This is a genomic window from Paenarthrobacter sp. CCNWLY172, assembly GCF_037402035.1.
Classification (GTDB): domain Bacteria; phylum Actinomycetota; class Actinomycetes; order Actinomycetales; family Micrococcaceae; genus Arthrobacter.
This window is the reverse complement of sequence record NZ_JBBEGB010000006.1, coordinates 115343-173013: the sequence shown is the minus strand read 5'-3', so window position 1 is coordinate 173013 and position 57671 is coordinate 115343. Positions and strand designations below refer to the sequence as shown.

The 57671-nt window shown below is 61.4% G+C and carries 55 protein-coding genes and 1 pseudogene (1 of these 56 cut by a window edge); 19 read left to right on the top strand and 37 right to left on the bottom strand.

Annotated features, from left to right (window positions below; genetic code table 11):
• Nucleotides 1-22: 22 nt before the first annotated feature.
• The 4 genes from WBN73_RS11390 to WBN73_RS11375 all read right to left on the bottom strand — a co-directional run bounded on the left by WBN73_RS11390 (nt 23) and on the right by WBN73_RS11375 (nt 3064).
• Nucleotides 23-370, bottom strand: coding sequence for an RNA polymerase-binding protein RbpA (locus WBN73_RS11390; protein WP_011774875.1), 348 nt, complete (start codon nt 368-370; stop codon nt 23-25).
• Between the two features lie 256 nt (nt 371-626).
• Nucleotides 627-1604, bottom strand: a complete 978-nt coding sequence (locus tag WBN73_RS11385; protein WP_207593592.1) for an SPFH domain-containing protein — start codon at nt 1602-1604, stop codon at nt 627-629.
• Between the two features lie 82 nt (nt 1605-1686).
• A complete protein-coding gene (locus WBN73_RS11380) occupies nt 1687-2148 on the bottom strand; it encodes an NfeD family protein (RefSeq protein WP_207597560.1) in 462 nt (153 codons plus the stop codon).
• A gap of 79 nt (nt 2149-2227) precedes the next feature.
• Nucleotides 2228-3064, bottom strand: coding sequence for a putative RNA methyltransferase (locus tag WBN73_RS11375; protein WP_337340300.1), 837 nt, complete (start codon nt 3062-3064; stop codon nt 2228-2230).
• 69 nt (nt 3065-3133) lie between these two features.
• On the opposite strand from WBN73_RS11375, the gene WBN73_RS11370 reads away from it, so the two are divergent.
• On the top strand, nt 3134-5161 hold the full coding sequence (locus WBN73_RS11370; RefSeq protein ID WP_337340299.1) for a S9 family peptidase: 2028 nt from the start codon (nt 3134-3136) through the stop codon (nt 5159-5161).
• 31 nt (nt 5162-5192) lie between these two features.
• Here the strand turns inward: WBN73_RS11370 and WBN73_RS11365 are convergent, their stop codons facing one another.
• Nucleotides 5193-5867, bottom strand: coding sequence for a peptide deformylase (locus tag WBN73_RS11365; RefSeq protein ID WP_207593595.1), 675 nt, complete (start codon nt 5865-5867; stop codon nt 5193-5195).
• A 51-nt stretch (nt 5868-5918) separates the two neighbouring features.
• On the opposite strand from WBN73_RS11365, the gene WBN73_RS11360 reads away from it, so the two are divergent.
• Nucleotides 5919-6326 (top strand): nuclear transport factor 2 family protein, encoded by a 408-nt coding sequence (locus WBN73_RS11360; protein ID WP_207593596.1) that lies wholly within the window; start codon nt 5919-5921, stop codon nt 6324-6326.
• Here the strand turns inward: WBN73_RS11360 and WBN73_RS11355 are convergent, their stop codons facing one another.
• Genes WBN73_RS11355 through WBN73_RS11345 form a run of 3 tightly spaced genes read right to left on the bottom strand, consistent with a single transcriptional unit; the run spans nt 6327 to nt 9314 of the window.
• The gene (locus tag WBN73_RS11355; RefSeq protein WP_337340298.1) at nt 6327-7457 is read right to left on the bottom strand and encodes an FAD-dependent oxidoreductase; all 1131 of its coding nucleotides are present in this window, start codon (nt 7455-7457) and stop codon (nt 6327-6329) included.
• Nucleotides 7450-8181 (bottom strand): class I SAM-dependent methyltransferase, encoded by a 732-nt coding sequence (locus tag WBN73_RS11350; RefSeq protein WP_337340297.1) that lies wholly within the window; start codon nt 8179-8181, stop codon nt 7450-7452. The genes WBN73_RS11355 and WBN73_RS11350 overlap by 8 nt, the downstream gene beginning before the upstream one ends.
• Entirely contained in the window at nt 8178-9314 is a 1137-nt protein-coding gene (locus tag WBN73_RS11345; RefSeq protein WP_337340296.1) for a type III polyketide synthase, read from the bottom strand. Before WBN73_RS11345 ends, WBN73_RS11350 begins: the two co-directional genes overlap by 4 nt.
• A 131-nt stretch (nt 9315-9445) precedes the next feature.
• Here WBN73_RS11345 and WBN73_RS11340 point away from each other — a divergent pair, with 131 nt between their 5' ends.
• From WBN73_RS11340 to iolB, 3 genes are all read left to right on the top strand, one after another.
• Nucleotides 9446-11839: an ATP-binding cassette domain-containing protein gene (locus WBN73_RS11340; RefSeq protein WP_443193259.1), complete on the top strand. Its 2394-nt coding sequence runs from the start codon at nt 9446-9448 to the stop codon at nt 11837-11839.
• Between the two features lie 435 nt (nt 11840-12274).
• Nucleotides 12275-13015: a GntR family transcriptional regulator gene (locus tag WBN73_RS11335; protein WP_207593601.1), complete on the top strand. Its 741-nt coding sequence runs from the start codon at nt 12275-12277 to the stop codon at nt 13013-13015.
• 20 nt (nt 13016-13035) lie between these two features.
• Nucleotides 13036-13929 carry a 5-deoxy-glucuronate isomerase gene (gene iolB / locus WBN73_RS11330; RefSeq protein ID WP_337340294.1) on the top strand — a complete coding sequence of 298 codons (894 nt, stop codon included), beginning with the start codon at nt 13036-13038 and terminating at the stop codon, nt 13927-13929.
• 77 nt (nt 13930-14006) lie between these two features.
• Here iolB and WBN73_RS11325 read toward each other — a convergent pair whose 3' ends face one another.
• The 7 genes from WBN73_RS11325 to WBN73_RS11295 form a co-directional block, all read right to left on the bottom strand.
• A complete protein-coding gene (locus tag WBN73_RS11325; RefSeq protein ID WP_337340293.1) occupies nt 14007-15041 on the bottom strand; it encodes a Gfo/Idh/MocA family oxidoreductase in 1035 nt (344 codons plus the stop codon).
• The gene (locus WBN73_RS11320; protein ID WP_337340292.1) at nt 15038-16126 is read right to left on the bottom strand and encodes a Gfo/Idh/MocA family protein; all 1089 of its coding nucleotides are present in this window, start codon (nt 16124-16126) and stop codon (nt 15038-15040) included. The genes WBN73_RS11325 and WBN73_RS11320 overlap by 4 nt, the downstream gene beginning before the upstream one ends.
• Nucleotides 16123-17121, bottom strand: coding sequence for a Gfo/Idh/MocA family oxidoreductase (locus tag WBN73_RS11315; protein WP_207593604.1), 999 nt, complete (start codon nt 17119-17121; stop codon nt 16123-16125). Before WBN73_RS11315 ends, WBN73_RS11320 begins: the two co-directional genes overlap by 4 nt.
• Nucleotides 17122-17224: 103 nt before the next feature.
• Entirely contained in the window at nt 17225-18151 is a 927-nt protein-coding gene (locus tag WBN73_RS11310; protein WP_089595159.1) for an ATP-binding cassette domain-containing protein, read from the bottom strand.
• 12 nt (nt 18152-18163) lie between these two features.
• Nucleotides 18164-19210: an ABC transporter permease gene (locus tag WBN73_RS11305; RefSeq protein ID WP_207593605.1), complete on the bottom strand. Its 1047-nt coding sequence runs from the start codon at nt 19208-19210 to the stop codon at nt 18164-18166.
• Nucleotides 19211-19264: 54 nt separating this feature from the next.
• On the bottom strand, nt 19265-20260 hold the full coding sequence (locus WBN73_RS11300) for a substrate-binding domain-containing protein (protein ID WP_207597561.1): 996 nt from the start codon (nt 20258-20260) through the stop codon (nt 19265-19267).
• A gap of 141 nt (nt 20261-20401) precedes the next feature.
• Nucleotides 20402-21424: a LacI family DNA-binding transcriptional regulator gene (locus WBN73_RS11295; protein ID WP_337340291.1), complete on the bottom strand. Its 1023-nt coding sequence runs from the start codon at nt 21422-21424 to the stop codon at nt 20402-20404.
• Nucleotides 21425-21573: 149 nt separating this feature from the next.
• On the opposite strand from WBN73_RS11295, the pseudogene WBN73_RS11290 reads away from it, so the two are divergent.
• The 3 genes and pseudogenes from WBN73_RS11290 to WBN73_RS11280 all read left to right on the top strand — a co-directional run bounded on the left by WBN73_RS11290 (nt 21574) and on the right by WBN73_RS11280 (nt 24164).
• A pseudogene (locus WBN73_RS11290) lies at nt 21574-22760 on the top strand (Gfo/Idh/MocA family protein).
• Complete coding sequence (locus tag WBN73_RS11285; RefSeq protein ID WP_337340290.1) at nt 22757-23779, top strand: sugar phosphate isomerase/epimerase family protein; 1023 nt, start codon at nt 22757-22759, stop codon at nt 23777-23779. Before WBN73_RS11290 ends, WBN73_RS11285 begins: the two are co-directional and overlap by 4 nt.
• A 103-nt stretch (nt 23780-23882) precedes the next feature.
• Nucleotides 23883-24164, top strand: coding sequence for a hypothetical protein (locus WBN73_RS11280; protein WP_337340289.1), 282 nt, complete (start codon nt 23883-23885; stop codon nt 24162-24164).
• Nucleotides 24165-24300: 136 nt separating this feature from the next.
• On the opposite strand, the gene WBN73_RS11275 is transcribed toward WBN73_RS11280, so the two are convergent.
• The 11 genes from WBN73_RS11275 to WBN73_RS11225 all read right to left on the bottom strand — a co-directional run bounded on the left by WBN73_RS11275 (nt 24301) and on the right by WBN73_RS11225 (nt 36041).
• Entirely contained in the window at nt 24301-25755 is a 1455-nt protein-coding gene (locus WBN73_RS11275; protein WP_337340288.1) for a sugar porter family MFS transporter, read from the bottom strand.
• A gap of 25 nt (nt 25756-25780) precedes the next feature.
• Entirely contained in the window at nt 25781-26653 is an 873-nt protein-coding gene (locus WBN73_RS11270; RefSeq protein WP_337340287.1) for a sugar phosphate isomerase/epimerase family protein, read from the bottom strand.
• Between the two features lie 10 nt (nt 26654-26663).
• Nucleotides 26664-27677, bottom strand: coding sequence for a Gfo/Idh/MocA family protein (locus tag WBN73_RS11265; RefSeq protein WP_280622898.1), 1014 nt, complete (start codon nt 27675-27677; stop codon nt 26664-26666).
• Between the two features lie 48 nt (nt 27678-27725).
• Complete coding sequence (locus WBN73_RS11260; protein WP_280622899.1) at nt 27726-28643, bottom strand: sugar phosphate isomerase/epimerase family protein; 918 nt, start codon at nt 28641-28643, stop codon at nt 27726-27728.
• Between the two features lie 37 nt (nt 28644-28680).
• Nucleotides 28681-30192, bottom strand: a complete 1512-nt coding sequence (locus tag WBN73_RS11255; RefSeq protein WP_207593612.1) for a CoA-acylating methylmalonate-semialdehyde dehydrogenase — start codon at nt 30190-30192, stop codon at nt 28681-28683.
• 44 nt (nt 30193-30236) lie between these two features.
• The gene (gene iolD, locus WBN73_RS11250) at nt 30237-32183 is read right to left on the bottom strand and encodes a 3D-(3,5/4)-trihydroxycyclohexane-1,2-dione acylhydrolase (decyclizing) (protein ID WP_207593613.1); all 1947 of its coding nucleotides are present in this window, start codon (nt 32181-32183) and stop codon (nt 30237-30239) included.
• Nucleotides 32184-32189: 6 nt separating this feature from the next.
• Nucleotides 32190-33149, bottom strand: a complete 960-nt coding sequence (locus WBN73_RS11245; RefSeq protein WP_280622900.1) for a Cgl0159 family (beta/alpha)8-fold protein — start codon at nt 33147-33149, stop codon at nt 32190-32192.
• Nucleotides 33146-34165, bottom strand: a complete 1020-nt coding sequence (iolC, locus tag WBN73_RS11240; RefSeq protein ID WP_337340286.1) for a 5-dehydro-2-deoxygluconokinase — start codon at nt 34163-34165, stop codon at nt 33146-33148. Before iolC ends, WBN73_RS11245 begins: the two co-directional genes overlap by 4 nt.
• Before the next feature lie 228 nt (nt 34166-34393).
• Complete coding sequence (locus WBN73_RS11235) at nt 34394-34798, bottom strand: tautomerase family protein (RefSeq protein WP_337340285.1); 405 nt, start codon at nt 34796-34798, stop codon at nt 34394-34396.
• A gap of 245 nt (nt 34799-35043) precedes the next feature.
• On the bottom strand, nt 35044-35484 hold the full coding sequence (locus WBN73_RS11230; RefSeq protein ID WP_337340284.1) for a VOC family protein: 441 nt from the start codon (nt 35482-35484) through the stop codon (nt 35044-35046).
• Between the two features lie 101 nt (nt 35485-35585).
• Entirely contained in the window at nt 35586-36041 is a 456-nt protein-coding gene (locus tag WBN73_RS11225; protein WP_337340283.1) for a VOC family protein, read from the bottom strand.
• Nucleotides 36042-36175: 134 nt separating this feature from the next.
• On the opposite strand from WBN73_RS11225, the gene WBN73_RS11220 reads away from it, so the two are divergent.
• Together WBN73_RS11220 and WBN73_RS11215 are read left to right on the top strand one after the other, a co-directional pair.
• A complete protein-coding gene (locus WBN73_RS11220; RefSeq protein ID WP_280622905.1) occupies nt 36176-36565 on the top strand; it encodes a DUF3054 domain-containing protein in 390 nt (129 codons plus the stop codon).
• Between the two features lie 71 nt (nt 36566-36636).
• Nucleotides 36637-36915 carry an Lrp/AsnC family transcriptional regulator gene (locus tag WBN73_RS11215; protein ID WP_207593620.1) on the top strand — a complete coding sequence of 93 codons (279 nt, stop codon included), beginning with the start codon at nt 36637-36639 and terminating at the stop codon, nt 36913-36915.
• Between the two features lie 13 nt (nt 36916-36928).
• Here the strand turns inward: WBN73_RS11215 and trpD are convergent, their stop codons facing one another.
• Complete coding sequence (trpD, locus tag WBN73_RS11210) at nt 36929-37993, bottom strand: anthranilate phosphoribosyltransferase (RefSeq protein WP_207593621.1); 1065 nt, start codon at nt 37991-37993, stop codon at nt 36929-36931.
• A gap of 148 nt (nt 37994-38141) precedes the next feature.
• On the opposite strand from trpD, the gene ctaE reads away from it, so the two are divergent.
• The 4 genes from ctaE to qcrB all read left to right on the top strand — a co-directional run bounded on the left by ctaE (nt 38142) and on the right by qcrB (nt 42475).
• Nucleotides 38142-38780, top strand: coding sequence for an aa3-type cytochrome oxidase subunit III (ctaE, locus tag WBN73_RS11205; RefSeq protein ID WP_089595178.1), 639 nt, complete (start codon nt 38142-38144; stop codon nt 38778-38780).
• Nucleotides 38781-38868: 88 nt separating this feature from the next.
• Nucleotides 38869-39657 (top strand): cytochrome bc1 complex diheme cytochrome c subunit, encoded by a 789-nt coding sequence (gene qcrC / locus WBN73_RS11200; RefSeq protein WP_089595179.1) that lies wholly within the window; start codon nt 38869-38871, stop codon nt 39655-39657.
• A 96-nt stretch (nt 39658-39753) separates the two neighbouring features.
• Complete coding sequence (gene qcrA, locus WBN73_RS11195) at nt 39754-40824, top strand: cytochrome bc1 complex Rieske iron-sulfur subunit (protein WP_089595180.1); 1071 nt, start codon at nt 39754-39756, stop codon at nt 40822-40824.
• Nucleotides 40802-42475, top strand: a complete 1674-nt coding sequence (gene qcrB / locus WBN73_RS11190) for a cytochrome bc1 complex cytochrome b subunit (RefSeq protein ID WP_089595181.1) — start codon at nt 40802-40804, stop codon at nt 42473-42475. The genes qcrA and qcrB overlap by 23 nt, the downstream gene beginning before the upstream one ends.
• Nucleotides 42476-42635: 160 nt before the next feature.
• On the opposite strand, the gene WBN73_RS11185 is transcribed toward qcrB, so the two are convergent.
• Entirely contained in the window at nt 42636-43427 is a 792-nt protein-coding gene (locus WBN73_RS11185; RefSeq protein ID WP_207593622.1) for a GntR family transcriptional regulator, read from the bottom strand.
• A 157-nt stretch (nt 43428-43584) separates the two neighbouring features.
• On the opposite strand from WBN73_RS11185, the gene WBN73_RS11180 reads away from it, so the two are divergent.
• Entirely contained in the window at nt 43585-43878 is a 294-nt protein-coding gene (locus WBN73_RS11180) for an HPr family phosphocarrier protein (protein ID WP_207597563.1), read from the top strand.
• 72 nt (nt 43879-43950) lie between these two features.
• Here the strand turns inward: WBN73_RS11180 and WBN73_RS11175 are convergent, their stop codons facing one another.
• From WBN73_RS11175 to WBN73_RS11155, 5 genes are all read right to left on the bottom strand, one after another.
• Complete coding sequence (locus tag WBN73_RS11175) at nt 43951-44352, bottom strand: cytochrome c oxidase subunit 4 (protein ID WP_089595184.1); 402 nt, start codon at nt 44350-44352, stop codon at nt 43951-43953.
• Nucleotides 44349-46073: an aa3-type cytochrome oxidase subunit I gene (gene ctaD / locus WBN73_RS11170; RefSeq protein ID WP_089595185.1), complete on the bottom strand. Its 1725-nt coding sequence runs from the start codon at nt 46071-46073 to the stop codon at nt 44349-44351. Before ctaD ends, WBN73_RS11175 begins: the two co-directional genes overlap by 4 nt.
• Before the next feature lie 10 nt (nt 46074-46083).
• A complete protein-coding gene (gene ctaC, locus WBN73_RS11165; protein WP_089595186.1) occupies nt 46084-46956 on the bottom strand; it encodes an aa3-type cytochrome oxidase subunit II in 873 nt (290 codons plus the stop codon).
• Between the two features lie 183 nt (nt 46957-47139).
• Nucleotides 47140-47529 (bottom strand): HesB/IscA family protein, encoded by a 390-nt coding sequence (locus tag WBN73_RS11160; protein ID WP_207593623.1) that lies wholly within the window; start codon nt 47527-47529, stop codon nt 47140-47142.
• 176 nt (nt 47530-47705) lie between these two features.
• Complete coding sequence (locus tag WBN73_RS11155; RefSeq protein WP_207593624.1) at nt 47706-49139, bottom strand: dipeptidase; 1434 nt, start codon at nt 49137-49139, stop codon at nt 47706-47708.
• Between the two features lie 115 nt (nt 49140-49254).
• On the opposite strand from WBN73_RS11155, the gene WBN73_RS11150 reads away from it, so the two are divergent.
• Nucleotides 49255-49848, top strand: coding sequence for a DUF3043 domain-containing protein (locus tag WBN73_RS11150; protein WP_207597564.1), 594 nt, complete (start codon nt 49255-49257; stop codon nt 49846-49848).
• Nucleotides 49849-49955: 107 nt separating this feature from the next.
• Here WBN73_RS11150 and WBN73_RS11145 read toward each other — a convergent pair whose 3' ends face one another.
• Nucleotides 49956-51032 (bottom strand): quinone-dependent dihydroorotate dehydrogenase, encoded by a 1077-nt coding sequence (locus WBN73_RS11145; RefSeq protein ID WP_207593625.1) that lies wholly within the window; start codon nt 51030-51032, stop codon nt 49956-49958.
• Nucleotides 51033-51201: 169 nt separating this feature from the next.
• Between WBN73_RS11145 and WBN73_RS11140 the strand changes: the two genes are divergently transcribed.
• The gene (locus WBN73_RS11140; RefSeq protein WP_207593626.1) at nt 51202-52212 is read left to right on the top strand and encodes an alpha/beta hydrolase; all 1011 of its coding nucleotides are present in this window, start codon (nt 51202-51204) and stop codon (nt 52210-52212) included.
• Nucleotides 52209-53282 (top strand): alpha/beta hydrolase, encoded by a 1074-nt coding sequence (locus tag WBN73_RS11135; protein ID WP_207593627.1) that lies wholly within the window; start codon nt 52209-52211, stop codon nt 53280-53282. Before WBN73_RS11140 ends, WBN73_RS11135 begins: the two co-directional genes overlap by 4 nt.
• Before the next feature lie 15 nt (nt 53283-53297).
• On the opposite strand, the gene WBN73_RS11130 is transcribed toward WBN73_RS11135, so the two are convergent.
• From WBN73_RS11130 to leuA, 3 genes are all read right to left on the bottom strand, one after another.
• Nucleotides 53298-54122 carry an isoprenyl transferase gene (locus WBN73_RS11130; RefSeq protein ID WP_337340282.1) on the bottom strand — a complete coding sequence of 275 codons (825 nt, stop codon included), beginning with the start codon at nt 54120-54122 and terminating at the stop codon, nt 53298-53300.
• A 2-nt stretch (nt 54123-54124) separates the two neighbouring features.
• Nucleotides 54125-54877: a DNA repair protein RecO gene (gene recO, locus WBN73_RS11125; protein WP_337340281.1), complete on the bottom strand. Its 753-nt coding sequence runs from the start codon at nt 54875-54877 to the stop codon at nt 54125-54127.
• Nucleotides 54878-54963: 86 nt separating this feature from the next.
• Nucleotides 54964-56703, bottom strand: a complete 1740-nt coding sequence (gene leuA / locus WBN73_RS11120) for a 2-isopropylmalate synthase (protein ID WP_207593630.1) — start codon at nt 56701-56703, stop codon at nt 54964-54966.
• Nucleotides 56704-56952: 249 nt separating this feature from the next.
• Between leuA and WBN73_RS11115 the strand changes: the two genes are divergently transcribed.
• On the top strand, nt 56953-57671 hold the 5' portion of the coding sequence (locus tag WBN73_RS11115) for a M13 family metallopeptidase (protein ID WP_337340280.1). Its footprint extends 1234 nt past the window's final position; only the first 719 of its 1953 coding nucleotides appear in the window; its start codon is at nt 56953-56955; its stop codon lies off the right edge, out of view.

Below are 57671 nucleotides of genomic sequence, written 5' to 3'. Positions count from 1 at the left end.
GTGCTTTTGTCTGGGTTGCAGACTAAGCCGAGCGGCGCTCTCCGCGGCGCTCACGCAGAATGTTCAAACGATCTTCAAGGATCTGCTCCAGCTCAGGAAGGCTGCGGCGTTCCAGCAGCATGTCCCAGTGGGTGCGGACGGCTTTCTCGTTGGCATCCACAGGACGCTCGCCATCGACCAGAAGAGCTTCCTTGCCGGTCTTCGAAACCCAAACCGGGGGAATCTCTGCCTCGGAGGAGAAAGTTACGAAGACCTGCTCGCCGTCCTCGCAGCGGTACTCGACCCGCTGGCGCGGTGCCGGTTCAACGCCGGATTCGGTTTCCATGCTTTGGGCGCCAAGACGCATACCCCGCAGGCTGCGATCGCTCATGATTACTCCCTCTGTCTGTACGCGGAGCAGGAACCCCGCGCTGGCCGTAAGCCGTTTTCACGATCCTTACGGACTACTTCTGCACACCTTGCATCACTAATTGCAACGCCTGGCCAAGCTTTTATGTTCCATCCAGGCTGAACCAGCCGGACAAATATCCCATTATACGCGGAACATCTCCTACTACTCAAAAGCCACGACACGCAACGAGCGGCCAGCCGGAATGGCTGACCGCTCGTAAAGCCTTAACCTCTGGTTATTCGGCAGGCCGTGCATGCTCCGCGGACGCTGCGGGAGCGGGCGTCTTACTTTCGTCCCCGCCACCGAAAAGACCTACGGGGGAGTCCCCGTTGTTCCCTCCGAGGGCGCCGCCGATGCCCTTGAGGGCTTCGCCGACTTCGCTGGGAATGATCCAGAGTTTGTTCGAGCTTCCTTCAGCGATCTTCGGGAGGGTCTGCAAATACTGGTAAGCAAGAAGCTTCTGGTCCGGGTTGCCCTTGTGGATGGCGTCGAAGACCTTCTGGATGGCCTGGGCTTCACCGTCGGCGCGGAGGATGGCCGCCTTGGCATCACCCTCAGCGGCGAGAATGGCCGCTTGGCGCTGGCCTTCAGCGGTGAGGATTTGCGACTGCTTGGTACCTTCGGCGGTCAGAATGGCCGCACGGCGATCCCGCTCTGCGCGCATCTGCTTTTCCATCGAGTCCTGGATCGAATGGGGCGGATCAATCGCTTTCAGCTCCACGCGCGACACGCGGATTCCCCAACGGCCCGTGGCTTCGTCCAGGACGCCACGCAACTGACCATTGATCTGGTCGCGCGATGTGAGCGCCTCTTCGAGGTTCAGCCCACCGACCACATTGCGGAGCGTGGTGGTTGTCAGCTGCTCGACCGCCTGGATGTAGTTGGCGATCTCATACGTAGCCGCCCGGGGATCGGTGACCTGGAAATAGACCACGGTGTCGATCGAGACCACCAGGTTGTCCTCAGTGATAACAGGCTGCGGCGGGAAGGACACCACTTGTTCGCGGAGGTCCAGGAGCGGCAGGAGCCGGTCAACAAACGGGATCAGGATGGTGAGGCCCGGGTTCAGCGTGCGCTGGTACTTACCGAGTCGTTCAACGACGCCGGCGCGGGCCTGCGGGATGATCCTTACCGAGCGGACCAACACTATGATGACAAAAATAACGAGAACAATCAGCACAATTGCTGCTGCTGTTCCTCCTAAGCCGTCCATACATCTCCTTCGTTCCCCAATTGCGTGGTTTGATGCGCCGGTCCGGCCAGGCTGCCGAACCGCGTGAATTCAAGGCGCGTGGTCAGCGCGGGCTGTTGTCGGCCGGCGAGGTGACTACCGCCGTCGCGCCGTCGATTTTGGTGACCTGGACTGTGGCGCCGGCGTCGATGACACCGGCGGTGCTACGGGCGCTCCAGACGTCACCGCCAATTTTGACGAGCCCACTGGTGCCGCTCACGGCTTCAATGACGAGAGCGGGCTGGCCAATCAGCCGGTCGATGTTGGATCGCTGCTCTTCGGGACCCTTGTGAAGGTGCTTGAGCGCTACGGGCCGCACGAAGGCGATCATCAGGAGGGAAACCACGCAGAAGATGACAATCTGAAGCCAGAAATCCGCGCCGGCGAAGTCGGCAACCAAGCCCGCCAAGGCTCCTCCGCCCAGCATGATGAAGAAGAGGTCCAAGGTGAGCATTTCCACCACTGCGAACGCGAGGAAGACCGTGAGCCAGAGGGCCCACCAATTCTCGCCGAGCCATTCAAACATCATTCCCCCTTGGTCCCGGACCCCGCAGGCGGGATCACAGTCGCTGTTCTTCCATCCTAGCCCGCTGCGCTGTCCCACGTCAGGGCACGGTAAAGACGTTGATCCGGAATTTCGCGGTGGTGGACACAGAACCAGTGGGCTCGCCCATCTGTCCCTGATCCCGGAGATGGTGGCCGGCAGGACCCATGTAGGCGAGGTCGCCCATCTGCGGTCCGGTCAGCTCCAAGGGCACATCCAGTCCGTACACCGCAGCGGGGCTGAAATACTCCTTCATGGTGTCAGCCAGACGTTCCTCCTTGCCCTCTTCGATGCCCAGCATTCCTGTCCTGGCAGCAACCTCGGCGAGATGGCCCGGCCGGGGTGTCACCACGATCAGTTTCCCGCCTGGGCGGGTGACCCTCGCGAACTCGGCTGGGTTGCGCGGGGCAAAGACCACCATGACCACGTCCACCGAATTGTCAGCCACCGGTAATGGACGCCAAATGTCCCACACGAGGTTTGCCGCCTGGGGGTTGAGCCGGGCCGCCCTGCGGAGCGCGAACTTGGAGATGTCCAGGCCGATCGCAGCAGCCCCGGATTCTTCGACAACCGCGTGGAGGTAGTGACCTGTGCCGGTGCCTGCATCCAGAACCACCGCACCGGGAAGGCGGAGCGCGCCGGCCGCTTCTTCGGCGACGGCGGCGGCTAAAGCAGCGTAGTGGCCTGCGTCCAGGAACCGGTGACGTGCTGCCACCATGGCTGCAGTGTCGGATTCAAAGACTGTTCCCTTGCCTGTCAACAGATTGAAGTACCCCTGTTTGGCGGAGTCGAAAAGGTGCCCGGACGCGCAAGCCAACGTCCTCTGCGGATCTTCCTTCAGCTGGAGCGCTCCTTGGCACAGCGGACAACGGAGGGCAGCGACGGCTTCGGACAACATGGCTTCAATCCTACGGCTGGACGGAGTGTCAGGTGCCGGGCGCCGGGCTCCCGGGCTAGGCTCACCCTCGTGAAACCCGAGCAACTGCCACTGCTGAACTCCGTGTCCGCCCCTGCCATCCACCCCGATGGGACCAAGGCGGTGGTTTCTGTCACCAGGCCGGATTTTGACGCAGACAGTTATGTTGGCCAACTGTGGACGGTCCCCTTGGACACCACCAAACACCCGCGTCGCATTACCCGCGGCTTCAGGGACAGTTCGCCTGCCTTCTCACCCGACGGCCTTGTCCTGGCCTTCCTCCGGAGCGATCCGGACGGCAAGCCGCAAATATTCGTCGTGGAGGCTGCCGGCGGCGAGCCGCAGCGGATCACGGATCAGCACACCGGAGTGGCAGGATTCGTGTGGGCGCCCGATTCGCACCGGATTGCTTTCCTGGCGCGCGTCCCGGAACAAGGACGTTACGGAACGGTGGAGGGTGTGACCTCCGGCGGCGAGGATGCCCGACTGCTCACTGCGAACCAGTACAGAATGAACGGCGTGGGGTACACCTCCGATCAGCGCCAGCAGGTCTTCGTTGTTGAAGTACCGGAATTGGGCGGTGAGCCCGCGGTAGCGCCCCGTGGGCGCGCGGCCCACGAACGGCCAGCACCTGCTGCGCCCGGGATTCCAGCGGCCAGGCAACTGACGTTTGGTGATTCAGACCACGAGTCCCCGTGCTTTTCTGCCGACGGCGCGCACCTCTACTTCGTGGCGGCGCTGCATGAAGGGCACGACGACGATCTTGTCACCTCGGTTTACAGGGTGGAGGCCGGCGGAAGCCAGCCGTCCGTCGTCGAACCATCCAATGCAGGCCTTCAAACCGTCACCGGCGTCCGGGCCTCCTTGGATGGACGCTGGCTGTTCTATACCGCCCAGGACCTGGGCACTACAGGCAAGGACTTTGTTGCCCGGAACGGTGTCCTGTACGTCATGCCGGTGGACGGGGGAGAAGCAACGGCCCTGACCGATGAAGAACATCTGGACGTTTCAGGGCCTTTGGAACCGAGCGGACCTGCCAGCGTGCTTGTCCTGAATACCGCCCTGGGCAGCGTTGAACTGCTCGACGTTCCCGCCGATGGCGAGATCATGCCGCTGGTCCATGGTGCCCGGGTAGTCATTGGCGCAACGGTTGCCGCCAACGGTGAGATCGCCGTGAGTCTCGCGGACGCTTCAACCATGGGCGACGTCGCTTCCCTGGTTCGTGGGGAACTGCGCTTGTTGACCGACTTCTCAGCCGCGCTCAGGAACAATTCCCGCGTCAGCGAGCCCTTGCACCTCGACACCGAATCCTCTGATGGGCACCCGGTGCATGGTTGGCTGGTCCTGCCGGACGGGCCCGGACCGCATCCGGTGCTGCTGTCCATCCACGGTGGTCCATTCGCCCAGTACACGGGAGCTTATTTCGATGAAGCGCAGGTCTACGCTGCCGCCGGATACGCAGTAGTGATGTGCAATCCCCGTGGCTCAGCCGGCTACGGCCAAACGCACGGCCGCGCCATCAAAGGGCGCATGGGAACCTTGGACATGCAGGACGTGCTGGCATTTCTGGATGCGGCCTTGGCCGCCCATAGCGCGGTGCTGGACAAGGACCGGGTGGGCATCATGGGTGGTTCCTACGGAGGTTACCTGACCGCCTGGACCATCGCCCACGATCACCGCTTCAAAGCAGCAATCGTTGAACGCGGATTCCTGGACCCGGTCAGCTTCGCGGGGTCCTCGGATATCGGCTGGTTTTTCGGCGGTGAGTACACGGGTGGCACTCCCGAGCAGATGACGGCCCAGAGCCCCATGGCAGTTGTGGGTGCCGTTCAAACTCCAACGCTGGTGGTGCACAGCGAAAACGACCTTCGATGCCCCATCGAACAAGGGCAGCGCTACTACTCACACCTGAAGGCCCAGGGCGTTGAGACCGCTTTGTTGGTTTTCCCCGGCGAGGACCACGAGTTGTCCAGGTCCGGGACGCCGCACCACCGCAAGCAGCGCTTTGACCACATCCTTGGCTGGTGGGCACGGCATTTGCCTACTGCCTCGAATCAGGCGGAGGGCCAGGTGCACTAATCCAGCGGGCCGCTTGACCTGACCCTGGCCGTCAGCGCAGGAAGCCCAGGCTCCGGCGTGCATCCTCGATCTCCGGAGTTGCCCAGCGGGCCGAGTGCTCCGCGTTACTGGACAACGACCTGATTTCGGCACGGTCCAGGTACAGCGTGCCGAGGAGATGGTCCGTCTCATGTTGCACTATGCGCGCCTGCCAGCCTGAGAACCATTCCTCCACTGGCTCACCCGCGGGCGTAACGTAGCTCAGTTCTACATTCCGGTGACGGGTCACCACAGCCTGGTAACCGTTGACGGAGAGGCAGCCCTCATAGAAGGAGGCCGTCTCCACCCCCAGCGGACGGCACTGCGGGTTCACGATGGCGAAAAACTCCATATGCTCCCGATGCCGTACCGCGGCGGAGGCGGGGTCAAGATCGTACTGGTCCTCCAGCACGGCCAACTGCAGGGGGATGCCCAGCTGGGGTGCAGCCAACCCGACGCCGGGAGCGTCGTGCATCACCTCGCGCATCCGCTCCACCAACGCCATCAGTTCGACGTCGTCCAGCTGGCCATCGAAGGGGGCGGCGAGTTGACGCAGCACGGGGTGTCCAGCCTGGACGATCGTGGGAAGTTCTTCCGCATCAAGCAACCTGCGGACGGCGTCCCGGATCTGGGTGGGGTTGTAGTCCGTGGCTGGGCTCGCGGCCTCGTGATGAGGTTGATGGTTCATGGCACGAGCCTATCGCCATGCCAGGCTGTTGCGTTGGGCTAGGCTCGATGAATGACCGATTCATCTTCTTTGGACCACGTATTGGGGTTCGTCAGGACTGTTGAAGCCGGCGGCGGAGCTGCTGAGCTGCGGCCCTACCTTGCTGAGGACTTCCAACTCACGGAGTGGCCCCATGCGTTGTCCAAAACAGGTTCCACCAGGAACCTGCAGGACACTCTGGCCGGCGCCGACCACAGCAAGGACATTGTTGCCGATCAGCGTTTCGAGGTGGTCCGCACCACCAGCGAAGGCGACCGCGTGGTACTCGAGATGAACTGGTCGGCCACGCTGCTCCTTGACCTCCCGCACTGGGACCGCGGCGATACCATCAGGGCCAGGAGCACAGCGGTCTTTGAGCTGCGGGACGGGCTGATAGTCAGCCAGGATACGTACGACTGCTATTACACGACGCCGGAGTAGCTAACGCATGGTGAAACGCCGTTCCACCACCCCTGCTATTGATGGAAGCCCGAGCACGCCTGCGAAGAACCTGTTCCGGGCGTCCATGACCGACGGTGGCAACGGCCTGCCCAGCGCCATGTTAAGTCCGGCCTGACGCGAAGCCCGTTGGGCCGCCTTTTTGCGGGACCGTTCGAAATGCTCCAGCAGCCGCCCCACGTCGGCCCCACCAAATGAAGCATCCATGATCGGTGCAAGTGCCGCGGCGTCCAACCAGCCCAGATTCATGCCTTGACCACCGATCGGACTGATTTCGTGGGCGGCGTCGCCGAGCAACACCACCCGGCCGTGGACCATTCGCGCCGCAAGCCGGGACCGCACCTCGAAGGCACTCAGCATGGTGTTGCTGCGGGCGTCCGGAACTTCGCCCGTTCTGGCGCCGATCAGCTCAGCCAGCCCGGCCGCCGTCGTGCCCTTGTCGGGTGACCCCAGCCTCACCACCCATCGGCGCACCCCGTCCGGCAGCGGAAACGACTCCACAATCCCGGCCGGTTCCAGATAGAGGACGGCATCCGTGCCATGGGGAGTGGCATCAGCGAAATCACCCATGATGTAGCAGTCCGGATAGCTCCGTGACGGCAAGTGCGGCAGGATCCTTTGGCGGATCGCTGAGTGCGCCCCGTCGGCGGCTACCACCAACCGGGCGCGGAACTCCAGGCCTCCAACGGCTGAATCCGCCAAGACGCGCACGGACCTGAAGTCATCCACCACTTCCTGGACATCCGCACCGCGAACGATCGCCGCGGAGTCCAGATCCATGACGGTCCTTTCCAGGACCTTTTCGGTAACCGTCTGCGGTACCGCAAGGATGAACGGGAAGTGGGGGTCGCCGTCGAACGCCAGCCGGGCAACCATGCGCCCCTGGCTGTAGGCAACTCCACGGTGGATATGAACGCCGGCCGCAATCAACTCCCCGGCAAGCCCGGCGCTGGCCAGCTCCGCCAACGCCGGTGGATGGATACCGATGGCCCGCGAACTGTCACTGTGGCTGGCCCTCCGTTCCAGTATCCGCACCTGATGCCCTTGCTGAAGCAACAGGGCTCCCATGAACAGTCCCACGGGCCCGGCACCGACAATCACTACGTCAAACATTCTCTTCCCTTGTTTCAGAATCCGGGCGCTCCTCGTGGACCAGCAGGTGATGCCAAAGACCGTTTGCCTGGACCCTCCAACTCGCCGGAACGGTGGATGCCAGTTCCGCGGCGGTGTAGCTGCGCTTGATGGATACAAGGCCGTCGCCCCAGATAAAGGAGCCCAGGCCCAAGGGCCAGAAAAAGGTCATGAACAGCAGGTAGGAGACGTTGCTGCGTTTGAGGTCGTTGTGGAGGACGAGGCCGCGGCTGAGCGCCTCCGAGTCGCGCAGGACACCGGCGATCTGCCCGGCGTCGAGGTGGTGAAGGATGTGGTTGGAGATGACGAAATCGAACACCAGCCCTTCTGCGACGAGCTCGGAACTGTGTGCTTGACGGTAGGTGACACCCTCCATCGCGGGAAGCTTCGCGGCAAAGGCAAAAGCCCTGGCATCCGGATCGATCGCAGTCACAGTGAGACGGAAGCCATCCTTCCGGGCCCACCCAGCAAGGCTCCGTGCCACGTCACCGCTGCCGCACCCGATGTCCAACAGCGACGCTGCGCCCTTGGCAGCCAACACCGGGCGGATCCTGCGGCGATAGGTACCGCGCCACCCCGAAAGAAGACTGTTGACCACCGGAAACCTGGCATAGGTCCGGGTGAGGCGGTCGGGGTCGCAGTCAGCTCTGTCCATCTCCTCCACAGACGACAGATCCCTGTCCCGAAGGGACCCCCAAGGACTCACAGATCGGGGGAGACCAGCGTGAAGAGGCCCGTCTCCACCGTCAGGCCTGGACCGAACGCCATGGAACAGATACGTTCTTCGCGTTCGGTAGCGGCCTGGCCCAACATGTACTTCAGGACGAAGAGCACCGTAGCGCTGCTCATGTTGCCGTATTCACGCAGTGTCTCCCGGGCCGGAATCAATTGTTCCTGGGTTAGCTCCAGCTTGGACTCGACCTTGTCAAGGATGCTGCGGCCGCCCGGGTGGATGGCCCAATGGGTGATATCCCGGTAAGGGAGCCCAGCGAGATTGGGTTCCTTGGCGAGGAGTGGTTCCAATGCCCCTGTGATGTGTTCCTCGATGATGTGGGGTACGTAGGAGCCCAGCACCATTTCGAATCCTTCGTCGCCGATGTTCCAGGCCATGGCTTCCTCGCCCACAGGCGTGAGAACCGTTTCGAAGTGGTCCAGCCTGATGACCGGTTCCGGTCCTTCGGGTTCCCGGGCCGTCACGACGGCTGCCGCCGCGCCGTCACCGAAGATGGCCGAACCCATGATGGTGTCGGGATCGTTGGAGGTGCGGACGTGAAGGGAGCAGAGTTCAACACAGATGACCAGGACCACGGCCTCCGGATCAGCCACGCAGAACTGTTTGGCGGCTTTGAGGGCAGGGAACGCGGCGTAGCAGCCCATGAAACCCAGGTGGTAGCGCTGGACGGCAGGGTTCAGGCCCAAGGCCCTGACAACCTTGTAATCGGGGCCCGGATTGAAGAAGCCCGTACAGGACACGGTGATGACGTGGGTGATGTCGTCGAGGTCGATACCGGAAGCTTGGGCAACCGCCGTCTTTCCGGCCTCCACAAACAGCTTGGTGGCTTCGGTAGCGAAAATTTCGTTGCGTACTTTGGTGCTGGGGCTAAGGACCCTGTTGGTTTCGGGGTCGAAGAACTCGGGATTCTCCGGATGGGCATCAAGGCTGAGCTCGGCAACGGCCGTGTAGCGGGTGTCGATTGCCGCCGAGTCGAAACAGGTGGTGACCAGGCGCGTTCCCAGTCGTGTCAGGCCTGGTTGGGAGGCGAAGACTTCGCGGGCCTGCTGCTGCACGAGGATTGTTGGCGGAACTGCGGTTTCAAGGGACCTCACGTATACCGGCATGCTTCATTCTTAGCGAGTAAACGGAGGAAGACAATGGCAGAATCGAACTTACTGACCGAGGCTGGTCACGGAAAGCCAGGCGACGCCGACGGGGGACTGTTGGGCAGCGTCGCCCCACAGATGGAGAAATGATGACTATTGCCGCGAGCACTGACACAGAGTTTCCCGAGCCGCATGTCGCAGACACCCACGATCTCATCAGGGTCCAGGGTGCGCGCGAGAACAACCTGAAGGACGTCAGCATCGAGATTCCGAAGCGCCGGCTGACGGTGTTCACGGGTGTCTCCGGCTCAGGAAAGAGCTCCCTGGTTTTCGCCACGATCGCTGCAGAGTCGCAGCGCATGATCAACGAAACGTACAGCGCTTTTGTCCAAGGGTTCATGCCCTCGCTGGCCCGCCCCGACGTGGACGTGCTGGAAGGCCTGACGACGGCCATCATCGTTGACCAGGAGCGCATGGGCTCCAACCCCCGTTCAACAGTTGGCACCGCCACGGACGCCAACGCCATGCTCCGGATCCTCTTCAGCCGTCTCGGCCAACCACACATTGGTTCACCCAACGCCTACTCCTTCAACGTCCCCACAGTGAAGGCCAGTGGAGCCATCACAGTAGAGCGCGGCGAGGGAAAAACGAAGACAGAGAAAGCCACGTTCAACCGCTTGGGCGGTATGTGTTCACGCTGCGAAGGCATGGGATCCGTCAATGACTTCGATCTCACGGCACTCTACGACGACACCAAGTCGCTCAGCGAAGGCGCGCTCACCATTCCCGGGTACACCATGGATGGTTGGTATGGGCGGATCTTCAGCGGTTCCGGGTTCTTCAATATGGACAAGCCCATAGCCAAGTTCACCAAGAAGGAACTCCACGATCTCCTGTACCGTGAGCCCACCAAAATCAAGGTGGAGGGAATCAACCTCACCTACGAAGGCGTCATCCCCAAGATCCAGAAGTCGATGCTCAGCAAGGACGTGGACGCCTTGCAGCCCCACATCCGCGCATTCGTTGAGCGGGCCATCACGTTCACCACATGCCCGGAGTGCGAGGGCACCAGGTTAAGCCCCGAAGCACGGTCTTCGAAGATTAACGGCAAGAGTATCGCCGATGTCTGCACCATGCAGATCAGCGACCTCGCCGGCTGGATCCGCGAACTCCATGAGCCCTCAGTGGCGCCCCTCCTGAAAGGACTCCAGCACCTTTTGGATTCGTTCGCGGAGATCGGGCTTGGTTATCTGTCGCTCGACCGGCCTGCCGGCACGTTGTCCGGGGGAGAGGCGCAGCGTACCAAGATGATCCGGCACCTGGGGTCCTCCCTCACCGATGTGACGTACGTTTTTGATGAACCCACCATCGGACTCCACCCGCACGACATCGAGCGAATGAACCAACTGTTGCTGCAGTTGCGGGACAAGGGCAACACGGTGCTCGTGGTGGAACACAAGCCCGAAACGATCGCAATCGCAGACCACGTGGTTGACCTTGGCCCCGGCGCAGGAAGCGGCGGGGGCTCTGTCTGCTACGAGGGAGATCTGGAGGGTTTGCGGGGGAGCGACACCATCACTGGGCGCCACCTGGACGACCGTGCTTCGATCAAGGATTCAGTACGTTCCGCCACCGGCCAGCTGGAGATCCGGGGAGCCTCAACCAACAACCTCAAAAACGTCGACGTCGACATCCCCTTGGGCGTTCTCTGCGTTCTGACCGGCGTGGCAGGCTCAGGCAAAAGCTCACTGATCCATGGCTCGGTGGCCACGCGTGAGGGCGTGCTGGTGATCGACCAAGGCGCCATCCGCGGCTCGCGCAGGAGCAACCCCGCGACCTACACCGGACTCCTGGAACCCGTCCGTAAAGCCTTCGCGAAGGCAAACGGTGTGAAGCCGGCCCTGTTCAGCTCCAACTCGGAAGGCGCCTGCCCTACATGTAATGGCGCCGGTGTCATTTACACTGACCTCGGAGTCATGGCGACCGTGGAATCCACCTGTGAAGAATGCGATGGAAAGCGCTTTCAGGCATCAGTTCTGGAATACACGCTGGGGGACCGCAATATTGCAGAAGTGCTTGCAATGTCTGTGGATGAGGCGGAAGTCTTCTTCAATGAAGGAGAGGCCAAAACGCCGGCCGCGCACAAGATTCTGGACCGCTTGGCAGATGTTGGCCTCGGCTATCTGACCCTTGGCCAGCCGCTGACCACGTTGTCCGGCGGTGAGCGCCAGCGCCTGAAGCTCGCCACGCAGATGTCCGAAAAGGGTGACATCTACATCCTGGACGAGCCGACCACCGGCCTGCACCTGGCCGATGTCCAAAATTTGCTGGGAATGCTGGACCGCCTGGTGGAGTCGGGCAAATCCGTGATTGTGATCGAACACCACCAAGCAGTGATGGCGCACGCCGACTGGATTATCGACCTGGGACCTGGCGCAGGACACGACGGCGGAACGATAGTTTTCGCCGGAACGCCGGCTGAGCTTGTGGCCGGGAAATCAACGCTGACGGGCAAGCACTTGGCGGCTTACGTAGGTGCCTGACGGCTCCAAGCACTGCTGGCCGATAGATTTACGCCGGCCAGCAGTGCCGTTGCGGGCTTTTCCGCGGTAGATCTCAGGCAGGACCCTCACCCCTTCCTGATACCTTTCTAGAACGCCGATAATCTACATTATGTAAAGTAAGGTGAATGAGGTCCTCCCCGTTGACCCGACGCCAGCCGCATCGCGCCTTGCCTCATGCTGCTTTATTTCACGCCGAACCTCGCACTAGTGCGGCCAGCATTGGGCTGACGTCAGGACATTCTGCGGCGCCGAGTCAGGGAAACCAACCGTCTTCGCTGCACTTGACCCTTGCTGCACTCCTGCTAGTATCGAAAAAACGAAAGCATGTCCTATCAAAAGAACAAAGGGTGACATACTCGGCGCGTCGTACGTAGTGGCGGAGCGGAGTTGAGCCGGGAACGCGGGGAACATTCAGTGGCGAATCAACTTGGCCTGAACATCGACCGATCCTCCCCCGTGCCCCTTTACCATCAGGTCGTCCAAGGCATCGAAGCCGCGATCCACAGCGGCCTCCTGGAGCCCGGAAGCCGGCTGGACAACGAGATTGACCTCGCAGCACAGCTCAACCTGTCCCGGCCCACCATGCGTAAAGCCATGGATGAACTGGTCCGTTCCGGCCTTCTGGTCCGCAAACGCGGCGTCGGAACCCAGGTGGTCTCCAGTCAGGTCCGTCGGCCGCTGGAGCTCTCAAGCCTGTTTGACGACCTCACCAACAACGGTAAGAAACCCACCACGGAAGTACTGAGTTTCTCCCACATGGAGGCTGACGCGCCAACTCTGGCAACCCTGCAACTCCCGGCCGGTTCCAAGGTTTACCACTTCACCCGCCTGCGCAAAGTGGGCGGTAAGCCATTGGCGTTGATGGAGAACTGGGTTCGCGACGACATCGCCACCATGGACGAAGCCATGCTTGCGGCCGAGGGCCTCTATGCGATTCTGCGCAGGGGTGGCGTGAACTTCCGCTTGGCCACGCAGCGGATCGGCGCAATGATCGCCAATGACTACCAGGCACCCCTTCTTGAAACCGACGTCAACTCTGCTTTGGTCACCATGGAACGTACCGCGGTAGACGACACCGGGCGACGGGTCGAAACCGGCCATCACGTGTACCGCGCCGATTCCTACAGCTTTGAAATGACCCTCGTACAGCGCTAAACGCAAAGGACTCCCCTGCCATGACCAATTGGGTCTACCCCCTGGGCACCGCCGCAGACGGCGACTGGGATATTTCACTCGGAACCTCCGACTCCGCAACGGTGGTGGACGGCTGGGCCCATACGGGACTGAAGGTCGCGACGCTCGCCGCGGGCGCCGCCGTCGAACTTCCAGCGGTGAGTGAGGAACGGATTGTGGTTCCCCTCAACGGATCATTCACTGTCACAGTGGACGGCGTCGAACACCCCCTTGGGGGACGTTCATCCGTATTCAACGGTCCCACTGACGTCTTGTATTCAGGCATAGGCAAAGCAGTCACCATCAGTTCGTCCGACGGCGGTCGCGTCGCTGTGGCCACTGCCCCGGCACAAGCCTCCCACCCAACGCGACTGGTAACAGCTGCTGAGACGCCGGTTGAATTGCGTGGAGCCGGCAATTGCTCACGGCAAGTCCACAATTTCGGGACACCGGCTGCCCTGGAAGCAGACCGTTTTATTGTCTGCGAGGTCATCACCCCTGCCGGCAACTGGTCCTCCTATCCCCCGCATAAGCATGATGAGGAGAAGGACGGAGAAACGCACCTCGAGGAAATCTACTATTTCGAGACCCAGGTTGCCGCCGGCTCCGGCGCTCCTTCCGAGGCGGATGCCATTGGCTACCAGCGGGTATATGCCTCTGATGAGCGCCCCATTGATGTTTCGGCAGAGGTCCGCACGGGTGACGTAGTCCTGGTTCCCTACGGCTGGCATGGCCCCGCCATGGCGGCACCTGGCTATGACATGTATTACCTCAACGTGATGGCTGGTCCCGGACCGGTCCGGGAATGGCTCATCAGCGACGACCCCCACCATGGCTGGGTCCGGCAGAGCTGGGACGGCCAGGACATCGACCCACGGCTTCCGTTCGGGGTTTGATCCGGCCGATGGCCTTTCGCTGCAAAGAGAAAGCCTCCTCCAGAATCCTTTGGATCCTGGAGGAGGCTTTTCGTTCGTCAGAACGTGACTGTCAAGGCCACCTTTACCGGCGATCCGGTGACCAACGATTCCTGGGCCGCGTCTGCCACCCGGGATGCTGCTACGGCATCTTCAGGCGTGCACGGGTTCTCCCGCTCCCCCAGAATCAACTCAACGAATGCCGCCATTTCGGTGCGGTATGCCGCCTCGAAGCGCTCGGCAAAGGTCTGGTGCGGATTCCCCGCCGGGAAGTTGACACCCGGTTCAGCCGAAACCATGGCAGTCTTCGCGTCCAAGCCCACCATGACTGATTTGTTGGAACCCTGGATCTCCAGGCGGACGTCGTGGCCCGCCCCGTTGTAGCGGCTTGCCGAGACCGTTCCCATGGTGCCGTCGTCGAAGGTAACCACGGCAAGTGCCGTGTCCACATCGCCCACAGCACCAATGGCGGGATCACCGTTGTTGGAACCCTTGGCATACACCTCAACGATTTCCCGCCCTGTCAGCCAGCGAAGGATGTCGAAATCGTGAACCGAGCAGTCGCGGAACAGACCGCCGGATGTCGCCAGGAACTCCACTGGCGGCGGTGTCATATCGCAGGTAACGGCACGCAACGAATGGATCCACCCCAGTTCTCCGGCCTGGTAGGCGCGTTGAGCTTCGAGGTAGCCCGCGTCGAACCGGCGTTGATGGCCGATCTGCACCACGCCGTTGTTGTCCCTGACGTAGTCCAGCACCGGAAGCGCATCAGCCACGTTCATTGCCACCGGCTTCTCGCAGAAGACCGGAATGCCGGCGTCCACGCCCGCCCGAATGAGCTCGGGGTGTGTCCCTGTTCCAGTGGCTATGACCAGGCCGTCCAGTCCGGACGCGACGAGTTCCGGGACAGTCGGCACAAATTCAGCGCCGAGGTCCGCCGCGACCGTCCTCGCGTGGTCAGATGCAACGTCAGTGAGGCGAAGCCGCACGTTGACACCTTTGTTACTGAGGTCCGCGTTCAAGGCAGTGATGTTGTTCGCGTGCATGACGCCGATGCGTCCCACGCCGACCAAGCCGAGAATGATGTCTTTCATGATGTTCCTTCCGGGAAAGTACTGCTACAGGATCGGGTGGGCTGAGCCGTCATGTCGCCTTCGCCAGGGAACACGATTCCCACCTGGCGGCGGATCCCGTCAGCAACTTCAAGTGTGCGAATGGAATCTGCGAGCATTCGTTGGCCCGCCTGCAGGCCACCCTCGGCAATGGTGCGGGCCACGGCTGCAGCCTCGTAGTGCAGGCCTTCGAAATGTCCGCCTCGTGCTTCGTTGTAACGAAGCCGGTGCCCCTCGGGGAATCTGACTTCGAACGCGCCCGGCATATTAAAGGGGCCTTCAATCACCAGAGTCGCCAGGGTTCCCACAATCGTGGCTGCCGTGGGTGTGAAATTGTGCAGGTGGGTGTTCACGGTTGCCTGCGCACCGCCGTCGAACGACATGATGGCTGATAATTGGGCGTTGACCCCTGTCTCGTGGGGCTGACCCAGTGAATGGAGCCGACGTGGACTGCCCAACACCTCCGTGACCAGTGCCAGAGGGTACGTCCCGAGGTCAAGAAGCGGGCCTCCGGCCAGTTCGGGATTAAAAATGCGGTGTGCGGGATCGAAGTGCTCACCATACTCGGCAACAACAGTGCTGATGGTACCCAGCGTTCCGGCCTCCAGGAGTTGCCTGATCACATCGAACTTCGGCAGGAAGAAGGTCCACATGGCTTCGGCGGCAAACACTCCCGCGGCCCCTGCCCGCGCAGCAATGTCCTTCGCTTCGCGGGCATTGAGCCCCAGGGGCTTTTCGATCAGTACATGCTTGCCGGCGTCGATCGCCAATACCGCTGACGCGTGATGCACGGTGTGGGGCGTACAGACGTAGACGATGTCCACATCCGGAGCGGTGGCTAGTTCCTCATAGCTTCCATAGGCGGCTGGTACGTTGAATGACTCCGCAAAGGCTTCTGACCTGCTCAGCGAACGGGATCCGACGGCGGTTATCACCTGCCCGGTATGCGCCTGGACAGATTCCGTGAACCGTTCGGCGATCCACCCCGGTCCCATGATGCCCCAGCGAAAGGCCGGAGCATCCCGGGATTCCGGGACACGGGACTGTGGCAGCAAAGCAGGCCTCATGAATAGCTGACTTTCGTAGAGGCACCGTCGTGGTGCAGTGACTGGATCATTGCCTGCGCAACGAGTGCTGCGTTGAGTCCTTCCTGCGCGCCGGCCAGCGGAGGCTTTCCTCCGTTGGCAAGTGCGGAGATCCAGGCCTGCAACTGGATCCGGTACGCATCGGCGAACCGGGGACGCCAGTCAGGCGGAATGGCCTGTTGCTTTGTTCCGTCCTGTTCCATACCGAGCAGGGAAGTATCCCGCAACGCCGTAGTTCCCAGCTCGGAGACCACCTCACAGCGTGTGGTGTAGCCGTACCGGGCATTGAGGTACAACTCCAAAGTAGTGAGTGTTCCATCTGCGGTACGAAGTGTCATGAACGACGGATCCTGAAGTCCGTCTCCTGCATTTCGGGTGCACTTTCCTGCCTGCCACGACACTTCTGCAATGGGCGAGTCCAAGAGCCAGGGAATGATATCCAGCTCGTGAATCGCTGAATTGGTAATGGCGGATTCCGAAGTGGTTCCGGGTGCTGCGGAAGCATTGCGACTGATGCAATGAACCATCAGGGGCTCCCCTTGCGACCTCTCCTGCACGGTTTTCCGGAGTGCAACGTAGCCAGGGTCAAAACGCCTCATGAAACCAAGGGAAAGAAGCGACGTTCCCGTTGCGGCAACCATGTCGGCGTCGGCTGCCACCACTTCCAGGCTTTCCAAAAGCGTCGGCGCCAGCGGCTTCTCGCACAGCACCGGGGTCATCGCCTCGAAGCACTCCAAAACCAGGCCGGCGTGCGTGGCATCGTGTGAGGCAACCACCACGGCGTCCACCACGCTGGAATTGATCAGTTCTGACGGGTCCGTAGTGACGCGTGCGGAAGCCGGCGCCGCCGCGGCTGCCCGTTCGGCGTCGAGATCTGCCACAAAAGTGACTTCGGCTCCGCCGATGGTGGTGGAGAGGTTCCTGATGTGGTCCGCGCCCATGATTCCGGCGCCAATGACGCCTACACGGATCGGCATGGTGTTCCCTTCTGATGTATGACGTGAGTCCCGCCTGGATGGAGTGCACAGCGACGCGGGGTGCTCCGGAACAAGCTCCGGAACACCCCGCCTCCTGCTCGCGTCAGGCGTGTTTCGGGCCGCCCGCGTTCACAGTGTCGTCGACGTCAGCCACCTCGGCCTTGACCGCTTCGACCACATCTCCATGGCCCCCCAACTGCTCCAGCTCGTGGGCGAGTTCGGCAAGCTCTGCACCGCCGGCCATCTGAGCCGTAAGTTCGTCCAGGGTGATGTCCTTCTTGTCGTAGTAGCCAATTGATTTGCCGCGTTTGAGCAGCAGGAACCGATCACCCACTGGGAACGCGTGGTGCGGGTTGTGGGTAATGAAGATGACGCCGAGGCCGCGGTCGCGGGCTTGGAGGATGTAGCGGAGCACCACACCGGACTGTTTGACGCCCAACGCTGCCGTGGGTTCGTCCAAAATGAGGACCTTCGCGCCAAAGTACACGGCGCGGGCAATCGCGACACACTGGCGTTCACCGCCGGAAAGCTGCCCAATGGGCTGCTCCACATCGCGCAGGTCAATGCCCATCTCAGCCAGTTCCTTGAGCGTGATGGCCTTCATCTGTTCAACATCCATGCTCTTGAACGGCCCGAAGCCCTTGGTAAGCTCCGAGCCTAGGAAGAAGTTCCGCCAAATCGGCATCAACGGAACCACTGCAAGGTCTTGGTACACAGTGGCGATACCCGCATCCAAGGCATCACGGGGGGAACCGAACTTTCGCTCCTCCCCCATGATGTTGAGCAGGCCTTCATCGTGCTGGTGGAGGCCCGCGATGATTTTGATCAGCGTTGACTTGCCCGCGCCGTTATCGCCCAGCACACAGGTCACTCGGCCGTTGTCCACGGCCATGGTGACGTCACTCAGCGCGATGATGTTGCCGTAGTGTTTGCCCACTCCCTCAAGGGAGAGAAGGTGCACAGGTGTATGGGTCAGGGGGTCGCTTTCGTTCTTAAGCAGAGTTTCCTGGTCGATTGCTTTTGCATTCATTTCCTTGGCCCCTTACTTGAGTTCCGCGCGGCGCTTGACGATGAGGTTGACGATGGTGGCGAGCAACAGCATCAGGCCCAGGAAGAACTTGAACCAGTCCGGGTTCCACTGTGCGTACACAATTCCCTTGTTGGCCATGCCGAAGATAAACGCGCCGATGGCACCGCCCACCGCTGAGCCGTAGCCACCTGTCAGAAGGCACCCTCCGATGACTGCGGCGATGATGTAGAGAAATTCATTGCCCACGCCTTCGCCGGACTGCACCGTGTCGAAGGCGAAGAGGTTGTGCATGCCCAGGATCCACCCGCAGAAGCCAACGCCCATGAACAACCCAATCTTGGTGGCCTTGACCGGTACACCAACAGCCCGGGCGGCATTCGCGTCGCCTCCAACTGCGAAGATCCAGTTCCCCACCCGGGTCCGCATGAGGACCCAGGTGGCGACGGCTACGAGGGCGATCCAGATGAACACGGTGATCTTTACGTCGATGCCCGCGATGTTCACCGACGAGGCAAAGACACCACGTGCGGAGTCAAATCCGTCCATGTTCGAGATGGACGGTGAGGAGACGGAGCCACCGATCAACCGGGTCAAACCCAAATTAAGGCCGGTCAGCATCAGGAACGTTGCGAGGGTGACGATGAAGCTGGGGAGCTTGGTCTTCATAAGGATCCACCCGTTGATGAACCCTATGGCCAGTGACACCAGCAAGGCCAGGATCACACCGACCCAGACATTGGTGCTGAAGTACCAGCTGAACATCGAGGCAGTCAGGGCCGACGAGATCACAGCGACGCCTGTGGAAAGGTCGAACTCTCCACCGATCATCAGAAGCGACACTCCAACGGCCATGATTCCGATGGTTGAGCTTCCGTACAGCACGGTGGCGAGGGCGTTGGGTTGGGTGAACGTCGGGGAGACCAAAGCAAAGAAGATAAAAAGTACGATGGCACCGACGAGGGCACCCACCTCGGGCCGGCCGAGCATCTTCTGCAATGGGCTGCGGCGGGCGACCCGCTCATCAAGGGCGGGAGGAGTGAGCTTTTGAGTGATGGTCATGATAATTCTCCTTGTTGCCGGGCCGGCCGCTGGGCCGGCCCGGCCAGCTGGCTGTTAGCGGATACCCTGTTCAGCGAACTTCAGGACGTCGGCAGCGTTGGACTGATCAACGATGGCAGGTCCCGTGAGCACTGACTGCCCGCCGCCGACTTTGAAACCGCCACGCTTGTTCTGCCACAGCGCATCCACGGCCCCGTAACCCTGGAGCCACGGCTGCTGGTCCACAGTGAACAGGACGCTGCCATCGGCAACCTTTTGGGCGAGCTCCTTATTGAGATCGAAGCTCGCGACCTTTGCCGAACTCCCGGCCGTGCTGACTGATTTCAACAGTGTCAGGGTGATGGGCGCACCGAGGCCGATGATGACGTCGGCATCCTTGGAGGCCTGCAGTTTTGCAGTGGCCGTTGACTCCACCGATGTCATGTCAGCTCCATTGACGTAGAGGATCTCCGTCCCAGGGACTTTTGCCTTAACACCTGCGCACCGGGCTTCCAGTCCTACGTGCCCTTGCGCCTGGATGACGCATACCGGGTGCTTGTATCCGCCCTCTGCCAGGCGCGAACCCACTGCCTCACCGGCGAGCTTTTCATTTGAACCAAAGTGCGTAAACGCTCCAAGCTGCGCGGAGGCCGCCTCCCCCGCATTGAAGCTGACGATCGGAATGCCGGCGTCCGCTGCCTTCTTCAAGGCATCTTTTAATGCATCCGGGGTGGCAAGCGTTACGGCGATGCCGTCAACCTTCTGATCCACAGCCTGCTCAATGAGCTGCGCCTGCCGGCCGGCCTCCGGATCGGAGGTGTACAGGAGCTCCACATTGTCCTTCGCCGCGGCTTCCTCAGCACCTTTCCGTACGGTGTCCCAGAAGGTGTCACCCGCGGGTGCGTGGGCAATCAACGCAATCTTCATCCGCTCCGTGGTGGCCACCTGGCCTCCCCCACCGGCGGAGCCAGCCTCGGGAGCCCTCCCGCCGGTACTCGAACAAGCACTCAGAGCCACCATCGGCACAACTGCCGCAACCAGTGCTGCTTTGCGCCACGAAAAACCAGTCACCATAATCTCCTTTGATCCCAGGCCCGGGCCGCCACCTTGCAGCCTCCGGAGCACCGTCTACGTTTGATCATGGTGACTTGGCTTACGAATGTCAATAGTTTGTCCTGACATTAGTATGTTTGGACGTGGCCGCCGTTGGTTTTATTGCCTGCCCGCCGCGGGGACAGCGGTTGTTCCCCGGATAACCAAAGCTGGCTCGATCAACTTCCTGTGGGAACCCGCCGGGTTGCCTTGGATTCGATCCAGCAGCGCCCGCGCCACCGCCATGCCCACCATGTCGCTGCGGTTGTCCACGGACGTCAGCTCCAAAAAGCGCGACTTTGCCAGGGACGAATTGTCATAACCGACCAACGAAATATCCTCCGGCACCGTCAGGCCGCGGGACTTTATGGCGCCGAGGGCGCCCAGCGCCATGGTGTCATTGGCAGCGAAAATCGCTGTAATGCCGGGATGATGGTCCAAAAGCCAGCAAGCGGAGGCGTAGCCGTCCTCTTCCGAGGTACTTCCCTCCTCCCCCACAATCACCGGATCCATGCCGGCCTGGCGGGTACGCCATTGAAAACCATCCCTTCTGTGGGCAGCGGCGCCACCAGTTCCCGAAAGGTGTCCGATGCTGCGATGCCCAAGGCGCATCAGGTGGTCCGCGGCCATGGCGCCGCCACCATCGTCATCGTTGGTTATCAGGCTTACCTCCTCCGGCACGCCATGACGCCACCCAGCCACGACGGTGGGAACCTCGGCGCCGCCCAGCGCAGTGCCCCCAGGTTCCGCCGCAATGACCAACCCATCAACGTGCATCGCCAGCAAGCCATCCGCGGCCTCCTTGATGCGGTTTTCACCCGGACGCGAGTCAGCGAGCATGACCTGGAAGCCCGGTTCCGTCAGGACGGATTCCATCCCGCGCAGCAGGTCAACAAACCATAGGTTGCGGTAGTCGTCGATGACGAGCCCGATACTTTTAGTCCGGTTGCTCGCGAGCGTGGTCGCCGCCCGACTGGGACGGTATCCCAGCTCCGCAATGGCATTCCGGACCGCCTCGCGGCGCTTGTCACTGACCCGATCAGGGTTCTGCAGGACCAGCGAAACGAGCGACGGCGAGACGCCGGCCGACTTTGCGACATCGTAAATGGTTGGTCGTCGAGCCTGGGGTATGCGTGGAGTCATGAGGCATATCCCCCACGGGCCTGGTCACGGCACAGGCAATGATTGACAGGACATATATACATAGTTACGCTCAAAGTCAGCATACAAAATTGTAGCGCTACAAAATGCCGTTGAGCCTCCCGCCACGGCTGAATTTCAAAGGAGAAATCATGGCTGACAGCCTTGGTGTCGCGGTTATCGGCGCAGGTATGGCCGGTAAGGCCCACGCGGCGGCCTACCGGACAGCGTCTACCCTCTACAGCCCGGTGTTGCCGCAGATCCGATTGGTTTCCATAGGTGACGTCAACGCCGAATTTGGCTCACTTGCTGCCCGCCGCTTTGGCTAGAGCGCCATGACACCTCGTGGCAGGCCATCGCCGAAGCAGACGATATCGACGTCGTCAGCGTGGTCATTGCCAACTCGCTCCATCGCGAGGTAGTTGAAGGCCTCCTGGCCGCCGGCAAGCACGTGCTGTGTGAGAAGCCCCTCAGCGATTCGTTGGAGGACGCTCGCGCCATGGCCGAAGCTGCGCGGGCTGCCGAGAGCCGCGGAAACCTGGCCCGAATCGGCTTCACCTTCCGCCGCACCCCGGGCATTGCCTATATCCGGGACCTCATTCAGAACGGCGTTCTTGGCAACGTCCTGCACTTCAGCGGCCGGTACTGGACCGACTACGGCTTCAGCCCCTCCGCCCCCATGAGCTGGCGCTATAAAGGCGGCCCCGGTTCCGGCGCGCTGGCCGACGTCGGAAGCCACCTGACCTATGTTTCCGAATTCCTCTGCGGCGACATCAAATCCATCAGCGGCGGCCGCCTGACCACCGCGATCGACAAGCGGCCCCTGCCGCTGAGCGCCGTCATGGGTCATGACCACGTTGCCGTCAGCGACACCTTCGAGGCCGTCGAGAACGACGACTATGCAGCCTTCAACGCAGAGTTCGCCAACGGCGCCGGCAGCTTCGAGGTCTCCCGCGTCGCCGCAGGACACGCCAACAGCCTCCAGTTTGAGGTCTTCTGCGAAAACGGCGCAGCAAAGTTCGACCAGCGCCGCCCCAGCGAAATCCAGCTGTTCCTCACCGACGGGTCCGGCAACGAGAATGGCTACCGCCAAGTCATCCTCGGCCCAGGCCACCCCTACATCACTGGCGGGCTGGCCATGGACGCTCCGGAGGTCGGCTTCGGCCAGAACGATGCGTTCGGTTACCAGGCCCGCGCGTTCCTTGAAGAAGTGGCAGGGCTCAGCGATGAAGCATCACTGCCCCGCTGCGCCACGTTCGAAGACGGCGTACGCAACATGGAACTTCTCGGCGCCGTTACCGAATCCGCCCTGAACAACGGAAAGAAGATCCAGCTATGAAGCTCGGCGTCTACAACGCGATTCTCCATGACCGTCCCCTGCCGGAGGCTTTGAAGGTCATTGCGGATCTGGGACTTACGGGAATTGAGATCAACACCGGCGGTTTCCTGCCTGCCGTGCACGTCCCAACTTTTGACGAGATCCTTCAGAGTGATGCCGCCCGTGACGATTACCTCGGAATTTTCGAGGGAACCGGGGTTTCCATTGCAGGGTTGAACTGCAACGGCAACCCGCTGCACCCCAAGCGCGAAATCGGTGAGAAGCATGCCGAAGACATCCGCCGCTCGATCCGTTTGGCCGAACGCCTGGGACAGAACCGCGTGGTGACGATGTCCGGTCTGCCCGGCGGTGAGCCCGGAGCCACAACGGTCAACTGGGTGGTCAACGCTTGGAATTCCGCAGCACTGGATGTACTCGACTATCAGTGGGGCGTCGCCGCGGAATTCTGGAAGGAAACCGACCGCCTTGCTGCGGACCATGGGGTAAAAGTGGCCTTGGAACTGCACCCGCAGAACATCGTCTTCAACACCGCGGACGTCCACAAACTGATTGAGCTCACGGGCGCCACGCACGTCGGGGTCGAACTGGACGCTTCCCACCTGTTTTGGCAGCAGATGGACCCGGTCGCTGTAGTCCGCGAACTGGGGCCGCTGGTGTTCCAGGCAGCCGCCAAGGATGTCCGCGTCAACACGGAGAATGCTGCACTCTACGGCGTACTGGACAACAGCTTCCGTCGGCTTTCCCCAGAGGAGAACCGCACCAACCTCGGCGGGGACGAATGGGCCAACGAATGGCCGAAAAATTCCGCGTGGGACTTCGTGGCCCTGGGCCGGGGACACGATACGGGGTTCTGGACAGAGTTCCTCCGCGCACTGCATGAGGTGGACCCTGAGATGCTGATCAACATCGAGCATGAAGACGTCTCCCTCGGCCGGATCGAAGGATTGCAGGTGGCAGCCCAAGTTCTGCTGGACGCAGATTCGGCTCTTTCAGCTTCCTTGAAGCCTGCCCAAGGCTAGACGGCTTTGAACTGTCGGGCATGACATCCCGACCCTGAGGGGGACAGCGCCAACGCGCCGTCCCCCTCATCTTTTACCCTGGGACACCGACAGGAGGAAAGATATGCGCATTGGCATTGTCGGCTGCGGGACAGGGGGAAGCGGCAGCTTCCATAACCGCCGCTGGGATGCGGACATCCTGACGCTCGCCACGGTGTTGGCATCAGGCGAGCCGGGTGAGCTATGGCGCGCGCGGGGCCAGCATGGGCTTGTCCCGTCCGCGCAGGAAAACTACGCCGGCTTCTACACAGAGTTCGCAGGGGCAATCCGTGGCGAAGGCCCCCAACCAGTTCCGGCGTCAGAAGGGATCCATGCCCTCGAAGTCCTTGACGCGGCCCGCCCGTAGCGCGCTGGAGAATGTTGTGGTTGCACTCTGAAGAGGCCCTGCTCCAAGCGCAGAAAACGCCCGATGCCTGCCGGCGTCGGGCGTTTTCCGCCTGGCTGGCAACAAGCACAGCCTCGGAGGACAGCAATGCTGCCAGTCAGCCGGTTACTCCGGCTTTCTCTTTGAAAAGGTGCTCCAGTTCCTCAAGGGACTTGCCTTTGGTCTCCGGAACAGTGCGTTTCACCCACACAATGGCACACAACTGCAGCGCCACGAAGATAAAGAATGTCGCGGAGACTCCCATCAGCGAGACCAACTGCGGGAAGAAGAATCCGATCAGGAAGTTGATCATCCACAACACAAAGACGCAGATACCCATGCCGATGCCACGGACGTGCATGGGGAAGATCTCGGACATGGTCAGCCACGTCACGGTTCCAATACATCCCTGCATGGAAGCAAGGAATGTCACCATGAACAGCAACACCAAGTAGCCACGCAACGTACTTTCCGGCAAGGCAAGGGAGATAAGCGCAATGGCAGTCAGTGATGACGCCGTCCCCATCAACCCCACAATGAGCATGGGCTTCCGGCGCACCCGCGTCATCAAATACATGCCTACGACGACGGCTGCTACGGACGTCATGCCGTTGAGGACGTTGGCAATCAGGGCCCCTTGGTCCCCAAAACCGGATGAGGACAAGATGGTGGTCCCGTAATACATGATGGCATTGACGCCGCTGATCTGGTTGATGATGGCCATGCCAAGACCGACCACGAAGATCCTGCGTATCCAGGGGACAGCGAGATCCTTGAACGTGCCGAGCTTGGACTGATAGTCCTCCCTGGCCGCCTGCCGCACTTCGTCGAACTCAGCCCCGACATCCCCTGCACTCCTTGTCGAGCGCAGAACTTCCAGGACTTCGCCGAATCGACCGGCTGACGCCAGCCAGCGTGGGCTCTCCGGCAGGACGAGCATGCCGAACCATAGAATCACGGCGGGAAGCGTGGCAATCACCAGCATCCAGCGCCACACGTGCATCTCTTCAGGGAACAGGTTTCCCAGCACCGCGTTGGAGGTAAAGGCCAGGAACTGGCCGGTGACGATCATGAGCTCGTTCTGCGTGACGATCCTGCCGCGCTGGGCAGCCGGCGACATTTCGGCCAGATACACGGGAACGATGACCGATGCACCGCCGACGGCGAGACCCAGGACTGTACGGGCAAGGACCAGGAGCTCCGTGCTTGGCGCCAGCGAGCAACCCACGGTGGCAAAGGCGAAGACCAGGGCCAGGCCCATGATCGTCCTGCGCCTTCCAAACCGGTCAGACAACCGGCCCGCGCTGATCGCGCCAAATGCCGCGCCGAACAGCAGCGTTGAGGTGACAAGGCCCTCGGTCAGCGGAGTCAGGCCGAGGTCTTTCTGCATGAACGGCAAAGCACCATTGATCACGCCGGTGTCATAGCCGAACAGCAGTCCACCGAACGTGGAGAACAGCGCTACCTTGCGGAGGAATTTCTTTGGATCAGACGGCTTGCCGGTCTTCCCGGAAGTGGCGGGAGGGGCAGCTGTCCGACCAGTGTCGGTCTCGATGGAAGAAGACTTGGTCATGGTTTCCTTTCCTCGCTACCGCTCCTCAGTTTGTCCGGGCAACATAGTCCACCATTGTCTTGAGCTGGTAGCGGGAAACATCTTCCCCGTTCTCATCCTCGGCGAAGACCGAGGAGACCATCACGGTGTTCTCCTTGTCCAGGAACCCGATCTCCTTCAGACCGCCAAAGAACTCGTCCCAGTTCACGTCACCATCGCCGATCTTGAGGTGCTGGTGGACGCGGACGGCATTGCCGGGCGGGTTGGTGATGTAGCGGAGGCCGTGGGAGGCGTGGTGGTTCATGGTGTCGGAGACGTGCACCAAGCGAAGCTTGTCCCCCGCCGCCCGCATGATCTCCAACGGCTTGTTTCCCATGTGGAACGTGTGCGAGGCAACGTAAACCATCCCGATGTTCGGCGAGTTGACGCCCCGAATGACGCGCAGGGCTGCCAGCCCGTCTTCCACAAAGTCATCAGGGTGCGGATCGATGAGCACGTCCATGTCCTCGCGTTCAATGATCGGCAACAGCTCTTCCATGGAGCGGTAGAACGCGCGCTCGGATTCCTCGGCCCTCTCAGGACGGCCGCTGAACTCGGTGTTCATGGTCTGGACGCCCAAGTCAACCGCGATCTGGATGGCACGCTTCCAGTAGCGAACGGCTGCCTCCCGGGCATCCTCGTCCGGCCCCGACCAGCGAAGAACGGGCAGGACAGACGCGATTTCAACGCCGGCGTCCTTACACGCTGCTTTCAGCTTGGCCACCAGTTCGTCGTCTGCCTTGGGGTGGTTGAAGAATGGGATGAGGTCCGCGTGCGGTGTCATCTGCAGGTACTTGTAGCCAAGGTCTGCAGCTACCCGGGGAAACTCCAACAAGCTGTGGCTGTGGTGGAACGGCGTGGGATCAAGTGCGATTTTCATGGCCCATCCCCTACTTGTAAAGATCCGGTTTGGTGTTCAGCCGGACTTTGACCTTTTCGCCGGACTTCTGGGCCTCGACGCCTGCTTCGCAGCAAGCAGCGGTGGCATAACCGTCCCAGGCGGTTGGACCGCCGATGTCGCCGCGAAGGGCGGCGTCCACCCAAGCCTGCACCTCGACGTCGTACGCTGCTCCGAAACGGTCCTCGAAGCCGGGCGTGACGTTGCCGCCCCACTTGCCGGCGCTTTGAACGTAGGGGCCGTTGTCGCCACCGATGCTGACGATCCCGTCTTCGAAGGACGCCTGCGTGGCCACCTGGTAGCCGAACTTTGCGTTGACATAGATTTCGACGTCGGCCAACACACCTGACTCGGTCTCCAGCAGTACGTGCTGGGGGTCATGCTGGCCGTTCGGTGCATTGCGTGTCGCCTTACCCAGACGGACCTGCACGGAGGTGATTTCCTCACCGGTGAAGTAGCGGATCGCGTCGAACTCGTGGACCACGGAGTCGTTGATCAGCATCTCGTTGGTGAAGCCCGCAGGCGTGCTCGGGTTGCGGTGCTGGTGGTGCAGCATCAACAACTCCCCCAATTCGTTGTTGCGAATGATCGCACCCAACGCCGAGTACTCGGCATCGAAGCGGCGCATGAAACCCACTTGGATACGTTTGTGGCCCAACGCCTGTTCAGCCTGGACAATCTTCCACGCACTTTCGGCGTCCGGCGTCAGGGGCTTCTCGCAGAGAATCGGGAAGTCTTTCTCCAAAGCCTTGTACAGGATTTCCTCGTGAAGGAAGCCGGGGGTCGCGATCAGGACGGCGTTCACGTCGCCGTTGTTCAGGGCCTCATCGGCGCTGGACAGCGCGACGGCGCCATTGATGCCCTCGACGGCGGCCTGCGCCCGGGCAAGGTCGACATCGACGACGGCGGCAACTTCAGCGCCGTGGATGCGGGTGCTGAGGCGCTTGATGTGGTCCGCACCCATGCGGCCCGCACCGATGACGGCAACGCGGAGAGTCTTGGTCACTGTATTTGTCCTTCGTGAAGTTCTTCTGGCTGGCTGTTGCTGGCAGTGTTACTGGACCCTGGTACGGGATCCGCAGGACAGCAGGTAATTGCGGGTTCGCTTGGCGATCGGCATGGGTACGTCGAAGGCTACCGGGTACATGTCCTGTTCCACGATGCCGAAGATCGGCCGGTTGAGTGCCTCGACCGCTTCGATGACGGCGCGCAAATCGGGGAGGCCGTTCGGCGGCTCGGTCATCACACCGGCCAGGTTGGCGGCCGCCCAGGTCATGTTCTTTTCGTTGACCTCGGCGAGGACCTCAGGATTGATCTGCTTCAGATGCAGGTATCCAATGCGGTCAGGATAGTTCTTGATGAGTTCCAGGCTGGACGCGCCGCAGTACTCCGCGTGCCCAGTGTCCAGGCAGAGGTTCAGGTACCGCGGATCCGTGGCAGCCAGAAGGGTCTCGATGTCCTGCTGGGCTCCAACGTGGGAGTCGGCGTGGGAGTGGAACTGTTGATGCAGCCCGAAGTCCTCCAGGAGGACCTTGCCCATACGGTTGTGGCCTGCGAACAGGTCAGCCCATTGCTCATCTGTCAGTTCGCCGTTCTCCACAGCTTCGCCGGTGACGTCGTCGCGCCACATCGCGGGGATGACCACGATGTGTTCACCGCCCAGGGCGGCCGTGAGTTCGGCCACCTTGCGGGCCGGTTCCCACGCCTGGTCGTACTGCGCCGCACCGCGGTGGAACGCCGTGAAGACCGTGCCCGCCGTGACTTTGAGGTCGCGCTGCTTCAGTTCCTCAGCCAGCCGGGTGGGGTCGTCGGGCAAATAGCCATACGGACCCAATTCAATCCACTTGTAGCCGGACTCCGCTACTTCATCCAGGAATCGCTCCCATGGCGTTTGCTGGGGGTCATCTGCGAACCATACGCCCCAGGAATCGGGGGCGGTACCAATGATCAGCTTGTTCTCGACATCAGTCATGACGGCGTTGTCTTCCTTCGCGACGGTGGGGATAGGTTCAGTTGGAGGGGAAGTTGTACGAGGCGCCGGAGGCGTGGGTGGGTTCGGGCCAGCGTGAGGTGATGACTTTGCCACGGGTGTAGAAGGAGACGCCCTCGGGGCCGTAGATGTGCTTGTCGCCGAAGAGGGAGTTCTTCCAGCCGCCGAAGGAGTGGTAGGCCACCGGGACGGGAAGGGGCACGTTGATGCCGACCATGCCTACGGTCACGGAGCGCTGGAACTTGCGGGCATGTGCACCCGAAGAGGTGAAGATCGCGGTCCCGTTGCCGTAGGGGTTGGAATTGATCAACGCGATGCCCTCTTCGAGGTCTGCGACGCGGACTACGACGAGGACGGGGCCGAAGATTTCCTCGGTGTAGGCGGTCATTTCGGTCTTGACGTGGTCGATCACGGTGGGACCCACCCAGAAACCGTCTTCGTGGCCGGGGACCACCAGATCGCGGCCGTCCACCACCATGGCAGCGCCGGCGGTTTCGGCTTCCGTGACGATCTTGACGATGCGTTCCTTGGACGCCGGGGTAATCACCGGGCCCATTTCGGCGTCGGGTTCGGTGCCGTTCTTGACCTTCACGGCCAGGGCGCGTTCTTCGACCTTCTTCACGATCAGGTCCGCGGCGTCCCCGACGGCAACGGCGACGGAGATGGCCATGCAGCGCTCCCCCGCGGAGCCGAAAGCGGCAGCAGCGAGGTGGTCTGCTGCGTTGTCCAGGTCAGCGTCGGGCATCACGATCGCGTGGTTCTTCGCGCCGCCCAGGGCCTGGACGCGCTTGCCGTGCTTGGTGGCGGTCTCGTGGACGTACTGGGCGATCGGAGTGGAGCCGACGAAGGAAATGCCATCCACGTCCGGGTGGGTCAGGAGGCCGTCCACGGTTTCCTTGCCGCCGTGCAGGACCTGGAACACGCCATCGGGCAGGCCGGCCTGCTTCCAGAGTTTGGCCAGCAGCATGGACGCTGACGGGTCACGCTCGGAGGGCTTAAGGATAAAGGCATTTCCGGTGGCGATGGCCATCGGGGCCATCCACAACGGCACCATGACGGGGAAGTTGAAAGGCGTAATACCTGCAACCACGCCCAAGGGTTCGCGGAAGGAGAAGACATCGATGCCGGTGGAGACCTGGTCCGAGTAGTCGCCCTTGAGCAGCTGCGGGATGCCACAGGCGAACTCGATGACTTCCAGGCCGCGGCCGATCTCGCCCTTCGCATCGGAGAGGACCTTGCCGTGCTCGGCGGTGATCAGCTCGGCAAGTTCGTCCACGTGGGCGGCGACGAGCTCGCGGAACTTGAACAACACCGCAGTGCGCTTGGCCAGGGAAATGTCGCCCCACGAATCCGCGGCCTTGCGGGCCGCGGCAACGGTGGTGTTCAGGTCAGCCTCGTTGGCCAGGCGCAGTTCAGCCGAAACCTGGCCGGTAGCCGGGTTGTAGACCGGCTGGGTGCGGTCCCCTTCGCCTGTGGTTTCAGCGCCGTTGATGAAATGGTGAATGGTGGTCAGTGTGGTCGTCGTCGACATGTGCGGACTTCCTTGTAGTCTGTGGCTTTTAGGCGGGGCTGTGACTAGCCGAGCAGTTTGCGCTGGCGGTTCTTGTGGTCGGTGTACGTCTTGTAGGCCTGCTGGGTGGATTCGAGATCAGAGACCTGCGAGACCGGAACGTCCCACCAGGACTCGGAGCTCGGGGCGTCCAGCAAAGGATCGGACTCGACGTGGATCACGATCGGCCCGGTTTCCGGGGCGGCCTTGGCTTCCTTGATGGCAGCGCCGAGGGCTTCGATGACGTTCTCCCCCGGTTCGATCCGGATGACCCTTGCGCCCAGCGATTCGGCGTTGGTGGCGAGGTCGATGGGAAGGTTCTCGCCGGCGTCGAAGCTGTGCTGTTCCTTGTCCAGGACGCGGTACTGCGTGCCGAAGCGCTGGGATCCGAGCGACTCGGAGAGGGAACCGATGGAGGCGTAGCCGTGGTTCTGGATGAGGACCACAATCAGTTTGATGCGTTCGGCGACGGCGGTGACCAGTTCGGTGTGCATCATCAGGTAGGAACCGTCCCCCACCATGACGACGACGTCGCGCTCAGGCCCGCCTGCTGCCGCTTCGGCCAGTGCGGCGCGCTTTACGCCCAAACCGCCGGGGATTTCGTAGCCCATGCAGGAGTACGCGTATTCCACGTGGTAGCCGAATGGATCCCGGACCCGCCACATCTTGTGCAGGTCCCCCGGCAGGGAACCGGCGGCGCAAATGACCACGTCCTGGTCATCCATGGCCTTGTTGGTGGCTCCGATGATCTCGTTCTGGGCAGGCAGCGGCGTGTAACGGGTCTCGAAAGCCTCATCTACGATCGCGTTCCAGCGCTTCTTTTCGGCAGCGACCTTCTGTTCCAGGTCGGCACCGACGCGGTAACCGCCCAGGGCCTGGTTGAGCTTCACCAGTGCCTTGCGTGCGTCAGCGACAATCGGCAGCGTGGTGCCGTGTTTGTACGCGTCGATCGGGGCGACGTTGATGTTCACGAACTTCACGTCCGGGTTCTGGAACGCCGTGCGGGACGCAGTGGTGAAGTCCTCGTAGCGTGTCCCGATCCCAATGATCAGGTCCGCTTCGGCAGCAAAGGCGTTGGCCGCCGTCGTACCGGTTGAACCGATGGCACCGAGGGAGGACGCGTGGTCCCACGGCAGGACGCCGACGCCGGCCTGGGTGTTCCCTACTGGAATGCCTGTCAGTTCGGCGAACCTGGCGAGTTCGTCGTTGGCGTAAGCGTAGAGGACGCCCCCGCCGGCAATGATCAGCGGGCGCTTGGCGGCGCGGATGGCCTCCACGGCGCGGCGGATGTCGTCATCCTCGGCCTCAGGACGGCGGATCCGCCATTCACGCGCGGCCAGGAACTCTTCCGGGACGTCGAAGGCCTCAGCCTGGACATCCTGCGGCAGCGAAATGGTCACCGCGCCGGTCTCCGCCGGGTCCGTCAGGACCCGCAGGCCATGGTGGAACGCGGAGAACAGCTGCTCCGGACGCGAAACGCGGTCGAAGAACTTCGACAACGGACGGAAAGCATCATTGACCGTGATGTCGTAGGCGTACGGGAGTTCCAGCTGCTGCAACACCGGGTCAGCCGCGCGGGTGGCGAAAGTGTCACTGGGCAGCAGCAGCACCGGCAGGCGGTTGGTGGTGGCCAACGCTGCACCGGTCAGCAAGTTCGAGGAACCCGGGCCAATGGAGGTGCTGATCGCGAATGTCTGCCGGCGACGGGTGTGCCGCGCGTAGCCAACAGCCTGATGTACCTGGGCCTGCTCATTCCGGCCTTGGTAGTACGGCATGATGGACGGGTCCGCGGCCTGGTACTGCTTCAACGCCTGGCCAACACCGGCAACGTTGCCGTGCCCGAAGATGCCGAACGTGCCCGGAATCAGCCGCTCGCGGTAGTCCACACCGTTGATGGAGTCCACGGTGTATTGCTTGGAAAGAAATTCGACCACGGCCTGCGCCACGGTCATCCGACGGGTTGCTGTACCCATTGCTAGCTACTCCGATACTTTCACTGGAATACGGTCTGACATGGTCTGCTCATCCGCGGCGGCGATCACAGGCGAAGTTTTCAGCAACGACGCGGCAGTCGCAACGGCACCGGCCACATCGCCGTCGTGCGGGTAAAGCAGCGTCCTGCCCACAGTGAGGCCCCGAACGCCGGGCAATGCCAGGGCTGCCTGCCAACTGGCGAACACCTCCTCCTGGCTTCCGTCCGGATCGCCACCCAACAGCACGGTAGGCATGGTGGTGGAAGCCATGACACGTTCCATCTCTGCCACCACCGGCAGCTTCATCCAGGTATACGCACTGGTGGAGCCAAGGCCTTCGGCGATGCCGACAGATTTGATCACGGCGTCAGCGCGAAGGTCGTTGCGGACCTTTCCGTGCGCATCCCGTACTGAAAGGAACGGCTCCACCATGGCGATGAGCTTGCGTTCGGCCAGAGAATCGATCGCCTTGGCAGTGGATTCAAGGGTGGCCACAGTGTCCGGGTCGCCGAGACAGATCCGTGTCAGCATTTTGCCGCCGTCGGCACCGAGCGCCTCCAACGCGGCAGCGGTATGGCCGGTGAAACGGTCATCGAACTCGTTCACCAGGCCTGCCAGCCCACCGCGGTTCATGGATCCGAAAACGAGCTTGCCTTCCAAGGCTCCCAGCAAAAGCAGATCGTCCATGATGTCCGGAGAGGCGAGAATGCCATCAACGGCAGGGTTCGCCAAAGCGATCTGCAAACGGTCCAGAAGATCCCTGCGATCAGCCATGGCCATCGGCTGCGAACCTACGGACAGTGCGCCGCGGGCCGGGTGGTCGGCAGCGACGATGAAGTTCTGGGTATCGTGCTTAAGGCCCGGGTGCTTGCGGCGGGTGGCCGCAGCGCGGGCAACAGCCTCAGGGTCTTCGAGCCTGATCCGGCTCAGGTGTTCATAACGGCGTGGATCATCGTTGAGGTTCAACGCACTGCTCCTTCTGCAAAAGTGGAGGAGGCTGCAAGGGTGGCACCAGGGATGGACCGGCCACGCTCTGCCAGCAGCGAGGTGACCTCGTCCGGCGTCGGCATCGCATCCGCACAGGAAAGGCGGGAGGCGACGATCGCACCGGAAGCGTTGGCGTAGTCCAAGACCTCTGACAGCGGCCAGCCGGACAGCAGCCCGTGGCAGAAGGCGCCACCAAAGGAATCGCCGGCACCCAGGCCATTGACGGTTTCCACGGGGACCGGAGCCGACACCACGCGTTCGGTACGGGTCTTGGCCATAACCCCTTCGGGCCCGAGTTTTACGACGGCGATTTCGACGCCGGCAGCCAGCAGGCGGTCCGCCTGCTCATCAGGCGTTCCCTCCCCCACGGCAACAGCGCATTCCTTGTCGTTGCCGATCGCTACAGTCACGTGCGGGAGAACCTTCGCAACCTCGGCGCGGGCTTCGGCTTCCGAGGCCCAGAACATGGGGCGGTAATCCAGATCCAGGATGGTGAACTGGCCCTCCTTGAGTCCGGTGCGGGGGCGGGCCTCGTGTGCTGAGATATGGGCTTTGCGGCTGGGTTCCTGGCAGAGGCCGGTGACAGTGGACCAAAAAATCCCGGCGTCCCGGATGGCGTCAAGATCGAGGTCTTCAGCCTTGATCTGCAGGTCGGGGGCGGTGGGAAACCGGCCGTAGAAGTACAGAGGGAAGTCTTCCGGCGGTTTGATCGCGCAGAAGGTCACGGCAGTGGGGTACTCCTTGACCGGCAAGACGAAGGAATCGTCCACATTGAACTTTTGCAGTTCCCGGTGAAGGTAATTACCGAACGCGTCGTCACCGGTGCGGGTGATGATTCCCGTACGTCGACCATGACGTGCGGCAGCAACGGCCACGTTGGAGGGTGAACCTCCAAGGTATTTGCCGAAGGACGTCACGTCTTCCAGGTCCACCCCAATGTCGTTCGGGTAGATATCAACGCTGATGCGCCCGATCGTAAGCAGTTCGTGGGTCACGGTGATCGTTGACCTTTCTTTTGTGAACTCTGAACCTTTGAGCGCTGGGCCCCAATGCCTTGCCACCCCTCAGTGAGCGGGGCCACATGACTACTCTGCACCAGAATCAATGTCCTGTCAAAGGTTTGTACTGACATATTTACAACGAAACGTATGGACCCCGCACACTCCGGAAGAACACACTCCGCGGACCGCCGGCGGCGACACCTCTTGGCCCGGCAGCGGAGGCTACTTGCCCGGAACCGCCAATTCGCCCGTCACGTACTGGGCGCGGCCAAAGCCAAAGGACCAGTCGCTTGCCGTGTTTTCGACATACCCAAGGAACACATCCTCACCCCCGACCCCAACCCCACCCAGTCGGTCGGCAATCGCCGCGAACAAGGACTGCTTTGCTTCCCCACTCCGCCCCTCCTGGGTGAATATTTGGATCATGACGACGTTTGACGTCCGCTCAAAACCCAACCCGGCATCCTGGGCGTAGATCTGGCCCTCGGGGTGCTCCGTGACGATATGGAAGTAGTCGCGCTCAGGGATGCCATACTCAGCGAGGATCGCGTCATGGATGCTTCGGCTGATGGCGGCCAGCTCCTCCGGACCCCTGCCGGCATTTACGTCAATTCGAACAAGCGGCATCTTGACCCCCTAGTAAGTTTGTCCTGACATACTAACAAATCGTGAATGGGGGATGCAAGGACGGACGAGGAACGCTGGAATCAGGAGTACTGAAGGATCAAGGGATCCCTACAGGAGCCCGGCCTTGCCCACGCCGAGACTCTTGGCACATCGGTTTGACCCCGCCCGGATGCGGACGAGGTGACTTAACCAGCGAATGCCCCACCCCTGATGAAAGGGCGGGGCATTCTTCATCGGCTGCGACGCTATTCGGCGGCCCGGCCTCCCTGATGCGCACCCGCGATGTTCACCAGCCACCCAATGCCGAACCTGTCGACGCACATCCCGAAGGTGTCACCCCAAGGTGCCGTTTCCAGCGGTACGGTGACGGTACCGTCCTCCACCAGCTTGTCCCAGAAACCACGGAGTTCACTTTCGTCCGTGGCTTCGCCGCTGAGCGAGACAGAGATGTTATCGCCGGGGTTGTACGGCATGCCGTTGGGAGTATCAGCAGCCATGAGCGTCAATCCACCCGGCGCTTCCAGCATGGCATGCATGACCTTGCCGGCCTCAGCCGGGTCCTCACTCGCCTGGTAGTCGCCGAAAGTGCTGATATTCAGCTCACCGCCGAAAACCGATTGATAGAAGGTGATGGCATCGCGGGCGTTGTCACGGAACGAGATGTAAGGGTTCAGACGGGTTGTCATTGGTCGGTCTCCTTCTGGTTGATTTTTGGTTGGTTACAGAGCAGCGTTCGTTACAGTGCGGCAATGCCGACTGCGCCAGGTGGCGCCCTTTCCGCAAGTCCTCAGCCGCCGTCGTACGCCTTTTGCAGGGCGTCGATGTCCAGCTTCCGCATCTTCATCATGGCCTCCATGGCACGCCGCGACCCGTCAGGATCAGAGCCACCCAAAAGGGCAGACATGGCCGTGGGGACAATCTGCCATGACAAACCAAACCTGTCCTTCAGCCACCCGCACATGCTCTCCTCACCCCCGGCGAGGAGAGCATCCCAGTAACGGTCCACCTCCTCCTGGGAATCGCAGTTCACCATCAAGGAGACGGCCTCATTGAACTTGTGGGCCGGTCCACCATTGAGGCCCATGAACTGCCGGCCATCAATCTCGAATTCAACGGTCAGGGCTTGGCCATCGGGCCCGGGCGTGATGCGTCCCATGGAGGATCCATCAAAAATCGATGTGTAGAACTCTGCCGCTTCGGCCGCTTGGCCGTCGAACCATAGACAGGTGGAAATCTTCTGCATGAAGCACTCCTCAGCGATCCGGGGGAAGCCCTGCTCCCCAGACAGACGCTAGTCCTGTGAGTTGCTCCACACAACGCTCCACTCAAGCAAACGCGACTTCGCGTACGGGTGACACCCCGGATAGTGTCGTGGGCATGCCTTCACCTTCACGACTGTGGATCCCCGCAGCCATCGCGGACGTTCTGTTGATTCTTGTCTTCGCAGCCATTGGCAGGGACGCGCACGCCCGCGGAGACATAGTTTCCGGCGCCTTCGCCACGGCGTGGCCCTTCCTGACCGGAGCAGCCCTTGCGTGGCTGGCAGCGCGCGCCTGGCGCAGTCCTTTGGCTGTCTGGCCAACAGGCGTCCTCGTCTGGATCAGCGCAGTACTGGTGGGAATGCTGCTCCGGGCTGTTACAGGCCAAACGGTGGTCCTGCCTTTCGTGATCGTCGCACTCATCTCCCTCGGGATTTTCCTGCTCAGCTACCGGGCCCTGGCCGCACTCTGGCTGCGCGTCTCCCGGAGGCGGCAACGCCGCGTTTGAACAGGACCTGTCCCCAGCCGATGCACTAGGCTGAAACAGTCCGCAACGCTGCTTTTCCGGAAAGGCCCCACGTGATCACCGCTTTCGTCCTGATCAAGACAGATGCCTCACGCATCCCGGAGACAGCAGAGCAAATCTCTGCCATACAGGGCATCAGCGAGGTCTATTCGGTCACGGGTGAATGGGATCTCATAGCCGTAGCCAGGGTGACCAAGCACGAAGAGTTGGCCGACGTCATCGCCGACAAGTTATCGAAGGTGGATTCTGTGGTTCATACCACCACCCACATTGCCTTCAGGGCCTACTCGCAGCACGACCTTGACGCGGCGTTCGCGCTCGGCTTCGAGTAAGAGACTCCCTGCCCTAAAGATCACTCCGGCTAAGTTCCGTCCACTTCGCGAGGACGCCGGCAGCCTTGCCTGAGTCCACCGACTCGGCCGCCCGGGCGAATGCCTTGCGCATGCGCTCAGTCAGGGTTCCCTCAGCGTCCGGGGCATAAGACACCAGGCCCGCGGCTGCATTGAGGAGGACGGCGTCCCGCACCGGGCCCGCCTTACCCTCGAGGATGTCGCGTACAACTCCCGCGTTTGCAGCAGCGTCACCCCCACGCAGATCCGCCACCGTAGAGGGGCCGATACCAAGTTCCGCCGGAGAGAACACCTGCTCGGTGACTGTGCCGTTCCTGATCTCCCAGACTGTGGATGGTCCCGTAGGCGTGAGCTCATCGAGTCCGTCGTCCCCACGGAAGACCAGTCCACGGCTGCCGCGGCGGGCCAGCACGCCAGCCACCAGCGGAGCCATCCGGACATTGGCAACACCCACAGCAGAGGCCTGTACGTGGGCCGGGTTGGTCAGGGGGCCCAGGAAATTGAAGGCAGTGGGAACCGCCAATTCGCGGCGGGGCACAGCCGTATGCCGGAATGAAGGATGGAAAACCTGCGCGAAACAGAAGGTGATTCCTGCCTCTTCAGCATTCCGGGCCACTTGCTCGATCGAGAGGTCCAGCCGAACACCCAAGGCCTCCAACACGTCTGCCGAACCGGAAGTCGACGAAGCTGCCCTGTTGCCGTGCTTGACCACCTTGGCGCCGGCGCCGGCAGCAACGAGCGCTGCCATGGTGGAGATGTTCACGGTATTGAGCCGGTCACCACCTGTCCCTACGATGTCGAGCTTCTCACCGGTGATTTCAATCGGGTTGGCGTGCTGGACCATGGCTTGAACCAGGCCCGCCAGCTCCTCCACGGTCTCTCCCTTGGCACGGAGGGCAACAAGGAACCCGGCAATCTGCGCAGGAGTCGCTTCACCGGACATGATCGTGTTCATGGCCCACTCTGTATTGCCCACTGCAAGGTCGTCGCCGTTGATCAGTGCTGAGATGAGCCCAGGCCAGGTATTGCTGGCTGCAGGTGCCGATGCCGGAGAAGTCACCCACTGATGCTATCGACCCTGCCACGCCGATGACCAATGTGAACGCGGTCGGGAACTTTTCCGCGCGATTTCGCGTCTTTGTAGAAAAAGTCTCCCGAATCGGTGGTTTGCATTGGGAACTCTGGACTTTTACAGACATAATGTCCTTGTGACATCTGCGACCCATGCCCCCAGTACCCCGGCGCACCCGACGCTGAACCGCCCCAACCTGGTTTCTGTTGGAACCGTTGTTTGGCTGTCCAGTGAGTTGATGTTCTTCGCCGGCCTCTTTGCCATGTACTTCACCCTGCGCTCCACATCCGGACTGATGTGGGCCGAGGAGACGGCCAAGCTCAACTTCCCGTTTGCGCTCGTCAACACGATCGTCCTTGTGGCAAGTTCGTTTACTTGCCAGATGGGCGTTTTTGCCGCCGAGCGGCTCGAACCGCGCCGTACCGGCCGCCCGCTCCAAATCACCCGCTGGGGCATGTCTGAATGGTTTGTCCTCACCTTCATCATGGGTGCCTTCTTCGTAGCCGGACAGACCACGGAATACGCCATGCTCGTCTCCGAGCATGTGTCCTTGTCCTCCAACGCCTACGGCTCCGCCTTCTACATGACAACGGGCTTCCACGGCCTGCACGTCATTGGCGGCCTGATCGCCTTCCTGTTCATCATTGGCCGCGCTTTTGCAGCCAAGAAGTTCGGACACTTTGAAGCGACGTCGGCGATCGTCACCTCGTACTACTGGCACTTTGTCGACGTTGTGTGGATCGGCCTCTTCCTGGTCATCTACGTCCTCAAGTAAGCCCGGCTTTGACTCTTTTTCTACAAGAGGCAGAATTTCAAGAAGCGGCTCGCGGAGCCGACGCAGGATCGAATAAAGGAACCACCACGTGAAGGCACTATCGCAGAAGCGACGTCACCCACTGGCAGCCATTGCGCTGCTGTTGATGGGCCTCCTCCTCACTGGTGGGCTGTACGCCGTTGCCACAACTGTCAACCAAGCCAAGGCCGACACCACCAGCTACAGCGCCAGTGACGTAGAAGAAGGCGGCAAGCTCTTCGCCGCCAACTGCGCCACCTGCCACGGCATGGGTGCGTCCGGAACCCAGGACGGCCCCTCGCTGGTCGGCGTGGGTGCTGCAGCTGTTGACTTCCAGGTTGGCACCGGACGTATGCCCATGCAGATGAGCGGACCGCAGGCCCAGCAGAAGCCCGCCCAGTTCAACGCAGAGCAGACCAAGCAGCTGTCCGCTTACGTTGCTTCCCTCGGAGCAGGCCCGGCCATTCCCGAGGAACACCTCCTCGACGGCAAGGGGGATGCCGCCAATGGTGGCGAACTCTTCCGCGTCAACTGCGCCATGTGCCACAACGCAGCCGCTGCCGGCGGTGCACTGACCCGCGGCAAGTTTGCTCCTGCACTGGCCGGCGTCAGCGCAGAGCACATCTACGAGGCCATGGTGACCGGACCGCAGAACATGCCTGTGTTCAGTGATTCCAATGTCACTCCTGAAGACAAGCGCGACATCATCACCTTCCTGAAGACCATCGAAGCCAACGGTTCCCCCGGTGGCGCGGACCTGGGAGCACTGGGCCCGGTGTCTGAAGGCCTCTTCGTCTGGGTTGCCGGTTTGGGTGTCATCATCGCATTCACCATCTGGTTGACGTCCCGCACGTCCTGATCCGGACACGACAAAACTTCTGCTGCACAGTCAGCAGTTTGAAACTGAAAATAACTCGGCCCCGGCCGAGACAACGAGAGAAGGATGAGGCGAATTATGGGCAACCATAGTGACGGCAGTCCGAACCACTCGGGCACCGTAGCTACGGCTGGTCAGAATGAGGTGGAGAAGTTCCAGGATCCTGGACTACCTCCGCATCGTTTGCGCCTGGCTGACACGGACCCGGTAGCCGCAAAGCGAGCCGAGCGTCAGGTAGCCATTCTGTTTGGCACCTCCGTCATTGGCACGCTGGTCTTCCTGGTGGCGTACTTCGCCATCGATCTGGGCGACGACACCACCATTGCGACCATCCGTAACCAAAACCTCCTTCTGGGGCTAGGCACGGCCTTCGCAATGCTCGGCATCGGCACCGGTATCGTGCACTGGGCCAAGGCCCTGATGCCCGATCACGAAGTGTCTGAAGAGCGCCACGCCATCCGTACCGAAGAGGATCGCCAGGCAGCTGTCCGGATCGTCGACGACATCGTCGAAGAGACCGGCATCAAGCGCCGCCCGCTGATCCGCAACACCCTTCTTGGTGCAGTTGCGCTTGCCCCGCTGCCTGCTCTCGCCATCTTCGGCGACTTGGGCCCGCGTCCTGACGATGCTCTGGCACACACCATGTGGGCTCCTGAAGGCGGCAAGCTGAAGCGCCTGACCCGCGACCCCGATGGCACTCCCATCAAGGCCTCGGACGTCACAATTGGCTCTGCCTTCCACGTCATTCCCGAAGGCCTCAATGAGCTCCACGAAGGCAAGTTGAACGAAAAGGCGAAAGCCGTCGTCCTGCTGATGCGCCTGGATCCGAATTCATTGCACCCCTCAGAGGGCCGTGAAAACTGGAGCTACAACGGAATCGTTGCTTACTCCAAGATCTGCACGCACGTCGGATGCCCCGTTGCTCTTTACGAGCAGCAGACGCACCACCTTCTGTGCCCGTGCCACCAGTCCACGTTTGACCTCACGCAGGAATGCAAGGTCATCTTTGGACCGGCCAGCCGTCCGCTCCCCCAGCTGCCTATTGCAGTTGACGCAGAAGGCTACCTCGTCGCCACAAGCGACTTCAGAGAACCTGTAGGACCGAGTTACTGGGAGCGTGACGAGCATGAGCGCCTCATCAACAGCTGAAGCCCCCTTCGTTCCGAAGACCAAGGTTGGTAGTTTCACCAACTTCGTTGACGAGCGCGTGGGTGGCTCCGGCATCCTGCGTGAGTTCGGCCGAAAGGTCTTCCCCGACCACTGGTCGTTCATGTTCGGTGAGGTGGCGCTGTACTCCTTCGTCATCCTGCTGATGTCAGGTACCTTCCTGACCTTCTTCTTCGATCCGTCCATGGCGGAAACCCATTACCAGGGTTCGTACACTCCGCTGTACAACGTAGAAATGTCCGTTGCCTACAGCTCGTCGCTGAACATCTCCTTTGATGTACGTGGCGGTCTGTTCATGCGTCAGGTACACCACTGGGCAGCACTGCTTTTTGTGGCCTCCTTGGGTGTCCACATGCTGCGCGTCTTCTTCACCGGTGCTTTCCGCAAGCCGCGCGAAATGAACTGGGTGGTGGGCGGCGTGCTGCTCATCCTGGCGATGGCAGCCGGCTTCACCGGTTACTCGCTCCCCGATGACCTGCTCTCCGGCAACGGCCTGCGCATCATCGATGGCGTTATCAAGTCCATCCCGGTGATTGGCACGTACATCTCCTTCTTCCTCTTCGGTGGAGAATTCCCGGGTACGGCCATCATTGGCCGCCTGTACGTCCTGCACATCCTCCTGGTCCCCGCACTCATCCTGCTGATGATCGTGATCCACCTCTTCATGGTGGTTGTGCACAAGCACACCCAGTACCCCGGCCCGGGCCGTAACGACGGGAACGTTGTCGGCTACCCCCTCGGCCCGGTTTACGCTGCCAAAGCCGGTGGATTCTTCTTCATCGTCTTCGGTGTCCTGGCACTCATGGCCGCAGCATTCACGATCAACCCGATCTGGAACTACGGTCCGTATGACCCGTCCCCTGTTTCCGCAGGTACCCAGCCTGACTGGTACATCGGGTTCGTGGACGGCGCCCTGCGCCTCATGCCGGGTGTCATCAATGACTTCCACTTCGAATGGGTCATCTTCGGACGCACCCTGACCCTGAACGTGCTGCTTCCGGCCTTGGTTCCTGCTGGAATCATCTTCACGGTTCTGTTCATGTACCCGTGGATCGAACGCTGGATCACCAAGGACAACCGCGAACACCACGTTCTCGACCGTCCCCGCAACGTGCCTACCCGCACAGCGATCGGTGTTGCAGGCTTTACCTGGTACTGCGTGATGTGGGCAGCCGCTGGTTCCGACCTCATCGCAACCCACTTCCACGTTTCCCTGAACGACGTCACCTACTGGCTGCGAACACTGTTCTTCATCGGGCCGGTCATCGCCTTCATCGTGACCAAGCGCATCGCACTCGCCCTCCAGCGCAAGGACCGCGAGATTGCCCTGCATGGCCGGGAAACAGGACGCATCGTCCGTCTCCCGCACGGTGAATTCATCGAGGTCCACGCTCCACTTGATGAGTACAAGCGCTACAAGCTTGTTGGATTCGAATCACCGGCTCCCCTGCCGGCTGAGCCGAACGAACACGGTGTTGTCACCAGCAAGGAAAAGCGCCGCGCGGCACTTTCCAAGTGGTTCTTCGAGGACCGTGTTGCCCCGGCAACACCCGCCGAACTCGAAGCCGCCCACGCACATGGCCACCATGAAGCCATTGAAGCAGGCGAAGACCAGAAGAGCCTGAGCCACTAACGCTTGGAACTCGCATAAAAGTAGGGGCCCGGTCCAATGGACCGGGCCCCTACTTTTTGTGCACCAGCTTTACCCCCGTAAACCCTTTTCCCCGGGCTCTGTGCGGCTGTACTTCCGCACTGCCGCCATACATGTATGGGCGCGCCCGTCCTGGCGGGCGCTAGGGCTGAGTGCGGTACCCCGATGAGTAGTTGCGCGTAGGCCTCACTCCTGGGCGTTGCAGGGGGACCCAGAGCTTGTAGCGGTCAGCCCTATAGTAAGAAACGGAGTAGTCCACCATGGCGCGGGCTACGAAAGCGTGCCGTTGAATCTTCAGCAAAGGGGCACCGACATCGACGTTGAGAAGCCGGGCTGTGGAGGGCGACGCTGCCGTGGCCTCAATCATGTCCTCGCCCCACTCCATCACCAAGCCAAACCGTTCGCTCAGGACGTTGTACAGGGATGTGGGCGGCGCTTCATCCAAAAGGCCTGGGACGCGATGGGCCGGTATGAAGTTCTCATCAACGCTCATGGGTTCATTGTCAGCGAGCAGCAGCCGCCTGAACCGCACCAGAGGTGTGCCTTCCTCCAGTTGGAGCTCCCGCGCGAGGAATGCACTGGCTGCGATCTGTTCGAAGCTGAGTACCTTCGCAGCCGGGACCATACCTCGACGTTGCATCTCTTCGCTATAGGACGTCAGTTTCACTTGAAGGTCCAGCTTGGGCTTCCTCACGAAAGTCCCCAGACCCACAACACGCTCAATGACTTCCTCACCAACCAAGGCATCAATAGCCTGTCGCACCGTCATCCGGGCCAGACCGAAGCGCTCTGACAGATCCCGTTCCGAGGGAAGCGCAGAACCTGGCGGGCAGGATTGGGCAATAAAGGCCCGCAGAATCTCCCGGAGCTGCACGTAAATCGGCGTGCCACTGGTGCGGTCGATCTCGCCTGCGATGCTTGCTGCTTCAGGCACCGCGGCGGTCCAGCAATTGAGTCATGCCTCAAGGATAATTCAGTGATACTTCAGGTCTAGACCACTTACGGCGCATGTGGAGCGACGGGGCCTAGGGAGCTACGCTTGTATGGACAATTTTCCGACGGATGATCCGTCGGCTACCAAGGGAGCTGGGTTGCCGGAGCAGAAGGCTATTGTTGCCGCGGAAATCGGATTGCACGCTCGTGCTGCAGCTGTATTCGTCCGCGCAGTTACTGACACCGGCCTGCCGGTCACCATTCGCAAGCACGACGGGCAACCTGTTGATGCACGCTCACTGCTCGAAGTGATGACGGAGGACTTCGGACACGGCTGCGAAGTACTTCTGGAAGTCGCTCCAGACGCGCTCCTCAGCGGACAAACCGTTCCTGAAGTTGAGAGTGCTTTGACCGCTCTTTCGGCCGTCCTTGGGGCCACAGAGGCGCGCTGAGCCCCTATTCAGAAATAAGAAATGGGCCCCACCTTCCGGTGGGGCCCATTTCTGTGTGCTCGTAGCTGGCTGCTAGTGCGCGTGGTCGCCGCGGCTGTATTCGAAGACCCAGCCAACCAATGCCACGAGGGCGAGGCCGCCGGCGACGTATGTCACCCAGAAGCCAATGGCGAGGCCAAGGAATCCACCGGCACAAGCGAGGCCCAGAACCAGCGGCCACCAGCTCCAAGGGCTGAAGTGCCCTTGCTCGCCGGCGCCTTCGTGGATCTCGGCGTCGGGACGGTCTTCGGGTCGAAGACCGATCCGCTTACCGGTGAAACCAAGATATGCACCGATCATGCCCGCCAAGCCACCGACAAGGAGGATGCCCAGGACACCAACCCACTCGGACCATTCAGTCAGGAATCCGTAGGCGATAGCCACGGGGACGAAGAAGAAGACTCCGGCTCCAAAGAGCCACGATTCGATTTTCACTTACTCACGTCCTTCTGGTCGGCATTACCCAAAACAGCTGCTGCAGGCGACGGGGCCTCGGCAGTGTGGACCTGTGCCAACTCTGGGTGGTGCAGGTCCAGTGCCGGGCGCTCCGAACGGATACGCGGCAAGGAAGTGAAGTTGTGACGCGGCGGCGGGCAGGACGTTGCCCACTCCAGCGAAGCGCCGAAGCCCCACGGATCATCCACTTCTACCTTCTTGTTGCTGCGCCACGTGATGTAGACGTTCCAGAAGAACGGCAGGAGCGAAGCACCCAGGACGAAGGAGGAGATGGTGGAGAACTGGTTCATCCAGGTGAAGTTATCCTGCGGCATGTAGTCGGCGTAACGACGCGGCATACCCTCAACACCCAACCAGTGCTGGATCAGGAACGTGCCGTGGAAGCCGAGGAACAGGAGCCAGAAGTGAATCTTGCCAAGGCGCTCGTTGAGCATCTTGCCTGTCCACTTGGGCCACCAGAAGTAGAACCCTGCGAACATGGCGAACACGACCGTACCGAACACCACGTAGTGGAAGTGGGCCACCACGAAGTAGGAGTCGGAAACGTGGAAGTCAAGCGGCGGCGAGGCCAGGATGATGCCGGTGAGACCACCGAAGAGGAATGTCACCAGGAAGCCGATGCTCCAAAGCATGGGCGTTTCAAACGTGATGGAACCCTGCCACAAGGTGCCGATCCAGTTGAAGAACTTCACGCCGGTGGGCACTGCGATCAACATGGTCATGAAGGCGAAGAACGGCAGCAGCACAGAACCGGTCACGTACATGTGGTGTGCCCACACGGTGACGGACAGCGCCGCAATGGCGATGGTTGCGTAGACAAGACCCTTGTAGCCGAAGATCGGCTTGCGGCTGAAGACCGGGAAGATCTCCGAAACGATGCCGAAGAACGGCAGCGCGATGATGTACACCTCGGGGTGCCCGAAGAACCAGAACAGGTGCTGCCAGAGGACTGCACCGCCATTCTCGGGGTCGAAGATGTGGGCACCGAAGCGTCGGTCGGCGCCAAGGGCGAACAAGGCAGCTGCCAGCGGCGGGAAGGCCATCAGGACCAGGATTGCCGTGACCAGCGTGTTCCAGGTGAAAATCGGCATACGCCACATGGTCATGCCCGGGGCACGCATGCAGATGATGGTGGTGATGAAGTTGACGGCACCAAGGATGGTTCCGAACCCGGAAAGGGCCAGGCCGAAGACCCACAGGTCACCACCTACGCCAGGGCTGAAGGTGGTGTTCGACAACGGCGCATAAGCGAACCAGCCGAAGGAAGCCGCTCCCTGGGGGGTGATGAAGCCCGAGACTGCGATGGTCGAACCGAAGAGGAAGAACCAGAAAGCCAGCGCGTTCAGACGCGGGAAGGCGACATCGGGGGCGCCGATCTGCAACGGCATAATGACGTTCGCGAAGCCGGCAAACAGCGGCGTTGCGAACATCAGGAGCATGACGGTGCCGTGCATCGTGAACATCTGGTTGTACTGCTCTTTGGTCTGCAGGATCTGCATACCGGGTTCAAACAGTTCAGCGCGGATCAGCAACGCCATGACGCCACCGAGGCAGAAGAACACGAAGGACGCGATCAGATACATGTACCCGATGGTCTTGTGGTCCGTGGAGGTAATCCAGTTGACGACGATGCGCCCCTTGGACTTAGGAACTACGGGGGCTTCTAGGACCCCCGGTGCGGATTGAGTGTACGTAGCCACGTCGCTCCCCTTACTTGGTTTCGTTCAGGTTCGGGTTGCGGTCGTATTCCGCACCGAGGAGGCCCGTGTTGCCTTCCTGGCGAAGCTTGTCCATGTGGGCCTGGAACTCAGACTCGGAGACAACCTTGACGCGGAAGAGCATTTCGGAGTGGTATTCACCGCAGAGTTCGGCACACTTACCATCGAAGGTGCCCTCCTTTGTGGGGGTGAACCTGATGTAGTTCGTCTTGCCGGGGATCATGTCGCGCTTCTGAAGGAAGGCGGGAACCCAGAATGAGTGGATGACGTCGCGGGAGTTCAGCTCCAGGTCCACGGACTTGCCAACCGGCAAGTACAGGGTGGGGAGCAGTTCCTTGTTGACCTCATTGCCGGTCAGGTGAGCCTGGACGCCGGCCTCGTGGAGGTCTTCATTGATGACCTCACCCTTTTTGTAGTTGAAGTCCCAGGCCCACTGCTTGCCGCGGACGTCAACAACGACGTCGGCCGGCTGCGAGCGGTCATCGATCGCGCGCTGGTCCTGGTCGGTGAAGTAGAAGAACACCAGCACCATGAAGAGCGGAATGGTCAAGTAGAAGACCTCAAGCGGCAGGTTGTAGCTGAGCTGCTTGGGGAATCCCGTGGTGCCCTTGCGGCGACGGTAAGCGATGATGCACCAGACCAGAAGGCCCCACGTGATAATACCGACTGCCAAGGCGGCGATCCATGAGTTGACCCAGAGGTCCATGATCCGGTCAGTGTGGTTGGTCGTGCCGCGCTCTGTAGGCAGCCAACCCTTCTCTACCTCTGGTGAACATCCGGTCAAAACCAACGCGCCGGCTAGTGCCAAGCCAGTGATCGATGTGATCTTTATGCGTCGGCTGCCGGTTCGGTTCTGCGAACTCACAGACGGCCCTTCCTCTTGTTGCTGTCTCCCGGCAGGCCGAAGGCCCACCGGGCACACTAAAAGTTTTACTACCCGATGTAGAGCTTACCGCTATCAAGCGGTTTTCGCGCACATGTCAGCGCCGTGGCTCCGAATGGTTTTAAACCCACCCGGAGTGGCGCCGACATGCGGCGATGGCTCACATCAGTGGAACGAATCGCCGCAGGCGCAAGACCCGCCGGCGTTCGGGTTGTCGATGGTGAAGCCCTGCTTCGAAATGGTGTCCTCGAAGTCGATGCTGGCACCGCTGAGGTACGGAACGCTCATCTTGTCGACAACAACTTCAACGCCGTCGTAGTCCCGTACGGCATCCCCATCAAGCAGTCGCTCGTCGAAGTAGAGCTGGTAGATCAGTCCGGAGCAACCTCCAGGCTGGACTGCAACGCGCAGCCGAAGGTCGGTGCGCCCTTCCTGTTCCAGAAGGCTGCGGACCTTGCCTGCGGCGACGTCGGTCAGATTGACCTCGTGCGTGGCCAACCCGTCGTTGGCGACGAGCTGTTCTCCGGTGCTGTTTTCGTTGGTTGCAGTGCTCATTGGCCTACCTTCTTATGAAGCTCCTGGCGGCGGCGCCGGAACGCTGCCTGCCCTTACCCAAATTACCTACGGGTTATACCTAATGCTACGTCGCGCAGACGCTTAGCTATAACTCCTGTCGTAACCACCGACAGCATTTGGTTGTTCCCGGCGCGCCGCCAAGGACTAATCCGACACTAGCCCCTGAGTCCTTCAGCATTCAGCCTGGCCAGCATCAGGGCTTCAGCCAGCACGGCATGCCGGAAATCGCCGATGTGCAGGGATTCGTTGGCGCTATGTGCGCGGGAATCAGGGTCCTCTACTCCCGTCACAAGGATCTGCACGTCCGGATACACATCCATGAGGTCCGCAATGAACGGAATGGAACCGCCAATTCCCATTTCCACTGGTTGTACACCCCACGATTCGCCCAGCGCCCAAAGGGCTACCCTTGCAGCCGCTGAAGATGTGTCGGTGGAAAAGGCGTTGCCGCGCTCCCCCGGCGTAAACGTCACTTTGGCACCAAACGGTGCATGTGATTCGACGTGGGTCTTCAGGGCATCCATCGCGGACCCTGGGTCCTGCCCTGGGGCCAACCGCATGCTGAACTTTGCCCGGGCGGCCGGAATCAGTGTGTTGGACGCAACATCAACGGACGGGACGTCCATACCGATGATGGACAGCGCGGGCTTGGTCCAGAGTCGGGAGGCGATGGTCCCGCTGCCGGCGAGTTTCACGCCGTCGAGCACTGACGCATCAGTGCGGTAGTCCTCTTCGGCAAGGTCCACGGCTACGTCGTCACGGGCCACCAGGCCCGCAACCGCGACGTTGCCCTCGTCGTCATGCAGGGTGGCGATGAGCCGTGAAAGGAGGGTGGGAGCATCCAGCACAGGTCCACCAAACATGCCGGAGTGGACTGCATGGTCCAGGACACGCACCTCGAAAGTCCCGTCCACGAGTCCCCGAAGGCTGGTGGTGAGGGCCGGAACGCCGACTTTCCAGTTGCTGGAATCAGCTACAACAATGACATCGGCCCGCAGGAGCTCCTGATGTTCCTCCAGGAAAGTACGGAACGTGGGCGAGCCTGCCTCTTCCTCGCCTTCGAAGAAGAAGGTCACGCCGAGCCCGAACCCGTCACCCAGAACTTGGGTCACGGCGCTGTAGGCGGCCAGGTGCGCCATGATTCCTGCTTTATCGTCAGCCGCCCCGCGGCCGTACAGCCGGCCCTCGCGCTCCTCAGCCACAAAGGGCTCGGAGTTCCAGAGGCTCCGGTCCCCCGGTGGCTGAACATCATGGTGGGCGTACAGCAGGATGGTCGGCTTGCCGTCCGCGGCAGGACGGCGCGCGACGACGGCAGGGCCACCGGGGGTGCCGTCGGCTTTGTCGCACCGCAATACCCGGACGTCTTCCATGCCCGCGGCCTTGACCAAGGCAGCGACTGCATCGGCGCTGCGGTCCAGTTCGTTCGGGTCGAAACTTGCCCACGCAATGCCCGGAATGCTCACGAGGTGCTTGAGGGACGCCAGGGTGGTGTCGAAGGAATCGTTGACTGCCCGGGACAGTTCCTCCACTGGAGTATTGCCGGCGTGCCCTTGCTTGTGCTGCGGGATCTCCGCATGTGCTGAAGTCATGGCCACACTTTACCGCCGTGATTTGGGCGTCCACAGCAGGCGCGGCCACCCGCCGCTGGCCCCGGACGGCCGTCCACGTAACCTACGCCACCTCCACGAGGGGTATTCTGTAGGGGTGTTCGGACGCAAAAAGGAAGAGCCCAGCGCTCAATCAGTAGTAGACCAGGCCTACGCCACCGCCACGGAGCCCGGTGCCGGAAAGGGCACCCCCACTCCCAAGCGGAAAGACCAGGAAGCAGCCCGTAAGCGCCCACTGGTTCCCAATGACCGCAAGGCCTCCAAGGCTGCGGAAAGGGTCGCCATCCAGGATCAGCGGCAGAAAATGCGGCAGGCGTTGGATACGGGTGACGAAAAATACCTGCCCCTCCGTGACAAGGGTCCCCAGAAGCGCTACACGCGTGACTACGTGGACGCACGGTTCAGCCTGGGTGAATACCTCATGTTCGGCGCCTTGCTGTTCGTGGTGATCTCCCTGATCATTCCGCCCACAAGCGCCGGCATCAGCTACGTCCTGGTTGGCTTCTGGATCATGTTCCTTGCCGTCTTCGTGGATGTTTTCATCCTGTCCCGCAAGCTCAGGAAGCGCCTCACCGAGAAATTCGGCGAGGTGGAACGCGGTTCCGTCTGGTACGGCTGCATGCGCGCCCTTCAGTTCCGCAAGCTCCGCCTGCCCAAGCCGCAGGTGAAGCGCGGGCAGTACCCGGCCTAAGCGCCCCCACCCCTTCATCAACAGGAAGACCCCGGACCAATGGTCCGGGGTCTTCCTTATGGGCGCAGGGTCTTCCTTATAGGCGCACGGCACCAGGACGGTTGGGCCTAACGCGCCTTCTTACGGATCTTAACGAGGCCCCTGTTGATGCTGGAAGCCCAGAATGGACCCTCATACAGGAACGCTGTGTAGCCCTGGACCAGTGTTGCGCCCGCTTCCAGGCGCTCTTGAACGTCCGAGGCGGTCTCCACTCCTCCTACCGCGATGAGCACGAGCTGGTCACCCACGGCGTCCTTGAGCCTCCGCAGTACTTCAAGCGACCGCGTCTTTAGGGGTGCTCCCGACAATCCACCGGCACCCAGAGACTCCACCTTGGCGGCGTCCGAAACGAGCCCCTCCCGGGAAATGGTGGTGTTGGTGGCGATGATGCCGTCCAGCTTCAGGTCCAGCGCCAGCCGGGCGACGTCGTCGATGTCGTCATTGGACAGGTCAGGCGCAATCTTGACCAGCAGCGGAATATGCCGTCCGGCGGCTTCATCGGCGGCGTCGCCTACTGCCCTCAGCAGCGGCCGCAGGGACTCCACGTTCTGCAGCAAACGAAGGCCGGGTGTGTTGGGAGAGCTGACATTGACCACCAGGTAATCTGCCGCGGGCGCCAGGCTGCGTGCACTCACGAGGTAATCCTCAGTGGCGTCCTCGAGCTCAACCACTTTGGTCTTGCCGATGTTGACGCCGATGACGGGCCGGACGTCCGGGTGCTTCCTTTGCAGAGCAGCCCGCGCAGACTTGAGCCGGGGCGCAACGGCTGCTGCGCCGTCGTTGTTGAATCCCATCCGGTTAACCACCGCACGATCCTCAATCAGGCGGAACAACCGGGGCTTCTCATTGCCTGGCTGCGCCTGGCCGGTGATGGTACCCACCTCTACGTGGCCAAAGCCGAGTTCGGCCAGGGCTTCTATGCCGTGGCCTTCCTTGTCGAAACCGGCCGCCAGGCCGAACGGGGATGGGAAGGTCAGGCCCAACGCCTCAGTCCGGAGCGAAGCGTCAGGGGCGGTCAGCCGGGCCAGGATCCGGCCGGCGCCCGAGCGATGTGCCGCCCGGATCCCTTGGAAGCCGATCTTGTGTGCCTTTTCGGCATCCATCCAGGAGAAGGCCAGCTTGAAGAATGTGGGGTAAACACGCATGGTCCTAGTTTTCCGGTTTACGGACGACTCGCCAAACCCGTGACCGCCGATGCCGTCGGCATATACGCATCCCGCGGGCAAACAGTGACGCGGATCATGGAAGTTATTCGACTTTCCTTGCCGACCTGCCACCGGGCGGGACGCCTCCGCCAGTGTCTAAGCTAAAGCCATGGAGTGGACGGCTGACATCCTGGGTACAGACTTCCAATCCTGTGGCGTTGATGCCACAGGACCTGACGGCGTGACCCGCCACGCCACCCTGATCCGCCACCGGGCAGAGCAAAGCGAATCCGGGGATGCACCGAGGCGCTACGGCGCCGTCCTGTTTCTGCACGGGTGGAGCGACTACTTCTTCAATACCGAACTTGCCAGGTTCTGGGCCGGGCAGGGCTACGACTTTTACGCCCTTGACATGCACAACCATGGCCGGAGCCTGACGACGGACATGCCGGGGGGCTACGTGGCAAACCTGATGGACTATGACGCCGAAATCAACCAGGCACTGGACATCATCCGTCATCACACAGCCTCGACACCGGAAGGCAGCGTGACCCTGATGGGCCACTCGACCGGCGGGTTGGTGGCCGCATTGTGGGCAAGCCGCCACCCGGAATCCATTCAGTTCCTGATTCTCGACAGCCCGTGGTTGGAAATGCACGGCAGTTCATTGGTGCGGAGGGCTGCGCAGGCCATGGTGGCTCCCATAGCAAAGTTAAGGCCGGAAACCGTCCTGAAGCTGCCGGAGCGGGGTTTCTACTTCCGCAGCATCAGCAGTACCGCGGAGGGTGAATGGGCCCTGGACGAAAATTATCGTCCACCGTTGGCTTTCCCAGTCCGGGCCGGGTGGCTCAGTGCCGTATTTGCCGGGCATTCCCAAGTTGCCCGCGGGCTGAACCTCGAGGTGCCTGTCCTCGTCCTAACGTCTTCGGCCAGCGCCAATGGCATGGTGTGGCAGGAGTCAATGCGCCGTTCGGATGCCGTGCTGGATGTTGGGGTTATTGCGCTCAGAGCCATGGCGCTGGGCCGGAGCGTCACTCTGGAACGCATCGACGGCGGCCTCCACGACGTCTTCCTCTCCGCACCAGCAGTGCGGAAAGACGCCTATGCGCGGCTTGCGCGGTGGATCAAGGGATTCATGCAGAACGATGTGACGGCAGAGCGGCAGGAAGGGGACCAATGAACACCACGGAGGCCCGGGCAACCAGGTGGCGGCGGGACGTCCTGGGCCATGGCTACGAATGCATGGACCTGCCACTGAAGCCTGACGAGGAAGGTCCCGTCCACGCCACACTCATCCGGTATGCTCCACCTGCGCCGCAAGCCACCCAGAATGGCGTCCTTGACTTCCTGTCGTCCTTCACAAAGAGAAGACGCCGTCCAGTCCCGGCCGATCCAGGTGGAGCGCCAAGGGTTGTTCTTTACCTGCATGGTTGGGCCGACTACTTTCTGCAAACCGAATTGGCTGAGTACCTCACGGCGTCGGGTTTTTACTTCTACGCAGTGGACCTCCGAAAATTCGGCCGCAGCCTGCTGCCTGGACAGACGCCCGGATACATCACGGACCTCAGCGCCTATGACGAGGACCTGGCAGCAGCACTGGTGGAAATTGAACGGGACGTGGCTGAACGGACTGGCGACACCACCACGCCAACCATCCACATGCTGGCCCATTCCCTGGGAGGTTTGATCGGGGCACTCTGGGCCGATCGCAACCCAGGCCGGCTGGGCACCTTGGTCCTGAACTCGCCGTGGCTGGAGCTTCAGGGCAGCAGTCTGGTCCGCAGCATTGCCATGCACCTGGTGGAACCCTTTGCACGTACGGACCCCAAGCGCCCCTTCCGCTTTCCTGAGATGCCTGCCTACTGGGAGAGCGTCAGCAATGAAGCACATGGTGAATGGATACTGGATCCCCTGTGGCGTCCGCGGACCTCGTTCCCTATCCGCGCAGGGTGGACCAAAGCCGTCCTGGCCGGGCACGCCGCGGTGGAACGAAAGCTCGCCATCGATTCTCCCGTCCTGGTCCTGCTGTCCGGAAGGACAAGGATCCAAGCGGAGTGGACAGCTGACCTGATGCGGGCCGATGCGGTCATCGACGTAGAGGAAACCTCACGGAGGGCTCTTGGACTTGCCCGCCGCACCGCCGTCTTCCGGTATCCAGGTGCGCTTCATGATGTTTTTCTCTCACGACGTACCGTCCGTCAGCAGGCATACCGCGACGTGGCTGTATGGCTCGCTGCGTACCCCTACTGATGTAGCGGGGGCGTGCTATTTGCCGGCGGGCGCCGCGTCCACGGCCCCTCCGTAGCGCCTGTCGCGCTTGGCATAAATCTCGACGGCGTCCCACAGCGTCCGCCTGTCGACATCCGGCCACAGCGTGTCCATGAAGACGAACTCCGCATAGGCAGACTGCCACAGGAGGAAATTAGAGAGCCGCTGCTCCCCCGAACTGCGAAGAAAAAGGTCTACATCCGGGAGGTCGGGTTCGTCCAGGTATTTCTGGATGGTTTTCTCGGATACAGATCCGGGTTTCAAACGCCCTTCGGCGACATCGTGGGCAATGGCAGAGACGGCGTCGGCAATCTCGGCGCGGCCGCCGTAATTAACACACATGGTCAACGTGCACGTGTCGTTGGCCTTCGTGTATTCCTCGGCTTCTTCAAGTTCCTTGATGACAGAACCCCAAAGCCGCGGGCGTCTTCCGGCCCATCGGATGCGCACGCCCCATTCGTCAAGCTGGTTCCGCTGGCGTCGTAGTACATCCTTGTTAAATCCCATAAGGAAGCGGATTTCTTCGGGCGAACGCCGCCAGTTCTCGGTTGAAAAGGCGTACACGCTGACGTACTTGATTCCCAGTTCGATGGCCCCTGCCATCACATCAAGCAAGGCAGGCTCACCGGCCTTGTGACCCTCGATGCGGGGAAGTCCACGCTGGTTTGCCCACCGCCCATTGCCGTCCATGACGATTGCCACGTGCTGCGGAATAAGTTCACTGGGAATACCCGGCGGCACTGCACCGGAGGGGTGCCCGTACGGCGCAACGACCGGTGCCGTCCTGGCCGTTGTTGTCCTGCTCTTCTTACCAAGTGCCACTGTCAGCTTCGCTCCACGTGTTTGAGTGATTTCAGCGCCCGTTCCAAATGCCATTGCAAATACGTGGCAACCAGTCCTGCGGCTTCACGCCGATGCCGGGGATCCGATGCATCAGCCACGCCCCAGTTGCCTGTCAGCAATGCACCAAGCAACACCACTGTCTCCGCTGCCGGCGCCGGCGAACCAGGAGGGCGGCAGTCGATGCACACCATACCGCCAACCGGGGCGGCAAAGGCCGTATGAGGTCCCGGCCGGCCACAACGGGCACAATCGGTGAAACTCGGCGCCCACCCTCCCGTGGCCAAAGCGCGCAGCAGATAGGAGTCCAGGATAAGTTCGGGTGGATGGTCTGAACGGCTCAAGGCAGCCAAGGCTCCCACCAGCAGGTTGTAGTGGGCGGTCCCCGACTCCGTGTCGGCATCCGTGAGTTTTTCGGCGGTCTCCGTCATGGCAGCGGCCACCGTGAACCTGCCATAGTCTGCCGCGATACTGCTTCCATAGGCGCCCTTGGCCACCGCCTGTGTCACAATGTCCAACGTCCGCCCGGAGACAAGCTGCAAGTCCGCCACCATGAACGGCTCCAGACGAGCGCCGAAACGGCTGCTGGTCCTGCGCACACCCTTGGCGACGGCGCGGACTTGGCCATGATGCTTGGTCAAGAGAGTGATGATGCGATCCGCTTCGCCCAGCTTGTGGGTACGGAGCACCACGGCATCGTCCCTGTAGGACCGTGCTGCAAACGACGGATTGGCCACAACTAATCTTCGCACTATGATCGGCCCGCTCGGCGACCACCGGACCGTGTGGTGACGGTATTTCCCGTCACCACACGCTGGATACCCTAGGCCCGGGAGTCCCGCACGGCGCGGTTCACGGCCGAAATCAGGGCCTTGAGGGATGACGTGGTGGTGCTGGGGTCAATGCCCACGCCCCACAGGACCCGCTCGCCGACGGCACATTCGACGTAGGCTGCTGCACTGGCGCTGCCGCCCTCGGACAGGGCATGCTCGCTGTAATCAAGCACGCGGACGTCTACGCCGTCGTGGTGCAGGATGTCCAACAGAGCAGCGATGGGTCCGTTGCCGTGGCCAGTCCGCCGAACCTCCACGCCGTCGATCCGCAGGGTTGCGTTCATGGTCATGGCGCCGGACTCGTCGGTCTCAGTGCTGACACTTCCCAGCGCATAGCGACCCCACTGTGCCTGCTCTTCGTCGGACGGCAGGTACTCATCCTGGAAGACCTGCCACAGCTGTGCACCACTGACCTCGCCACCCACTGCATCCGTGCGCCGCTGGATGACTCCGGAGAATTCAATCTGGGCGCGCCGGGGCAGGTCCAGGTTGTGCTCGTTCTTCAGCAGGTAGGCGACACCGCCCTTACCCGATTGCGAGTTAACCCGGATCACGGCTTCATAGCTGCGGCCGAGGTCCTTCGGGTCAACCGGCAGGTACGGAACTTGCCAGGTGAAGTCATCCACCGGCTTACCCGCCGCCGCAGCGTCCTTCTCCAGCGCTTCGAAACCCTTTTTGATGGCGTCCTGGTGCGACCCTGAGAACGCCGTGAAGACGAGGTCACCACCGTACGGAGAACGTTCCGGGACAGGCAGCTGGTTGCAGTACTCAACGGTGCGGCGGACTTCATCGATGTCGGAGAAGTCGATCATGGGGTCGACGCCCTGCACGAACATGTTCAACCCCAGCGTTACGAGGTCCACGTTGCCGGTGCGCTCACCATTGCCGAACAAGCAGCCTTCAATCCGATCGGCACCCGCCAGGTAACCCAGTTCGGCAGCGGCCACGCCCGTACCGCGGTCATTGTGCGGGTGCAGGGAAATGATGATGCCTTCACGGGGGTGCAGGTTACGGTGCATCCACTCAATGGAGTCGGCATAGACATTCGGGGTTGCCATCTCCACAGTGGCCGGAAGGTTGATGATGACCTGGTTGTCGGCAGAAGCCTCGAAGACGTCGGCAATGGCGTTGCATACCCGGGCAGCGTACTCCAGCTCGGTTCCCGTGAAGGACTCCGGCGAGTATTCATAGGTGATGTGCGTATCTTCGAGGGTTTCTTCGTACTTCTTGCACAGTCGGGCACCCTGCAGGGCGATGTCCAGAATGCCATCCTCGTCCTGGTTGAACACGACGCGCCGCTGCAGTACGGACGTGGAATTGTACAGGTGGACGATCGCCTGTTTGGCGCCCACCAGTGACTCATAGGTTCTCTCGATCAGGTGTTCACGCGCCTGGGTCAGGACCTGGATGGTGACGTCATCCGGGATATGGCCGCCCTCGATGAGCTGGCGTACGAAGTCGAAGTCGGTCTGCGATGCCGAGGGGAAGCCGACCTCAATCTCCTTGTAGCCCATCTTGACGAGCAGCTGGAACATCTTCAGCTTGCGGGCCGGGCTCATGGGGTCGATCAGTGCCTGGTTACCATCGCGCAGGTCAACCGCGCACCAACGCGGGGCCTTGGTGATGACCTTGTCCGGCCACGTGCGGTCAGGAACCTCTACGGTGATCTGGTCCTGGAATGGCAGGTAGCGGTGAATCGGCATACCGGAGGGCTTTTGTGCATTACGCATGACGTGTGGCCTTTTCTCTAAGAACTAAATGAAAGCTTAGCCGGACACAACGGAACTCCGCGGCGAGGATGGCCCAGCTTCAGATAGCTTTCAGGCCCCGCCGCGGCAGCTAAGAAGAAGCATCGCCGTACGCACAAAATCACAGTAACACGATGCGTATGATGACAGTGCAACACCTCATGCAAAGTCCACTATGCAGACGCAGCGACGGTGGCAACGCCGGCTGCTGTGTCCACACAAGGAGCCACAGTGCCACAGTCGGGGATCACTCTTTCGAACATCGATCACAGCGTCCGGCCCCAGGACGACCTCTACCAACACGTCAACGGCGCGTGGCTCAACAGCACAACCATCCCTGACGACAGGCCGCTGGAAGGCACGTTCACCGCTTTGCGGGACGGAGCCGAGTTGGCCGTCAAAGCAATTATCGAAGAAGCTGCAGGCAAAGGAGAGTCGGCAACCGGCGTCGAGCAGCAGGTGGGTGGACTCTACGCGAGCTTCATGGATGAGGCCGCAGCAGAGGCCAAAGGCCTTGACCCCATCCGGGGCCGGCTCGAGGACGTCAACGCCGTGGGATCAACCCAGGAACTGGCCGGCCTGATAGGCCGCCTCTTCCGTTCCGACGTCTCCGGGCTTTTCTCAATCTACCCGGCCCCTGACGCCGGCAACCCCGAGCGCATCCTCCTGTATATCGGGCAGGGCGGCCTTGGACTACCGGACGAGTCCTACTACCGGGAAGAAAAGTTTGCCGATATCGTTTCGGCCTACACCGGGTACGTTGCCAAGATGCTCGCCCTCGCCGGAATCAAGGACGCCGAAGCAGCGTCAGTGCGCATCGTCGCCCTCGAAACTGCCTTGGCTGCGCACCACTGGGACAACGTCACGTTGCGGAATCCCCAGAAGACCTACAACCTCAAGACGGCAGAAGAAGCAACGGAACTGTTCCCCTTGCTGGAGACCTGGTTCCA

Excerpts from the sequence above, each read along its gene's own strand:
- WBN73_RS11270 (WP_337340287.1), bottom strand. The coding sequence starts at position 26,653 with ATGAAAATCGCACTTGATCCCACGCCGTTCCACCACAGCCACAGCTTG.
- WBN73_RS11355 (WP_337340298.1), bottom strand. The coding sequence starts at position 7,457 with ATGTTTGACGTAGTGATTGTCGGTGCCGGGCCCGTGGGACTGTTCATG.
- WBN73_RS11285 (WP_337340290.1), top strand. The coding sequence starts at position 22,757 with ATGAAGCTCGGCGTCTACAACGCGATTCTCCATGACCGTCCCCTGCCG.
- WBN73_RS11390 (WP_011774875.1), bottom strand. The coding sequence starts at position 370 with ATGAGCGATCGCAGCCTGCGGGGTATGCGTCTTGGCGCCCAAAGCATG.
- WBN73_RS11145 (WP_207593625.1), bottom strand. The coding sequence starts at position 51,032 with ATGCGTGTTTACCCCACATTCTTCAAGCTGGCCTTCTCCTGGATGGAT.
- qcrA (WP_089595180.1), top strand. The coding sequence starts at position 39,754 with ATGGGCAACCATAGTGACGGCAGTCCGAACCACTCGGGCACCGTAGCT.
- WBN73_RS11320 (WP_337340292.1), bottom strand. The coding sequence starts at position 16,126 with ATGAGGCCTGCTTTGCTGCCACAGTCCCGTGTCCCGGAATCCCGGGAT.
- WBN73_RS11385 (WP_207593592.1), bottom strand. The coding sequence starts at position 1,604 with ATGGACGGCTTAGGAGGAACAGCAGCAGCAATTGTGCTGATTGTTCTC.
- WBN73_RS11375 (WP_337340300.1), bottom strand. The coding sequence starts at position 3,064 with ATGTTGTCCGAAGCCGTCGCTGCCCTCCGTTGTCCGCTGTGCCAAGGA.
- WBN73_RS11160 (WP_207593623.1), bottom strand. The coding sequence starts at position 47,529 with ATGAGCACTGCAACCAACGAAAACAGCACCGGAGAACAGCTCGTCGCC.
- WBN73_RS11315 (WP_207593604.1), bottom strand. The coding sequence starts at position 17,121 with ATGCCGATCCGTGTAGGCGTCATTGGCGCCGGAATCATGGGCGCGGAC.
- WBN73_RS11155 (WP_207593624.1), bottom strand. The coding sequence starts at position 49,139 with ATGACTTCAGCACATGCGGAGATCCCGCAGCACAAGCAAGGGCACGCC.
- WBN73_RS11255 (WP_207593612.1), bottom strand. The coding sequence starts at position 30,192 with ATGTCGACGACGACCACACTGACCACCATTCACCATTTCATCAACGGC.
- iolD (WP_207593613.1), bottom strand. The coding sequence starts at position 32,183 with ATGGGTACAGCAACCCGTCGGATGACCGTGGCGCAGGCCGTGGTCGAA.
- WBN73_RS11140 (WP_207593626.1), top strand. The coding sequence starts at position 51,202 with ATGGAGTGGACGGCTGACATCCTGGGTACAGACTTCCAATCCTGTGGC.
- WBN73_RS11280 (WP_337340289.1), top strand. The coding sequence starts at position 23,883 with ATGCGCATTGGCATTGTCGGCTGCGGGACAGGGGGAAGCGGCAGCTTC.
- WBN73_RS11380 (WP_207597560.1), bottom strand. The coding sequence starts at position 2,148 with ATGTTTGAATGGCTCGGCGAGAATTGGTGGGCCCTCTGGCTCACGGTC.
- WBN73_RS11305 (WP_207593605.1), bottom strand. The coding sequence starts at position 19,210 with ATGACCATCACTCAAAAGCTCACTCCTCCCGCCCTTGATGAGCGGGTC.
- WBN73_RS11360 (WP_207593596.1), top strand. The coding sequence starts at position 5,919 with ATGACCGATTCATCTTCTTTGGACCACGTATTGGGGTTCGTCAGGACT.
- iolB (WP_337340294.1), top strand. The coding sequence starts at position 13,036 with ATGACCAATTGGGTCTACCCCCTGGGCACCGCCGCAGACGGCGACTGG.
- WBN73_RS11340 (WP_443193259.1), top strand. The coding sequence starts at position 9,446 with ATGACTATTGCCGCGAGCACTGACACAGAGTTTCCCGAGCCGCATGTC.
- leuA (WP_207593630.1), bottom strand. The coding sequence starts at position 56,703 with ATGCGTAATGCACAAAAGCCCTCCGGTATGCCGATTCACCGCTACCTG.
- WBN73_RS11260 (WP_280622899.1), bottom strand. The coding sequence starts at position 28,643 with ATGACTGATGTCGAGAACAAGCTGATCATTGGTACCGCCCCCGATTCC.
- WBN73_RS11135 (WP_207593627.1), top strand. The coding sequence starts at position 52,209 with ATGAACACCACGGAGGCCCGGGCAACCAGGTGGCGGCGGGACGTCCTG.
- WBN73_RS11225 (WP_337340283.1), bottom strand. The coding sequence starts at position 36,041 with ATGCAGAAGATTTCCACCTGTCTATGGTTCGACGGCCAAGCGGCCGAA.
- WBN73_RS11310 (WP_089595159.1), bottom strand. The coding sequence starts at position 18,151 with ATGAATGCAAAAGCAATCGACCAGGAAACTCTGCTTAAGAACGAAAGC.
- WBN73_RS11295 (WP_337340291.1), bottom strand. The coding sequence starts at position 21,424 with ATGACTCCACGCATACCCCAGGCTCGACGACCAACCATTTACGATGTC.
- WBN73_RS11365 (WP_207593595.1), bottom strand. The coding sequence starts at position 5,867 with ATGAACCATCAACCTCATCACGAGGCCGCGAGCCCAGCCACGGACTAC.
- WBN73_RS11345 (WP_337340296.1), bottom strand. The coding sequence starts at position 9,314 with ATGCCGGTATACGTGAGGTCCCTTGAAACCGCAGTTCCGCCAACAATC.
- WBN73_RS11220 (WP_280622905.1), top strand. The coding sequence starts at position 36,176 with ATGCCTTCACCTTCACGACTGTGGATCCCCGCAGCCATCGCGGACGTT.
- WBN73_RS11275 (WP_337340288.1), bottom strand. The coding sequence starts at position 25,755 with ATGACCAAGTCTTCTTCCATCGAGACCGACACTGGTCGGACAGCTGCC.
- WBN73_RS11325 (WP_337340293.1), bottom strand. The coding sequence starts at position 15,041 with ATGAAAGACATCATTCTCGGCTTGGTCGGCGTGGGACGCATCGGCGTC.
- qcrB (WP_089595181.1), top strand. The coding sequence starts at position 40,802 with ATGAGCGCCTCATCAACAGCTGAAGCCCCCTTCGTTCCGAAGACCAAG.
- WBN73_RS11235 (WP_337340285.1), bottom strand. The coding sequence starts at position 34,798 with ATGCCGCTTGTTCGAATTGACGTAAATGCCGGCAGGGGTCCGGAGGAG.
- WBN73_RS11230 (WP_337340284.1), bottom strand. The coding sequence starts at position 35,484 with ATGACAACCCGTCTGAACCCTTACATCTCGTTCCGTGACAACGCCCGC.